The organism is Rhodococcus sp. 05-2254-6 (genome assembly GCF_002258565.1).
In the GTDB taxonomy this organism is placed as follows: Bacteria; Actinomycetota; Actinomycetes; order Mycobacteriales; family Mycobacteriaceae; genus Rhodococcoides.
This window is the reverse complement of record NZ_NOZF01000060.1, coordinates 1-57,671: the sequence shown is the minus strand read 5'-3', so window position 1 is coordinate 57,671 and position 57,671 is coordinate 1. Positions and strand designations below refer to the sequence as shown.

The 57,671-nt window shown below is 64.3% G+C and carries 54 protein-coding genes and 1 pseudogene (1 of these 55 running past the window's edge); 14 read left to right on the top strand and 41 right to left on the bottom strand.

Annotated elements, in window-relative coordinates:
* On the top strand, positions 1–330 hold the 3' portion of the coding sequence (locus CH256_RS07705; protein WP_143536301.1) for a hypothetical protein. Its footprint begins 33 nt before the window's first position; only the last 330 of its 363 coding nucleotides appear in the window; its start codon lies beyond the left edge, outside the window; its stop codon occupies positions 328–330.
* Positions 331–399: 69 nt separating this feature from the next.
* On the opposite strand, the gene CH256_RS07700 is transcribed toward CH256_RS07705, so the two are convergent.
* The 18 genes from CH256_RS07700 to CH256_RS07620 all read right to left on the bottom strand — a co-directional run bounded on the left by CH256_RS07700 (position 400) and on the right by CH256_RS07620 (position 17,908).
* Positions 400–2,787: a DNA topoisomerase III gene (locus tag CH256_RS07700; RefSeq protein ID WP_094623014.1), complete on the bottom strand. Its 2,388-nt coding sequence runs from the start codon at positions 2,785–2,787 to the stop codon at positions 400–402.
* Between the two features lie 69 nt (positions 2,788–2,856).
* A complete protein-coding gene (locus CH256_RS07695; protein WP_256984016.1) occupies positions 2,857–3,429 on the bottom strand; it encodes a hypothetical protein in 573 nt (190 codons plus the stop codon).
* Positions 3,426–3,572, bottom strand: a complete 147-nt coding sequence (locus tag CH256_RS28005) for a hypothetical protein (RefSeq protein WP_155288950.1) — start codon at positions 3,570–3,572, stop codon at positions 3,426–3,428. Before CH256_RS28005 ends, CH256_RS07695 begins: the two co-directional genes overlap by 4 nt.
* Before the next feature lie 73 nt (positions 3,573–3,645).
* A complete protein-coding gene (locus CH256_RS07690) occupies positions 3,646–4,044 on the bottom strand; it encodes a hypothetical protein (RefSeq protein ID WP_094623015.1) in 399 nt (132 codons plus the stop codon).
* 36 nt (positions 4,045–4,080) lie between these two features.
* A complete protein-coding gene (locus CH256_RS07685; protein WP_094623016.1) occupies positions 4,081–5,706 on the bottom strand; it encodes a peptidoglycan DD-metalloendopeptidase family protein in 1,626 nt (541 codons plus the stop codon).
* A complete protein-coding gene (locus tag CH256_RS07680) occupies positions 5,703–6,041 on the bottom strand; it encodes a transposase (protein WP_094623017.1) in 339 nt (112 codons plus the stop codon). The genes CH256_RS07685 and CH256_RS07680 overlap by 4 nt, the downstream gene beginning before the upstream one ends.
* Positions 6,041–7,912: an ATP/GTP-binding protein gene (locus tag CH256_RS07675; protein ID WP_094623018.1), complete on the bottom strand. Its 1,872-nt coding sequence runs from the start codon at positions 7,910–7,912 to the stop codon at positions 6,041–6,043. Before CH256_RS07675 ends, CH256_RS07680 begins: the two co-directional genes overlap by 1 nt.
* A gap of 53 nt (positions 7,913–7,965) precedes the next feature.
* Positions 7,966–9,471 carry an SCO6880 family protein gene (locus CH256_RS07670; protein WP_094623019.1) on the bottom strand — a complete coding sequence of 502 codons (1,506 nt, stop codon included), beginning with the start codon at positions 9,469–9,471 and terminating at the stop codon, positions 7,966–7,968.
* Positions 9,468–11,039 (bottom strand): hypothetical protein, encoded by a 1,572-nt coding sequence (locus CH256_RS07665; RefSeq protein WP_094669227.1) that lies wholly within the window; start codon positions 11,037–11,039, stop codon positions 9,468–9,470. The genes CH256_RS07670 and CH256_RS07665 overlap by 4 nt, the downstream gene beginning before the upstream one ends.
* Positions 11,027–11,863 (bottom strand): hypothetical protein, encoded by an 837-nt coding sequence (locus CH256_RS07660; protein WP_094623021.1) that lies wholly within the window; start codon positions 11,861–11,863, stop codon positions 11,027–11,029. The genes CH256_RS07665 and CH256_RS07660 overlap by 13 nt, the downstream gene beginning before the upstream one ends.
* A complete protein-coding gene (locus tag CH256_RS07655; RefSeq protein WP_094623022.1) occupies positions 11,860–12,498 on the bottom strand; it encodes a hypothetical protein in 639 nt (212 codons plus the stop codon). The genes CH256_RS07660 and CH256_RS07655 overlap by 4 nt, the downstream gene beginning before the upstream one ends.
* A 54-nt stretch (positions 12,499–12,552) precedes the next feature.
* Positions 12,553–12,822 (bottom strand): hypothetical protein, encoded by a 270-nt coding sequence (locus CH256_RS07650; RefSeq protein ID WP_027494130.1) that lies wholly within the window; start codon positions 12,820–12,822, stop codon positions 12,553–12,555.
* Positions 12,819–13,025: a hypothetical protein gene (locus CH256_RS07645; protein WP_027494129.1), complete on the bottom strand. Its 207-nt coding sequence runs from the start codon at positions 13,023–13,025 to the stop codon at positions 12,819–12,821. Before CH256_RS07645 ends, CH256_RS07650 begins: the two co-directional genes overlap by 4 nt.
* Positions 13,022–13,321, bottom strand: coding sequence for a hypothetical protein (locus tag CH256_RS07640; RefSeq protein WP_051364808.1), 300 nt, complete (start codon positions 13,319–13,321; stop codon positions 13,022–13,024). Before CH256_RS07640 ends, CH256_RS07645 begins: the two co-directional genes overlap by 4 nt.
* A 36-nt stretch (positions 13,322–13,357) precedes the next feature.
* The gene (locus CH256_RS07635) at positions 13,358–13,996 is read right to left on the bottom strand and encodes a DUF6668 family protein (RefSeq protein ID WP_094669232.1); all 639 of its coding nucleotides are present in this window, start codon (positions 13,994–13,996) and stop codon (positions 13,358–13,360) included.
* Positions 13,997–14,028: 32 nt separating this feature from the next.
* Positions 14,029–15,717 (bottom strand): cutinase family protein, encoded by a 1,689-nt coding sequence (locus CH256_RS07630; RefSeq protein WP_238325129.1) that lies wholly within the window; start codon positions 15,715–15,717, stop codon positions 14,029–14,031.
* Between the two features lie 51 nt (positions 15,718–15,768).
* Positions 15,769–16,614, bottom strand: a complete 846-nt coding sequence (locus tag CH256_RS07625) for a hypothetical protein (protein WP_094622982.1) — start codon at positions 16,612–16,614, stop codon at positions 15,769–15,771.
* A gap of 91 nt (positions 16,615–16,705) precedes the next feature.
* Positions 16,706–17,908, bottom strand: a complete 1,203-nt coding sequence (locus CH256_RS07620; protein WP_256984008.1) for a hypothetical protein — start codon at positions 17,906–17,908, stop codon at positions 16,706–16,708.
* Positions 17,909–18,974: 1,066 nt separating this feature from the next.
* On the opposite strand from CH256_RS07620, the gene CH256_RS28955 reads away from it, so the two are divergent.
* A complete protein-coding gene (locus CH256_RS28955; protein ID WP_080731984.1) occupies positions 18,975–19,472 on the top strand; it encodes a helix-turn-helix transcriptional regulator in 498 nt (165 codons plus the stop codon).
* Positions 19,473–19,645: 173 nt separating this feature from the next.
* On the opposite strand, the gene CH256_RS07610 is transcribed toward CH256_RS28955, so the two are convergent.
* Together CH256_RS07610 and CH256_RS07605 are read right to left on the bottom strand one after the other, a co-directional pair.
* Complete coding sequence (locus tag CH256_RS07610; RefSeq protein ID WP_052057167.1) at positions 19,646–20,680, bottom strand: GAF domain-containing protein; 1,035 nt, start codon at positions 20,678–20,680, stop codon at positions 19,646–19,648.
* Between the two features lie 41 nt (positions 20,681–20,721).
* Positions 20,722–22,107, bottom strand: a complete 1,386-nt coding sequence (locus tag CH256_RS07605) for a cytochrome P450 (RefSeq protein ID WP_032370878.1) — start codon at positions 22,105–22,107, stop codon at positions 20,722–20,724.
* A gap of 211 nt (positions 22,108–22,318) precedes the next feature.
* Here CH256_RS07605 and CH256_RS27605 point away from each other — a divergent pair, with 211 nt between their 5' ends.
* Together CH256_RS27605 and CH256_RS07600 are read left to right on the top strand one after the other, a co-directional pair.
* Positions 22,319–22,531: a hypothetical protein gene (locus tag CH256_RS27605; RefSeq protein WP_032370879.1), complete on the top strand. Its 213-nt coding sequence runs from the start codon at positions 22,319–22,321 to the stop codon at positions 22,529–22,531.
* 295 nt (positions 22,532–22,826) lie between these two features.
* A complete protein-coding gene (locus tag CH256_RS07600; protein ID WP_052057168.1) occupies positions 22,827–24,572 on the top strand; it encodes a hypothetical protein in 1,746 nt (581 codons plus the stop codon).
* Between the two features lie 208 nt (positions 24,573–24,780).
* Here CH256_RS07600 and CH256_RS07595 read toward each other — a convergent pair whose 3' ends face one another.
* The 5 genes from CH256_RS07595 to CH256_RS07575 all read right to left on the bottom strand — a co-directional run bounded on the left by CH256_RS07595 (position 24,781) and on the right by CH256_RS07575 (position 29,220).
* On the bottom strand, positions 24,781–25,953 hold the full coding sequence (locus CH256_RS07595; protein WP_032370880.1) for an ATP-binding protein: 1,173 nt from the start codon (positions 25,951–25,953) through the stop codon (positions 24,781–24,783).
* Positions 25,954–26,319: 366 nt separating this feature from the next.
* A complete protein-coding gene (locus tag CH256_RS07590) occupies positions 26,320–27,297 on the bottom strand; it encodes a hypothetical protein (RefSeq protein ID WP_032370881.1) in 978 nt (325 codons plus the stop codon).
* Positions 27,298–27,524: 227 nt separating this feature from the next.
* A complete protein-coding gene (locus CH256_RS07585; RefSeq protein WP_032370993.1) occupies positions 27,525–27,731 on the bottom strand; it encodes a hypothetical protein in 207 nt (68 codons plus the stop codon).
* A 144-nt stretch (positions 27,732–27,875) separates the two neighbouring features.
* Positions 27,876–28,412, bottom strand: a complete 537-nt coding sequence (locus CH256_RS07580; RefSeq protein WP_230591170.1) for a hypothetical protein — start codon at positions 28,410–28,412, stop codon at positions 27,876–27,878.
* Between the two features lie 190 nt (positions 28,413–28,602).
* Complete coding sequence (locus CH256_RS07575; RefSeq protein WP_032370883.1) at positions 28,603–29,220, bottom strand: SMI1/KNR4 family protein; 618 nt, start codon at positions 29,218–29,220, stop codon at positions 28,603–28,605.
* 405 nt (positions 29,221–29,625) lie between these two features.
* Here CH256_RS07575 and CH256_RS07570 point away from each other — a divergent pair, with 405 nt between their 5' ends.
* The 4 genes from CH256_RS07570 (at position 29,626) to CH256_RS27600 (ending at position 33,710) form a co-directional block, all read left to right on the top strand.
* Positions 29,626–30,486 (top strand): hypothetical protein, encoded by an 861-nt coding sequence (locus CH256_RS07570; protein WP_143536294.1) that lies wholly within the window; start codon positions 29,626–29,628, stop codon positions 30,484–30,486.
* Positions 30,487–30,740: 254 nt separating this feature from the next.
* Entirely contained in the window at positions 30,741–31,484 is a 744-nt protein-coding gene (locus tag CH256_RS07565) for a hypothetical protein (protein ID WP_032370884.1), read from the top strand.
* A gap of 445 nt (positions 31,485–31,929) precedes the next feature.
* Complete coding sequence (locus CH256_RS07560; RefSeq protein WP_032370885.1) at positions 31,930–32,979, top strand: ComEC/Rec2 family competence protein; 1,050 nt, start codon at positions 31,930–31,932, stop codon at positions 32,977–32,979.
* Positions 32,980–32,981: 2 nt separating this feature from the next.
* Positions 32,982–33,710 carry a hypothetical protein gene (locus tag CH256_RS27600; RefSeq protein WP_094622983.1) on the top strand — a complete coding sequence of 243 codons (729 nt, stop codon included), beginning with the start codon at positions 32,982–32,984 and terminating at the stop codon, positions 33,708–33,710.
* A gap of 270 nt (positions 33,711–33,980) precedes the next feature.
* Here the strand turns inward: CH256_RS27600 and CH256_RS07555 are convergent, their stop codons facing one another.
* The 4 genes from CH256_RS07555 to CH256_RS07540 form a co-directional block, all read right to left on the bottom strand.
* A complete protein-coding gene (locus CH256_RS07555; RefSeq protein WP_032370886.1) occupies positions 33,981–35,156 on the bottom strand; it encodes a tyrosine-type recombinase/integrase in 1,176 nt (391 codons plus the stop codon).
* Positions 35,157–35,476: 320 nt separating this feature from the next.
* Entirely contained in the window at positions 35,477–36,130 is a 654-nt protein-coding gene (locus CH256_RS07550; protein ID WP_329946442.1) for a ParB/RepB/Spo0J family partition protein, read from the bottom strand.
* A gap of 225 nt (positions 36,131–36,355) precedes the next feature.
* Positions 36,356–37,045 carry a ParA family protein gene (locus CH256_RS07545; protein ID WP_032370995.1) on the bottom strand — a complete coding sequence of 230 codons (690 nt, stop codon included), beginning with the start codon at positions 37,043–37,045 and terminating at the stop codon, positions 36,356–36,358.
* A gap of 1,532 nt (positions 37,046–38,577) precedes the next feature.
* Positions 38,578–39,045 (bottom strand): TniB family NTP-binding protein, encoded by a 468-nt coding sequence (locus tag CH256_RS07540; protein ID WP_230593005.1) that lies wholly within the window; start codon positions 39,043–39,045, stop codon positions 38,578–38,580.
* A 57-nt stretch (positions 39,046–39,102) separates the two neighbouring features.
* Between CH256_RS07540 and CH256_RS28000 the strand changes: the two genes are divergently transcribed.
* Positions 39,103–39,279 carry a hypothetical protein gene (locus tag CH256_RS28000; RefSeq protein WP_155288467.1) on the top strand — a complete coding sequence of 59 codons (177 nt, stop codon included), beginning with the start codon at positions 39,103–39,105 and terminating at the stop codon, positions 39,277–39,279.
* Positions 39,280–39,396: 117 nt separating this feature from the next.
* Complete coding sequence (locus CH256_RS07535; RefSeq protein WP_094650287.1) at positions 39,397–39,816, top strand: hypothetical protein; 420 nt, start codon at positions 39,397–39,399, stop codon at positions 39,814–39,816.
* A gap of 72 nt (positions 39,817–39,888) precedes the next feature.
* Here the strand turns inward: CH256_RS07535 and CH256_RS07530 are convergent, their stop codons facing one another.
* The 8 genes from CH256_RS07530 to CH256_RS07495 form a co-directional block, all read right to left on the bottom strand.
* Positions 39,889–40,179 carry a DUF4229 domain-containing protein gene (locus tag CH256_RS07530; protein WP_052053811.1) on the bottom strand — a complete coding sequence of 97 codons (291 nt, stop codon included), beginning with the start codon at positions 40,177–40,179 and terminating at the stop codon, positions 39,889–39,891.
* A 32-nt stretch (positions 40,180–40,211) separates the two neighbouring features.
* On the bottom strand, positions 40,212–41,174 hold the full coding sequence (locus CH256_RS07525) for a cytochrome c oxidase assembly protein (RefSeq protein ID WP_032370888.1): 963 nt from the start codon (positions 41,172–41,174) through the stop codon (positions 40,212–40,214).
* Positions 41,175–41,184: 10 nt separating this feature from the next.
* On the bottom strand, positions 41,185–41,784 hold the full coding sequence (locus CH256_RS07520; RefSeq protein ID WP_032370889.1) for a copper resistance CopC family protein: 600 nt from the start codon (positions 41,782–41,784) through the stop codon (positions 41,185–41,187).
* Positions 41,785–41,878: 94 nt separating this feature from the next.
* Complete coding sequence (gene ctaD / locus CH256_RS07515) at positions 41,879–43,651, bottom strand: aa3-type cytochrome oxidase subunit I (protein ID WP_052053812.1); 1,773 nt, start codon at positions 43,649–43,651, stop codon at positions 41,879–41,881.
* 86 nt (positions 43,652–43,737) lie between these two features.
* Positions 43,738–44,694 (bottom strand): M56 family metallopeptidase, encoded by a 957-nt coding sequence (locus CH256_RS07510; protein WP_032370890.1) that lies wholly within the window; start codon positions 44,692–44,694, stop codon positions 43,738–43,740.
* Positions 44,691–45,044 (bottom strand): BlaI/MecI/CopY family transcriptional regulator, encoded by a 354-nt coding sequence (locus tag CH256_RS07505; protein WP_032370891.1) that lies wholly within the window; start codon positions 45,042–45,044, stop codon positions 44,691–44,693. Before CH256_RS07505 ends, CH256_RS07510 begins: the two co-directional genes overlap by 4 nt.
* Before the next feature lie 25 nt (positions 45,045–45,069).
* Positions 45,070–45,867 carry a M23 family metallopeptidase gene (locus CH256_RS07500; RefSeq protein WP_080729311.1) on the bottom strand — a complete coding sequence of 266 codons (798 nt, stop codon included), beginning with the start codon at positions 45,865–45,867 and terminating at the stop codon, positions 45,070–45,072.
* Positions 45,868–46,376: 509 nt separating this feature from the next.
* A complete protein-coding gene (locus CH256_RS07495) occupies positions 46,377–48,416 on the bottom strand; it encodes a cytochrome c oxidase assembly protein (RefSeq protein WP_032371001.1) in 2,040 nt (679 codons plus the stop codon).
* Between the two features lie 238 nt (positions 48,417–48,654).
* Here CH256_RS07495 and CH256_RS07490 point away from each other — a divergent pair, with 238 nt between their 5' ends.
* Positions 48,655–49,578: a cation diffusion facilitator family transporter gene (locus CH256_RS07490; RefSeq protein WP_032370892.1), complete on the top strand. Its 924-nt coding sequence runs from the start codon at positions 48,655–48,657 to the stop codon at positions 49,576–49,578.
* A gap of 197 nt (positions 49,579–49,775) precedes the next feature.
* Here CH256_RS07490 and CH256_RS07485 read toward each other — a convergent pair whose 3' ends face one another.
* Positions 49,776–50,189, bottom strand: coding sequence for a Rieske (2Fe-2S) protein (locus tag CH256_RS07485; protein ID WP_032370893.1), 414 nt, complete (start codon positions 50,187–50,189; stop codon positions 49,776–49,778).
* Positions 50,190–50,394: 205 nt separating this feature from the next.
* Positions 50,395–50,910 carry a signal peptidase II gene (gene lspA / locus CH256_RS07480; RefSeq protein WP_052053813.1) on the bottom strand — a complete coding sequence of 172 codons (516 nt, stop codon included), beginning with the start codon at positions 50,908–50,910 and terminating at the stop codon, positions 50,395–50,397.
* Between the two features lie 319 nt (positions 50,911–51,229).
* On the opposite strand from lspA, the gene lnt reads away from it, so the two are divergent.
* From lnt to ccsB, 3 genes are read left to right on the top strand one after another with little or no spacing between them, the layout of a single operon-like run.
* Positions 51,230–52,708, top strand: a complete 1,479-nt coding sequence (gene lnt / locus CH256_RS07475) for an apolipoprotein N-acyltransferase (RefSeq protein ID WP_094721993.1) — start codon at positions 51,230–51,232, stop codon at positions 52,706–52,708.
* Positions 52,709–52,735: 27 nt separating this feature from the next.
* Positions 52,736–54,361 carry a cytochrome c biogenesis protein ResB gene (resB, locus tag CH256_RS07470; RefSeq protein WP_032371004.1) on the top strand — a complete coding sequence of 542 codons (1,626 nt, stop codon included), beginning with the start codon at positions 52,736–52,738 and terminating at the stop codon, positions 54,359–54,361.
* 4 nt (positions 54,362–54,365) lie between these two features.
* The gene (ccsB, locus tag CH256_RS07465) at positions 54,366–55,328 is read left to right on the top strand and encodes a c-type cytochrome biogenesis protein CcsB (RefSeq protein ID WP_032370894.1); all 963 of its coding nucleotides are present in this window, start codon (positions 54,366–54,368) and stop codon (positions 55,326–55,328) included.
* Positions 55,329–55,337: 9 nt separating this feature from the next.
* On the opposite strand, the pseudogene CH256_RS07460 reads toward ccsB, so the two are convergent.
* A pseudogene (locus tag CH256_RS07460) lies at positions 55,338–55,637 on the bottom strand (DUF3703 domain-containing protein).
* A 48-nt stretch (positions 55,638–55,685) separates the two neighbouring features.
* Positions 55,686–57,671: heavy metal translocating P-type ATPase (locus CH256_RS07455; protein ID WP_143536533.1), on the bottom strand; the 1,986-nt coding region annotated here is incomplete at its 5' end.

Genomic DNA, 57,671 nt, shown 5'->3' with positions numbered 1-57,671 from the left:
GAGCGTGTGCTCGACGAGTGCGCGCACGTGTTGATCGACAAGATCGACCAACTACTCGATCGGGTGACCGACCGCGCTGTGGCAGCACCGACACCGGGGTCGGCGGCGTGGGAGTTGGAGTGGAGCGTCCGAGACACTCCGATCGGACGTACGCGCGTGGCCGAACGCTCCCGTGTGAGAGAGGAACTGGCGCGCCGCGCACTTGCCGGCCTCGGCATCGCCGAAGGTTCCGCACCGGCGGTGCCGGCTACGCACGCTCCCCCGGTCCGACCCCGCCGGACGAAGCCCGGGCGTGTCCGCGTCGACGAGGCACAGCTGACCTTCTTCTGAACCCGCCGCTCGAACTCGTTTCCCGATGGGTGCAGGCGTACGACCCCGCTGCTGTCCTGCGGCACCCGTTTACCGACGCACGGTGCGTTTCTTGGTGCCTGCGGTGGATTTGCGGTCCTCGAACTTCAGCTTGAATCCAAATGTCTTGCTGCCCTGGTAGGTACCTCCGGCCAGTGCGCCCCTGGCTCGGTACGTCTTACCTGTCTTACTTGTGGCATCGAATTCGATGGTCTCCCCGGCCAGCAGCGACGCGAGTTCCTGCTCGGTGAAGTCCTTGCCCGGCCAGTGTTCGTTGGCCCCCCATCCCCGGCCTTTGAACGTGACCGGCTTGCCTTTCCACACTCCGCTGACCAGGTCGGTTCGAGGTGCACGCTCTTCGAACTGCGGGTTGAAGCTCACGTGTGGGTACTGCTTGCCGTCTTTCTCCCTGACGCCTGGTTCGAGTTTTCCCGTGCAGGTGAACGTCTTTCCCGACTTCGCGCTTGTTGCGATGATTTCGATGACCTGCCCGGCCAGCAGTTTCGCTACTTCGGTGTCGGTGAACCGGTGGCCACCGAAGACTCGCTTCGCGCGGGTCACGACCGTGCCTGCGTGGGTGAAGTGCAGCTCGGGTGGCAGGTCGATCATCTCCACCGCCGCCCGAGTCACTCCGGCTTTGCCCATACGCGCCGTGAGTTCGCCGGACAGCGTGCTCGAATTTGCCTTCATCGTCGCGAGGTCGCGGCGCACCAGATCCGCTACGAGGGAGAGATAGTCGGCTGCCTCACCGGTTCCGGCCTCGATCTGCGCCATCTGCTCGAAGACCTGCTCGGTGAGCGTGAGGTCACCGATGTGTGTACCCGGCAGGATCCGATGGTTGAGTTCACCGATCGCGCTGAGGGTGGTCTTGCCGCGTTTCTCGACCATCAAGGCCTTGCCGCCCGCGTTGTTCGTGACCTCGGCATAGGTGCTCGTCCGGGTCGCGCCGGTACCTACGCTCCGCTTCTCGAGCTGCTTCATCAACCAGCCCATCGTCGGATGCGGCGGCCGCGGCGGGAAGCCCTCGTGGACGAACGGGTCCGCGACAGTACCCAACGCCGTCACACCAGTGGGTTGCTCGTCGCGCTCGCCGTCCTCCTCCTCGACGACGAACACACCTTTCCATCCGAGCACTGCGGGCACATTCAGCGATCCGACGAAGCTCGGATACTTCTCGACGTGGCCGCGATGCTGGTCGTACTCGTAGTCGGGGGCGAGCATTGTCAGGTAGTTCTTCGCGAGGAGCTCGTAGATCTCCCGGCCCAATTCACCGTAGGTCTTCTCCACTGCCGCGAGGCTCGGCGGCACGTTGGGCCCCGGACGGTTGGCACCGTGCGCGCCACCGGCCTTGACGTGGCTCGTACGTGGGCCGCGATGGCTCAGCGCCGCCGGATCCACGCCGACCACACCGGCGATCGCGTCGACCGATGGAAGCAGCTCGTTGAATTGCTCGATCGAGATGAATTTGTCCTCGGTGCGCGGGTAGGACACCACCTGCGCCTCGTACATCTTCTGATAGGTGTCGAGAACGTTCTTGGCTCCGAAGCCCTTCTTCGCCAGCAGTGACGACAGTCCGGCCAGGTCCATCAACCGCGGCGGTCCCGTTTTCTTGCGTGTGGTCCCGTCGTGGACGACCGGTGACGACTGCAGGCCGCCGGGAACATCGTTCTCGTTCTCGAATCGATCGACCTCGGGGTCGGTGTACGTGACGCCGTTCTCGTCCCGAAAACGGTTCTCGTAGAACGCCTTCTTGAGGTATGCGTGGTGCGCGTCGAGCCCGTCACCGACGATCACGACCATTGCGGACTTGAGCCGCCCGTTACGCAGTACCGTGCTCGCCCCGGTCGTCTTGGTCGCAACTCTGGTGAACTGCATCGAGAGCATGTCCCACTTCGACCGGAAGTCGGCTTTGCGGTAGTCGCCCTCGGCAGCGATCGCCGTGACCGGCCGACGGGCTGTGAAGGCCTTACGCAGCGATGCCGGTGTCTCGTCCAGGAACTCCATGCGTTCGAGCTTCTTGTTCTCGAGGCCCAGGTACTCCACGATCTCCCAGCCCAGCAGTGAGCCTTCACCGGTCGGATCGAGATCGGCTGCATTGCAGACGCTCTCGCACTCCGAGAGCACTGTCTTGAGGTCCTGCAGCAAGCTTTTCGCGTCCGGATCGGTGACCAGCTTGCCGCCGGACACCCGGCGCCGGATCTCTCGCTCCCAGCGGAAGTCGTCGGCGTTCCACGGGAGATATTCGAGCTCCCAGCTCTTGTACTTGTCGGTGAGAGGCGCGGGCACCATTGCGGAAGGGTCTTTCAACTCCAGCAGGTGGCCGCGAGCGTGGACGATGACGTACTCCGTGCCTGCGAACGTGCCACTCATACCGCCCAGTGCGGTGGCGAAGTTGCGAGCTGCGGAGGGCTTTTCGGTGAGGATTCCGACTTTTCCCATGACAAGAGATCCTTCTCTGCGGTGCGTGCGGCGTGTGGACAGCGAGGGTGTTGCCGGTGGCCGGTCGGGCTAGAGGCTTGCGCTGACGAGGCGGTAGTTCGCGACCTTCCAGCCGTCGTCGGTGCGTTCGAGGTCGACGGCTCCGGTGTATCCGGTGAACGGGGTGATCTCACCGCTGCGGTGTTGGACGACGCGGTCGATGACGACAGCCACGGTGGCCTGGTTGTCACCGTCCATCTCGGCGGCTGTGCCGTCGGCGTAGATGCTGGTGTCCGGTCGAGCGACGGCGGTGACGACGTCTCCGCTGCGCGCCCATGCCGACCACTCCGGGATCGGCTGCGGGGCTGGATCGGGTGGCGTGGCGGCGGCGGTGGCCATCGATCCGGTCACGTTGTCGCGTTGGGCGTGCAGGGCATCCCACGGTGAGTCCTGCACTGCGGGTTGCCAGGTGAACACACCGGACATCACCGACGTCGCGACGCCGACCGGGTCGGTGGCCGACGGGTCGATGGCGATCCCGGCGTCCGTGCCCGGTGGTGGCGGTGTGTCCGAACCGCGGAACACGAACACGATCAGAGCGGCAATGGCGACCACCCCGACGATGCCGAGACACGCGAACACGATGCCTGCTCTTCGGCTCATCTCGTGGTCTCCTGCGAGTCGGAGTCGTTCGCTGATTCAGCGTCGGTGTCGCAGATCTGGCCCAGCGCAGCGGCTTTGGCGATGACTTCGAGCCAATCGACGATCGGTGCATCCGCCTGGCGGTTGTGGAGGATCTGTGCCATATCTGTGCTCCTTGGTCTGTGATGGTGCCAGTGTCCTGGTGGCCACCGACAACAAGTGTGGTTGTGTGCCGCGCTAGCCGACGGTGGGGACTCCTGCTGCGGCGACAACGCTCACCGTCCATATCGCCCACATGACGAGCGCGGTCGCCGCCACGTGGATGGCTTTGCGGAGCGCAGTGACAGTCCAGTTCTGCGCTCGCGCAGAGGCGTCGGCGACAGCGATGAGGCTGCCTATGGTCATCGCCGCGGTGACGACGATGACGGCCCACCAACCATGCGCGAGAACGTCGCTGGTCGCTGCGGCGCGGCCGCTGTCCTCGATCGTGGTGATCATCGACTCCAGGATCAGTCGGGCGACGGGAACAGCCCACACCGTCCATACGATGACCGAGGTCAGAGCAAGGGCTGTCAGTGCTCGATGTCGATCGTGGGACGTCAGGTGGTGGCTGGTGCGTGTCGGTGCGGTGTTCATGAGTGGGCCTTTCCGTCGAGCATTGGTCGGTGGCGGCTATCGGGCCAGGTCGTAGTCGGATGCGGTGGCGGTGATGGTGGTGACGTAGTTCTGGGTCTCCGAGTAGGGCGGGATGCCACCGAACTGTTGGACCGCTCCTGGGCCGGCGTTGTATCCGGCGAGCATCAGCTCCACGGGATCACCGGTGATAGAGCCGGATTCGATCCCCGGTCGCAGGGTGTCGGCGACCGAGCAGTTGTATCGTCCCTGCGCCATGACGGCGTCGCCGATGTCGTTGGGATCGCCCTCCCCCGCAGCTCCGGTGACCACGCCCTTGTCGTCGACGGGGAAACCGAACGACGCCCACGTGCCGGGGAGGAACTGCGCATACCCTTCGGCACCGGCCGGGCTGGTCAGACCGGGTGTGAAGCCGGATTCCTGTTTGAGCTGAGCGGCGAGGATCGCGGGTGAGAGCTCGCGGCACTGCGCGGCCGAGAGGGCGAGCCACGGCTCGAACTCGGGAGGGATCTGGCCGGCGGCGAGGTTCGCGTGATCACCGAGTCCGGCACCGGGTGCGGTGGTGCAGTTGCCTGTGGCTTTCGGTGCGGATCCGCCGCCGCCGGGGACGGGCCCGTAGGTCTGCCCGGGTGCCGGTGCGCCGTGGCCGACGGTGGTGACGTGGACGTGGTCGAAGTGGTTCTGGGTGGGAGATCCCCTGTCCTCCATGGTGTTCGGTTCACCTTGGGAGGGGATGTATTCCTGTCGCCAGATCATGTATTCGATCTGGAGGTAGTCGCGGTTCGCCCATAGGTAGTCCTTGACCTGGTCGCCGAGTGCTTTGCCTTCCTCGGAGGACCAGTTGTCGATCATGATGTCCGCGGCCCGGCCGGAGGGGTGGTCGTCGAATCCCCCACCGTCGGCGCGCCACCCACCGATCGTGGTGATCTGCGGGAACTTCGCGTGCACGGCGCGGGCGACGCGGACGGTGTCGACCTGGAAGTGCTCTTCGGAGCCGACGTCGGCGGGCAGCGCCGCCATTTCCGCTGTACTGCCGCCAGTCGGTGCGGACGGCGACGGCGACGGCGACGGTAGTGGGCTCTGGCCGGTCTGTCCGCTGCCGGGTTCGGCGGCGGCTTCGTAGAACGGCTGCGGGTCGATCGCGTTGTCGGGTGACCAAGGGCCGGTGTGGTACTCGAAGTGCAGGTGCGCGCCGGTGGTGTCGCCGTTGTTGCCTTCGTCGGCGATGTGCTGACCGGCGGTGACACGTTCGCCTGGCGTGACCAGGACACCGTCGGGGAACATGTGCCCGTACACCGTCGAGACGGTCTGCCCGTCGATGTTGTGCTCGAGGACGATCCACATCCCGAACCCGTCGGCGGGTCCGGCTTGGGTGACGATGCCGTCGGCGTAGGCGTAGATCGGTGTACCGACGGGTCCGGCGAGGTCGATGCCCTTGTGCATCGTCCCCCACCGCGACCCGAACGGGCTCGTGAGCTGCGCCTCGGAGGTTTTCATCGGTTTGGCGAACGACCCGGCCGGAACCCCGCCCGCGGCGGAGGAAATGCCTTTCCCGGGAATGCAGTTGGTGGGTACTTCTTCTCGGACCCCGGTGGTGACGAACAGGACCACGAACAGGGCCAGCGCGAGCACGACGGTCAGAGCGATCGCGCCGCCTTTTTTCACAACGCGGCCGCCGAAATCGACTCCGCGCCGATCGATCGCGGGGCGTGGGCGGCCAAACGCTCGGTGAGGGAACGGTTTTCCGAACGCAGTCGGGTGATCTCCTCCTCGGCGGCACGTAGTCGTGCGGTCACCTCGTCAGCTGCGGGGCGACGCGAGGGCCCGTACTTGTCCTTGATCCACCGGGCCACGGTGTTCTCGTGTGCCCCGATCGAGAGTGCCAAGGCTGCAACGCATTCGGCGCGGGAGGAGTAGTTGTGTCGCGACTTCTCGTATTGATCGAGCGCCCACGCGCGGGTCTGCGCCGGGTATTCGGCGCGGGGGTACTCGGCGGTCATCACTGCGCTCCGACCAGTGCCGTGTCGTGCGCGTAGTGGGCGTCGTCGGTATCGGCGGCGTGGTGCTGGCCGCCGGCGAAGTACTCGGCGAAGCGGGCGTTGGTGTCGTGGACCCCGGTGTCGTATTCGACGTCGGTGAGCACCGTCTGGATGGGGATGCCGGGGGTGTTGTCCTTGGCGACCTTGATCAGGAACTTCCCGCGCCCGATCGGGTTGCGGACGGTCCGCCGTTCGGACCCGCGTAGCGCTGCCCCGCGCGACCAGGAGGTGACCATCCCGGCTTCGGCGTCGGTGAACTTCAGCTCCCCGGACAGGCGTTCGACTTCACCGATGGGCAGTCCCCCGCACACGACCATGCCGGCGCGGTCGATGAATCCCTTCGCGGTCTTGATATCGGCTTCGGTGGGCAGGGTTTCGAGGTCACGGCCGGTGTGGGTAATCATCAGCAGCCCGGTCGCATCGGTGCGATTGAGACGGGTGATCTCGTTGACGCGGGCGACCATGCCCGGTCCGGCTCCGATGACCTGCCACAGCTCGTCCAGGGCCATCAGGAAGAGTCGTTGGCGGTCCAGGCCCGCGTCGGCGAGCAGGTGCGCCGCTTCCACGGTGCCGTAGGCGTCGGCCCAGCAGGAGAGCATCACGGCCGCTTTGAGGGTGGTGTCGCCGCGGTCGAGGGAGGAGACGTCGATGCAGATCATCGGTGCGTCGAGGTCGATCGGTTCGGTGGTGTGATCGGCGAAGATGTCCCCGAGCGGGCCGGAGGTCAGCGCGCCGAGAGCCTGCATCAATTCGGTGATCGCCTCGCGGTAGCCCTCGTGATCGGTCTTGTAGGCCGCTTGAAGCATGTCCGCCGATCCGGCGTCGATGCGGGCGTAGAGGTCCTTGAGCAGCGGCGGGTGGGTGTAGGAGAATCCGCCGTCGGCGTACAGCTCACGCAGCGCGATCCCGATCAGGGAATTCTCGAAGGCCTTCACCGAGTGGGTGTCGTAGCGGATCAGCTCGACCAGGGCGCAGACGGCGTTGATCTGGCGGGTGGAGATGGTGATGGTCGCGACGTCGATCAGCTCGTCGAGCTCGGCGATCCGAGCGGGGTCGGTGGCCTCGTCGCGGGCGGCGATCGCGCGGACGACGGCCTGGCCGAGGGCTCCGGCGGCGAGGGGGTTGAGATGTCCACCGCCGTGGCCGAGGGTGATGACCTGCCCGCCGACCAGGTGGGTGAGTTTGACGTATTCGCCTTTGATGTCGCCGGCGACGATCGGGGTCTGTCCCCATCCGCACGCCCCGAGGAGGATCTTGCGGATCAGTGTCGACTTCCCCAGGCCCGGCAGGGAGAGGACGAACATCGAGGGGTTTCCGATGAGCTTGTCGCGGAAGTAGGCGAATGGATCGCACGAGACGGCGTTGCCGGTGATGGCGTGCTGGCCGACGATGGTGCCCGCCGAGGGTGCGGCTGCGCCGATCGCCCACGGGTTCAGTCCGCACATCTGCACCGAGGTCGCTTCGTACTCGATCGGGGCCGGGACGGTGGACATCCGGCCACCACCGGCACCTTTGAGGCCGCGTGCGCTCGACGACAGTGCTGCGCGCCACCAGGGGTCTCCCGCTGCCTCGTGGACGGCTTGCTCGGCCCGTGGGTGGTCGTTGCGCCACCGGGTCAGCCCGAGGCCGCGCCGGGAAAGAGCGGAGGGTTCTTCGGCGTCGCCGGTGGCGATGAGGGCGGCGAGCTCGGCGTAGTCGGTGTCGCCGATGATCCACCGCACGAACGCCGACGGCTGCGGCGTTGACGTCTCGTACAGGTCGGGCTCGTCGGACCTGGCCTCGTCGTACCGAGGGTCGTAGTCCCTGCGCGGGCGGTGGTCGGTCGTCGTCATCGTAGGTGTCTCTTTTCTCGGGCAGGGGTGGGCCGGATGCGGTCGGCGGCGCTCTAGCTGCGGCGCACGAGGATCGAAGTGGAGATCTGATCGGGCAGGAGGACACCGACGCCGAGGCCGGCGGCGAACGCGGCGTCCTGGAAAGCGAATGCGCGCCGCAGTCGCAGGCGGGAGCGGGCGGCGAGGGATTCGGTGACGGCGGCCGCGTTCGCAATTTCTTCGACCGAGCCGACGGTGATCGTCAGCAGTGCCGAATAGCGTTCGTATCCGGCTCCGGAGACCATCTCGCGGCGGGCCTGCTCGGCGATCTCGTGGCGCTTCTCCGACCCGGCGGAGGTGATCTTGTTGCCGCGAGAGTTGATCGCGTGCAGGGCGTCTCGGTGTTGCTTGTCGACCTTCTTCGCGGCGTCCCCGGCGGTGTAGGGGCGGTAGACGAGCGTCAATCGCTTACGGGGGATGTCGTCGTGCGGCTGCAGCAGCGGTTTGAGGACGGTGTCGGTGAACACCGATTCGGGAGGTGCGGCCATTTCCCAGACGACCGAGACTCCGCCGTCGTGGCGGTAGTGACCCCAATCGGTCTTCGCACGTCCCGGTCCGGCGTCGTCCCAGTCGACGCCGTGCTCTTCGCCGGAGATTTCGAGTTCCTCGAAGTCGTTCTCGGTCGAGGGGTTGTAGGAGCGGTGCACGGCCGCGGTGATTTCGGCGGCGGTCATCGGTTGTGCGTCGATCCCGGCACCGGAGAGCGATTCGTACAGATCCGGCAGACGGCGGGCCAGTTCGGTGGCCATCTCTTCGGGGTCCTTCTGGCGTTCGCGGGTGGTGGCGCGGAAGGTGATCGACAGTCGTGCCAGGGTGCGGTGGCGACCCGAGGGCATCCGGACGGCGGACTGCTCGACGAACGACGCAGCCAGCGGCGGTGCAGTGGGGACGAGTTCGTGTTCGGCGCGCCGTGCCAGCCGCAGCCCGGTAGCCGGGATGTTCTCCACCACCACCACGGCACCGACGATGTCGCCTGGTAGTCCGAGGTCGGCGAGGTAGACGCCCCAGTCTGCGGTGTAGAGGTCTTTGTCGCGCTGGACGATCGCTTCGTCACCGCCCGGGAGGGCATCGAATACGACGGTGTAGCGGTGATCGTCGGGGTTGTGGATCATCCCGAACTCGTTGCCGTGACGGTCGATTCCCATGTAGACCTTGGTGCGGGCGAGCAGGCCAGGGAGCTTGTAGCGGCCACCAGGGATCCTCGAGTGCGGTCCGGCGTGGTACTCGGTGGACTTGTCGATGTGCTTACGCCGCATCCATTGCATTCTCAGTTGTCCTGTCTCGTAAAGGGTTCGGCCGTTCGGGGCGATGACCAGAGGGGTGAGGATGAGCGCGCCGACACCCATCAGAGCCAGTCCAACGACGACGTGGACGAAGATCAGGACTGCGAACGAGACCGCGAAAAACCCTGCACCGTAGGCAATGACCTTCGTCGGCAGGCCAAACGCGAACGTGCTCTGCGGCCGGTTACCTGCCGAATAGATCGGCGGCTCGTACGGGGCTTCGAGCTGCGCGCTCATCGTTGAATCCGTCCGTGGTAGTTGCCGACTGCGCCTTCAGCGGCCGAGCCGAGAGTGGTCGAGGCCGAGCCTGCGGTGCGGCCTACGGTGCCCGCAGCTTTGAGTGCCCCTGCTGCGCCGCGCAGGGTTGCCGAGGTACCGGTGCGGCCGGCCGATGCAGCGGCCGTTCCGACTCTGCGGGCTGCGCCCATCGGCCCGGACGATGCGCCCGCGTGCGAGGGACTCGATCCACCGTTGTAGCGGCCCTGGAAACCGGGAGACGAACGTGCGCCGGTACCGGCCGCACCCGAAGACCCGCCCTTGCCGCCACCCGAGGATCCGCCGACGGAGTTCGCGACCGAGCCGAGGGCACGCGATGCAGCCATCCCACCGGCACCCATCACCGCCCCGCCTGCTGCGCCGAGCTGACCGACCTCCCTGCCACCGGCGGAGATGGTGTCCGCTGCGGGAGCGACGATCTTGATCAAGGTGGGTAGGGAGAACCCGATTATCGCCAGGAGGACGGAGCCGATGATGACGGTGGCGATCTGATCCGAGCTCGACGCCGACGACGCCCAGAACGCGAACAGGTACAGCAGCGTCGCGACCGGTTTGAACAGCAACGCGCCGAGAGTGAAGGCAATCATCGACTTGTAGGAGCTGCGCCCGGTGCCGGTGGCCGACGCGGCAGCGGCGAGCGGGATCACGGCCACGACGACGCACAGCACCGCCTCACGGATCAACAGTGCGATCAATTGGGCGACCGACCCGAGGAATGCGAACCCAGCGCAGGCGAGCGCGAGGATCGGGCCGAGGCCGGTCTTGTCGTCGAACGCGGTGATGGCAGTGATCTTCTCGTTCAGGTCTCCGCCGACGAACTTCTCCAGCGCGTATGCAGAGGCGATGTCGCCGCCTTGATGGAACATCAACACCAGAATCGGCAGCAGTGACACGGTGACGACGGTGCGCACCAACATGGTCGCGGTCTCGGTGGCCCCTTCCATCACCGCTTGTTTGCGGGCGATCGCGAGCTTGATCATCGCGATGATGATGGAGGCAAACAAGGCGACGACGGTGAACCCGGAGATCAGATTCCGCAGCCCCGACATCGCGTTCTCCGCCGCGAGGCCCGGTATGCCGGAGGACATCCAGAACGTCATCACCGACCGGAATGCTTGGGTGTTGCCTTCCATCACCGATTTGGCGAAGTCCCCGACCGGGTCACCCCAGAATGTCGAGACTGCGGAGTCGACAGCGGTAGAGAACGCGTCACCGGGGTGATCACTGAACGCGTTGTCCAGGCACAGTGCCTCGTCCATGAAGCCACCGACCGCGGTTCCCTCGAGCGCATCGTTGAGCCAACCGTCACCGAGGACCGGCGAGCCTTCGGCGACGCACTCGCGGCGTTGTTGCTGGAAGTCGTTGCCGTCGGCGTCGGGGTTGATCTGCTCGGTCAGATTCGGTGCGGGTGCCGGTGTCGGATCTTGGGCGTGTGCGAGTCCGCTGGCCCCGACGACCGCGATCAGTGAGAGCAGTGCAATGACGACAGCGCGGGCGGCCAAGGCCGCTGTGCGGGTCACAGTGCCCACCGGGTGAAACCATCGAGCGAGCTGTACGGGCCGCCAGTAGTGGCACCGTCGAGTTTGCTGACCTTCCAGGTGCCACCATCCCACGCCATATTCAGGCGCAGTCCTGTGTAGGTCGGGTTCTGCATCCGTCTACCGGCGTCATCGACATCGCGGATCTGGGCGAGCTCGACGACGGCGAAACTGTCCGTGCAGGAGAGAATCTTGAACGCCATGGGTGCCCGCAATGCCACAGTCTCGGTGTTGACCGGTTTCGCGAGTTCTGCTTCTTTCTTCTCCTGGGTACCGATCTTCTCGTCGGGTATCAGGGTGAGCTTCTCCGTGGATTCGACAGCCACAGGTCCGCCCGCGAGTCCGCGGGGTAGGAAGTTTGCGGCGGCCAGTGCCGCGCCTTGCGGGGTGCGGGTGTAGCCGGCGAGGACCAGCCCGTCGATGTACGACGGCCCATCCGTCTCGGAGTACAGGGTCGAGACACCGAAGTTGCGTTGGATCATCATCGACTCCGGGGACGTCACCGGTCGGCCGTCGTTGGTGCATTCGACACGCGGCCCGGTCGGTTCTCGCTGTGGCAGTGGTTGACCCGCAGGGTTGTTCGGGACCATCACCGTGCGCCCGGACAAGTCCGCGTCGGGAACACCGAAGCCTTCCGCGCCGGTGTCGAGCTCGGAGTCACCGGGGGTAGGTGCTGCTGTCGTCGGCGGTGGACCAGCGGTGGTCAGCGGGGTGTCGTCGTTCATGTTCGGGATGATGAACACGATCGCGCCGACGATGGCGATGACGACGATCGCAGCAACGGTAATCAGGACGGTACGTAGCCGACGGTTCATGGGGTGCGCTCCAATGTGGTGTAGCCCTCGAGGTTGTCGATCTCGACGGCGTCGATGTTTTCCTCGGAAGTGGGTAGCACGATCCGCCAATCGCCGCTGATCCATTGCAGCGCGACAGGATAGGAAAACAACTCGGTTCCGGTCCCGATGGTTTGTGCCACCGACACCCCCGCCGAAAGCGGATCACTGGAGTAGTCGGTGACCTCGAACCCGACGAACTTCGGTGCAGCGTCGGCAGGGACCGAACCGGAGACGGTGACGGCGGCGCGTGCGGCCGCGAACTCGTCGCGACCGGGCCCGGGTGCGGTCACGGTGTTGACCACTTCCGGCCACGCGCGGTCGTCGGCGACGGCAAGTGCGGTCTGCCCGTTGATCGCGGCCAGGACAGCACCTTGTGGGGTCTGTGCATATCCGCTGCGATTCACCGATGTTCCAGCGAGGGGCCCGTCGACCCGTGAGGTGGGCACCGATACCCCTGCGACCTCGCGCCAGGTCAGCTCGGCCGGAGCGGAACGCAGATCCGGTGCCGGATCCGGGGCAGCGGCGGGTGTGTCGTCGTTGCCGGATCCGCACGCAGCGAGTGCGAGGACGGTCGCCGCTGTCGCGGCGATCCGGAGTGTGCGGGAGACGGTCATCAGAGGAGGGCCTTTCAGGTCGATGCAGTTCGGGCGCAGGGAATTTCGGTGTTCTCAGGCGAGTACGGCTTGGGCGATCCCGGATGCGGATCCGATGATGGCGGCACAGATGAGGATTCGGGCCAGGGTGGCGTCCTCGACCATCTGTGTTCCGGTGGATTTGCGTTGGTTGACGAACACCGCCCCGCACACGAACAGTGCTGCGATGCAGGTGACGATGGCGAACCAGAGCAGCCACGACAGGCCCGTCATGACCGGCTGCCACACCTCGTCGGGCCACTCGACCGGTGAGGTCGGTGGTTGCGCGAGCACGTCGATGTTCATGTCATCGCCGCCGTGACCACTGTATTCGCCACTCCAGCAACGAATCCGAGCAATATCGACGCATACAGCAGTCCGGTGGCCCGCTGGTTGGCCTGACACCAGCGGCCCCTGAATTGGTCGTACGCAAGCTCACCGCCGCCGACCATGACTCCGACAATCGAGGCGATGATCAGACCCCACAGAGTCCAGTTCACGATGGTCATAGGACGAGCATGTTGACCAGGCCTGCGGCACCACCGATGACGATGGACCCGAACAGTCCGCCGACGAGTTTGCCGGTCGCGTTGCCGCCTTGGCCGCCACCGGAGATTTTCTCGTACGCGAGCATCGCGCCGCAGATCATGATTCCGGCGACGGCAGCGATGATGCATCCCCACATCAGCCAGGACAGCAGGGTCAAGATCTTGTCCCCGGTGGGGCCGTCCGGTGCTTGGGGGCTGACGTCGCCGATGTTCTGCGCGAGGAATGTGGTCGTCGATGCGGTGAGGCTGGCAATCATGGTGTTCTCCTTGGGTGTTGGTTGAGAGGGTGCGGTTCAGTGGCCTGACGCATTGCGGGCGGCGGTGAAGATCTCCCGCCCGATCGCGGCGAGTTCGTGGTGTGGGCTGGTCGTAGAGGGGGCGGGGGCTCGCATCCGCCCTGGTGGGGGTGGTTCAGGTTCGGTGGGGGTCCAGATCGCGAGTTCGTTCTGTCTGTGGGTGCGCAGATCCTCGACGTACGGGACTCGCCACACAGCTGGTGCTGCGGAGGCGACGACGTCCGCCCATCGGCGCAGGGTCTTGGGGAGTGGGCCGGGGGCGTCGGGAACAAGGACCAGTCCGAGGAGAGTGCAGTCGCCGACGAGGCCGGCCTGAGCTTGCAGGAGAAGGTCGTGGGCAGCGTCAAGGCCGGCCCGGTCCGTACGGCACACGACCACGACGTTGCGGTGCCGGTCGGCTGCGGGCCAGCCCCGGCGAGCATCGCCCGCCGGGGCCCAGATCTGAGCGAGTGTGCCTGCGCCGGAGCGCCCGTGAGCGGCGAGGAGCCACATCACGGGCGGGCGACCGTGGACTGCAACCGGGTCGTCGTGAATCGGTGCTCGGCGTGAGGGCGGCGGTATCCGCAGCCCGGCCGGGGTGACCGACACGTCGTCGTCTCGGTAATAGTCATGGTGCTCAGCTGGTTGTGCGGCCATCTCGGGCGCACCTCCTTCTCCGGCGTTCTCGGTCACCGAGTGGTGGTTGGTGAGACGGTGGTCGGCACAGCGGCAGAAACAGAGGGGGTCGTCGTGGTGGCCGCTGAGGTCGTCGTTGCGGTTCCGGTGGTTCCGACGGTGGCGTGGGCGGCGAGGATGCTGCCGGCACTGCGGACGGTGTCGGTGGTGGCGAACAAGGCCGCGCCTTGTTTGATCACTGCCCCGACCTTGTCTGCGAGGCTCTGATCGCCGGTCAGGTCGGCGGCGAGTGCGACGATCCACCGCACGGTCAGCTCGACGGGGGTCTCACCTTTGGATCCGACCGGAACGCTGTCGTAGGAGCCGTGTTTGGTGGCGGTGTTCCAGTACGAGGTGTCGGTGACGAGCTGCGCGAGACCGGCGTTCTCGTCGATGGTGTTCGACACTTCCTTGAACGCGACGTCGACGGCCGAGTCGATGGTCGCCGGGGGTACGAGCTTGACCGCTGAGGACAGCACTTTGGTGGCGAGTATGCCGAGGGCTGCGGGTGGGTTGGTCAGGCCGACGGTGGCGAGCTGGCCGATCGTTTCGGGGGTGATGACGTCCTTGGCGACGGTGATCGCCGCCCCGATGGCCATACCGGCGATCTTGGTGACCGCACCGACCGCTTCGTCGATCATCTCGTCGGTCGAGGTTGCGGACGGGTCGGAGTACTTCGCCATCTTCGACAGCACTGTTTCCGAGGACGAGTTGACCTCGAATCGGCCTGCCTTGGAGTCGAAGTCGATGTTGTCGTTGATCACCGACGCGCCGGTCATCAGGGCGGTGCGTCCGACGGCGGTGGAGACGTCGGTGAGGATCCGGACGGGGTCGCGGGTGTCCATCGAGGACTGTCCGGCGATGGATGCCACCAGCTTGGCGGCGGGGGCGTCGATGGGGGTGTCGCACGCGAGATCGCCTGCGGTGCAGTACGAGGCGACCCGGTCGGAGACTGCGCCGAATCCGGCGATTTTCGGTGTCGGTGCGATACCGCCGCCTGCGGGGGCGGCTGCGGCGACGGCCGGGGCGAGTTGGACGGTGTCCACTGCTGCACCGCTCGTTCCCGGTGCCGGGGCGGGGGTGGAGCCGCCGCCGGCGATGACGTCTTCACCTTCGGAGCGGGTGGGGTCGGAGAACAGTGCTGCGCCGGCGAAGTGGTCGGCGTCGACGGGGCCGGTTCCTGCCCCGATGTCACGGGTGACCTGGGAGGCGACCTCGCCGCCCTGGGAGTAGCCGGAGAGGAAGACTTTGGTGCCGGGGCAGCGTGCGGCGATGTCGGAGATCATCTTGGTGGTGTTCTCGACGCCGATGTCGACGGACTGGGCGTAGGGAACGGCGGAGCGATCGCCGGGCTTGCCGCCGAAACTCGCCGGGTACGGGACATAGCTGCGTTCGAGAGCGGGTCCGTCGCCGGAGTTCGCATCACGCATCGCCGGGACGGTCAGGCGGGAGAAGAAGCCCGAATCGGTGTCGGGTGAGGAGTTCTCGTCGATCTCGGTGGTGCCGGGGACGACGACGAGATGCAGTACCGGGCAGTTGCCGTCGGTGCTGGATTGGCTGGTGGTCGTCGATCCTGACGGGGTGGGAGTGGCGGAGGGCTGCGCGGCCGCGACGCCGCTGGCGGAGACCGCGACCGTCATCGCTGCGGTGGCGGCGAGCAGGCGCGGAGTGAGGCGGCGAACCTGGTCGATGGATGTGTGCACGGTTTCTCTCTTCTTCGGTGGGGTCCAGCAGATGTGCCTGGTCATAAGGGGTCAGCGCGGGACGATGGCGGAGATGAGCGTTGTGCCGTCCTGCTGCTCGGTGGTGGTGATCCGTTGGCGGCTCATGCGGCCGTCGATGCCGGGTCCGCGTTCGACGACGGTGACGTCGTAGATCCCGGCGTCGATCGGGTCGGCCAGGACACAGAACTCGATGTCGGGTTCGAGCTGGTCGATCCCCTGCTGGAGTCTCTGCGCGGACGCCATCACCGCGTCCGGTGCACCTGCTGCGCGGGCTGCGGCACCGTCGCGGTCGAAGTAAAAGGCCTTCTCGAACCGCCAGATCGCCACCGCGCCAGGGTCGTCACTGTCTTCGGTGACCGGGTCACCGTCGGCTTGGCCCTTGCACCAGGTGACATCGGCGGCGGCGGCACCGGCGGCAGCGGGGGCCGCCGATGTGGGAAGGGTTGTGGTGGTGACGATGTCGGCGGGAAGCAGTGCGGCAGGGGCCTGCGGTTCGTCACCGACGCCGGTGAGGACCAGAGCTGCTCCCAAGCCTCCTCCGACCAGAACCGCGAGTGCAGTCGTGACGGCGACAGCGGAGCGGTGACGTCGCCACCAGGACTGCGAAGGTGTGGGCGCGGCGTAGGGGCCTCCAGTGCGAAGTAGAGAGGTCCGTTCGTCGAAGGAGCTGTATCCGTCCGTTGGCCGTGCTGGGTCCACGTCGTCCGCAGAGTCGCCTGCGAACCAGTCGTCGTCGGGATCGTCGTCGGTATGGTGCTGGTCGGTCAGGACGGTCAGTCTGCGCTCGGACGCTGCAGCGGCAGTCTCTGTGTCGGCGACGATAGGGTCGGCGAACCAATCATCGGAGCTGTCGTCGGGGGTCTCTCGAGGTGCCACAACAGGGCCTTTCCGAGTGTCGAAGTGCAGGAACGGGATCGAACCTTCGGATACAGCCCGCCCACCGGTACGGTCGGGCTGTACCCGGAGATCAGATCGCGAGGTTCAGGCCTGCCAGGGCAGCGTTCGCCTGGTCGAGAACCGGTGCGACGGCGGTGTTCACCGCAGCGACGGTGTCAGCCACAGCGGGCTGCTCGAGCACCGTCGAGGTGAACTGCGCGGCCTGCTCGAAGGCCGGTTCGGTCCACACCGGGGCGTCGATGACGCTCTGAACGCTGGGGGCATCCAGTGCCAGCGGCGCGGCGGTGACCGGCGGGGCCGGGGGTGCCGGTACGGCCTCGGGTGCCGGGAGCGGGGCGGGCTCTTCGATGATCTGCTGCTCACCGCCGAGGACGGTGGCACCGAGAACGCCGCCGATCGCAGCGCCTGCACCGGTCAGACCGAGAACGATCGGTGCCGACAGGGCGGCACCCACGCCTGCCCCGGCCAGTGCGGCTGCGCCGGGGATGAAGACCCAGCCGACCGGTCCGCCCCAGACAATGGCTCCGGTGCCGGTAGTGGCTGCGACGCCGAGTCCGCCGCCGATCGCAGCGGCGGTACCGGTGATGACTGCGGCCGGGACGGCGGATGCGGCAAGGCCGGCCGCGCCACCGGCGACGACGCCGGTGATGGTGCCCGCAGCGATCCGGTCCGCGCGGGATGCGTCGGCGAATCCGTTGTCCACGAGCCAGTTTCCGCCGTCGGCCTGGATTGCGGCTCCGGTGTTGTTGAACTGCTCGACCAGGTTCGGATCGAGCAGGTTCGGGTCGTACGGCACGAGCTCGCCGCCGACGAGGACATAGCCCTCGGGTGCGTCGATCGGTGCGATGACCTTGCGCTGCACAGTCGGAACCGGCGGCGGGGACGGCGGGGCCGCTTGCACGGCAGGCGGTGCATCGGTCGGCGCGGCCTGCGGCGCGGGAGCCGGCTCGTAGTAGGTGTTCTGGTACGAGGACTGCTGATTACCGGACCTGTAGTCGTCGTAGCTACGCCACTGGGACTGCTGGACCTGAGGTGAGGCCTGGTAGCCGGGCAGGAACTGGCGTTCCTGGTTCGGGGCCGGCGGCGGCGCGACGGGAGTGGTGTCGGTGGTTCCGGACTGGGCGGTGTCGGGTGCGGTGACGAAGTCCTGCGGTGCTGCGTGTGCGGTCGCGGTGCCCCACGCGAGGGCGACGGCCACGGGAACGGCAGTGAGAACGAGAGCCCGGTCCCTGCGGCTGCGGTGACGCCCACCAATTCCTTGCTGAGGAGACATTGTGTGGCTGTGCCTTTCGTAAGCCGCTGTGATGCAGCGGTATTGGGTGATGTGTGACAGGAGTGGTTGATGGTGGAACCACCACCGTCCGCGCTGGGGAACGACCGAAAACGAGGGTCAGCCTTCGGGCGAACCCTCAGCGCGGACGGGTGATGCCTTGGGAGTGGATGCCAGCGGGCGTCCGTTGCACGCTGGCATCCACGAGCACTCAGCCCAGTAGGCCGAGCCAGAACCAGAGCTGCGAGAAGATCCAAGGCATCGGGCGTATTCCTTTCTGTTAGTAAGGAGTTGTGGAATGTGTTCGATGTCCCGGCGGGGTAGCGCAGTTCGGCACACGATGAGGTCGAAGCGTCACCATGCGACCCTCGCGCCGGTCCACCAATTGAGGGGCTACACGGGAGCCTCAGTGCAGTGAGTTCGCCGCGTAGACCCTCGCGACTGATCGCCTCTTCAGGCGTCAGTCGAGATTGGGGGTACTAGGCCACGTGGCTGAAGAGCGGAGACCGTGGGAGTGGTTCCAGGAACGTCGCATTGGCGTCAGTCCATTCACCAATCACCGCGCCCGTCTCTTCGCAGATCAGCCTGTGGTGGCTGTGGTGGGGCACGGCTGGGAGCGAACACACGGCCAGGCCCGCAACACGGTCGTTGACCGAGGGGCAGAGGGCGATGCCGGGATTGCAGGTGGAGCCCGGATGTAACGTTCGCGGTTGCGCGACAGATGTCATAGGTGTCTCCGATCCGATTGCGGTTCTGCTAGATCCGCTTAGGCTGGGAGAGCCCCTGCGGATACAAGTTGGGCCCGATATTGGGGCTTTGTTCTGTAGGTGGAGGGGACTCCGGATGCGTTTCGGGACGACCAATCACGGCGCATCTGGAGTCTGCTAATTCGAGTTACTCTGAGCCAGTCGGCTTCTCGCTTTCTTTGGCGCATCAGTGATGCGTAGACGCTGTGGTTGATGCGGTGTGCGTCTGTAAGCCGAATCTTGCTCTGCCGACGCCCCGGGGGTGAACCTCAGTTGCATCGTCTAAACAACTGTATCTATACACTAGCATCAAAACATGCTTTATGTGCTACCGAATTGGGACAAGTGGCATCGTGTCCTCTCGTGAGGTTCCATCGGTGAGGCGTCGGTTGCGTGGTTTCGCACCTGACAAGCTGCGGGCACGACGAATTGAACTCAAGCTGAGTGGTGCCGAGGTTGCGCGCGTTCTCGGAGTGGCTTTGACGACGTACTCACAATGGGAGCGAGGCCAGTCCCATCCCCGTATAGACACTCTTGCTCGATGCGCTAAGGAATTCGGGTGCGAGATCAGCGATTTCGTCTCAGTGCCGGAGGACGAGGAATACCTCGGTGATCTGCGAATATCCAGGGGGCTGACCCAGGGGATGCTCGCGAGCGAAATCGGCGTCAGTAGCCAGTACATCGGGGCGCTCGAGCGCGGGCAGAGCAAACTGAGCGCGCCGGCCGCCCGCCAGATAGCGGAAGCGTTGGGGTACCCGGCGCAACGGGTCAGCGAGGCATACGAGCGCGTGCGGAAGCGGCCACGGGGCGAACCGGCCTGAGTAGGGACCTGACTCTGGATCGACATTCTGGCTCCAAGACGCGTGCTTGTTAGCCACGTGAAATATGTTCCACGTGGTGCTCAAAGGCTGCGTCTGAGGGCCATGCGGCCGACAGGAAATCTTCAACTCTTCGGGAGAGCGGAAGGTGCCGAGGGCGAAGCTATCACGATCAGTTAGGGAGTGGGAACCTCGAGCACCTGCTCGGAAGGTTGTAGCGCGGGGAGCACCGCAAGGACCAGCCGGTCACCAAGCTGTCCAGGGTAGGGCCTTAGTTCGAGTCGGGTTTGCTGCCACTTCCAGCCGGTCGCGTCGCCGCCGTCGATTGCACGGACGCGTACATCAGCTGACACAGGTGACGTATCGTGAGTCCACTTTTCCAGAGCGTCTGACAGTGTCGCTCGGTCGTCGTCGTGCAACACGCCACAGCCGCTTGTGAGGTCACGCCATTTCACCCAGGTTGGAGCTTCCGGTAACCACATTGTCAAAATCCCGGTTCGGCCGTCGAATACAGCGATGCGTGTTCCACCGCTCTCGAGGCCGCTCGGCATTCCCAGCTCAGCCAATGTCGGTTTGTCGGGTTCCGTTGTGTCTGTCACGTCGTGCCATAGCAGCCTGAGGCCGACGTTGGGAGGGTCAGTTCTCCCCCTCCCCCAGCAATGCCAACGCATGATTCGGCCATCTGCGTGGAGAACGGACATCGGGCCCTCCCACTTCTGACCGTGTGTAGGAACCAACGCCTGGGCGAACAACTCCTCGGACCCATCGAATTTGACAGCCTTGGCGTTGTACTCAGCCGGGGTTCGTTCTGGTACGTGATCAGCAGCAGAGACGCCGGACATCGCGGAAGCCTCGACTGTCTGCTCGATGACGGTGCGTTCGAGTAGCCAGGCTATTCCGGAAACGATGCGCACAGGATCGGGTTCGACCTCCGGGTCCCCCACCCAGACCTGTATGCCGTGGGTTTCCCCTGACGGCCCCAGAACTGGTACTGCGCGTATGCGAGCTTCACGCCGACGGCCTTTGAAGAGCACATCTTGCTGGGCGCGAGAACTGCGCGTGAGTTCCAGAAAACCAGGTAGATCGAACTCAGGCCCAGGTGACAAGCGATCGATTTTGGTCCAATCTCGGACCTTCCCCCCAGTACTGATGACTGTCATCTGTCCCGGCACCAGAGTTTCCACCAGGTGCCAGCTGTTCACGGTGTCCACAGGTTCCCCCTCCTGATCGACTTAGACCGACGACGGTACAGTCACAGCCGCCGCGAAACAGAAAGTCTGACGCCGTGTGGCCTCATTGTCACTGCTTCGCGCACATCGAGCTGGTAACCGGGGTCTGCCCGAATCTCGTACCGACGAGCGATGGACGCCAACGCAAGCACCGCCTCGTGTAAGGCGAATTGGCGGCCGATACACGCTCGCAGACCAGTGCCCCAAGGCTTGTAGATGCGGCGGTTGGTGTCGCTGGCCTGGCCTGTGGCGAACCGGTCGGGGTTGAACTTGTCTGCCTCTGGCCCCCACTCCGGTGAGCGATGCAGCTGTGGAAGGAGAACAAACACCCAACCCTCCGGTACCTCGTACCCGCCCAGCGAAGTTGCTCCGCGCTCACGAGCCTTGCGGAAGTAGCCGGGTGCAGCGGGCCACAAGCGGAGAGTTTCGTCGACTACATGTCGTGTCCGTCGCAGCTTGGGTACATTCTCGAACTCGATGTCGGTGCCATCAGGAGCGACGGCGTCAACTTCGGCCCGTATCCGCTGCATCTCATCGGGCCGCGTGCTCAGGAAATGCAACGCAAAGGCGATGGTCGATGCTGTTGTCTCGTTCCCCGCGATCAAAAAAGTGATGATCTGATTGCGGATGTTCTCCAGGGCCAGTCTGTCGCCCGTATCGGGGTCTGGCGTGCTGAGCATATGTTCGAGCAGATCCGGAGATGTTTTGCTGGAGTCAGGCTGGGCCATTCGCTGTTCGATCAGGGAGTCGACAGTGTGGCGTATGAACTGGAGGTCCTCATCGTGCTGCCTCGTCGCCCTTCGTCCTAAGACAGAGCGGATGATCGGCACATCGTTCGATGACTTGTTCACATAGTGAAGGACGCGAGCGATGGCGTCCGCAAAGGGCACGGCCTGGCGAAACGAGCCAAAATCATGCGACAGGGCGCAACGCCCGATCACGTCGAAGGTCAGCTTTGAGCACTCGTCGTAGGCGTCTACCGGACCAGATCCGCTATCCCACGAGGTCAGAAGTTCGTTGACTGATTCCTGCATGGCTTCGTGGTAACCGCGCATGGCCCCTTTGCTGAACGCCGGCCCTAAAACAGCATGCGCGCTATGCCAGTTCGGCTCCGAGTTGAACGCGGTGAACAGACCGTCTTCGCCGATGGCGCGTAGCTTGCGATGTGGCAGGGCGAGAAATTTTGCCCAGTACTTCTCGTCGTTCACTTCCGCGACAAGCTCCGGTTCCGAGACGACCACGAGTCGGTGGCCGAAAATCTTGCGTTCGTAGATCCCCCCTAGCTCGGTGGCCATTGCCATCTCTTTCTGAACCGGCTTGGCAGTATCGAGGCCAACGATGTCTCCGGCAAACGGCAACCGGTAGCGCGGATGAGGCAGAGTCTTCGAGATGGTTTGGGCGATCTCCATGCCAGATAGTGTCCACCACGTCCACAGACTTTGGTCGACGGCCATTATGTGACGCAGCTGCGAGAGTGGACCGGCAGCGCGTGAAGACCGTTTGAATGACAGAGGTGTAATTCCTGGTGACTTCCTCGGCGTGTCTCAACGCTTCGAAAATGATTCTGGTTCAGGATAGACACCGGTTGGGACCGCGGAAGTAGACGAAGGAGGCCGTGCCATGCCGATGCCCAGTAAGGGTGACCGGACGTCACTGACTGTCCGACTGCCGTCGGAGCTGATTGACACGCTCAAGGCGCAGCGAAGCTCGGCTGGTGCGACATCTCTGAGTCAGTACGTCGCTGATCTGATCGCGATTGCCAGCGACCGCGAAGATCTTGCGCGCGAACTGAATCGCGCGCATGAACAGGGGGTACTGCCCTTGACTGCGTAGCCGTCTCGACCTGAATCGACATTCGGGTCTTAGTCCAACTAAATCTACGCAGCACCTTGAGATGACAAAAACCCCCGGCGTGCGGGCCGAGGGCTTCTGAAGTCAGAGAAGCGAGTGACTAGCTCGCAACTCGTTCTGTGTTGCTTTCCCCGAAGGGACTGTCTTGGCGGACATGTCTCAGGGTACATCGTGCCCTGAAGTAGGTACAAGATTGAATGCTCGTGTCGTCCACCCGGATGCGACTGCGGACCGGCTGTGGCATCGATTCGCACCAGCCATTGCTGCTCGCCGATCGATGCGTCTCTACGACCCGACGACACGTAAATACGTGTCCGCGGGGCCGCTGACGGTCAAACGGCCGGCACTGCCAGCAGCTGTACCGCTGTTCTCACGCGAGCGCGCCTGCATCGTTGCCCTGGACTTCGACACCAAACACCACGGCCACGCCTGCGTTGTCGCCGACGTGACGCGTCTGCTGGCCTGGTTGACCGAATGCGGTGGCCGCGCCGTCGTCGACCAATCGACCAGCGGCGGCCGACACGTACTGATACCGCTGGCACCGGGAAGAACAGTCACCGCCGGCGAGATCCGGCCACTGCTACGTCTTCTTGCAGCGAGACTTCCCACGTTGGACATCACACCGATGACCAACCACAAAACCGGGTGCATCACCGTGCCGGGCTCGCAGTGCAAAGAAGGTGGCTACCGCACCCTCGTCGACCTCGACCCGGCTACAGCGGCCGACATCCTGACCGTCGGGTCCGATGCCGGCACACTCCAACGCCTCGAAGCCCTGCTCGGAGGAACGGGCCGCACGGTCACCAGCCCGATCGACACCCACATCCGCGCCGAGACGTCCACTGAACGCGTCCTCGGCAGCAGCGATGACGCCCGGCTGCACCCACGTTTCTGCCGTTCCGCCCCGCCGCCTCGCTGCGTCCTCGACTTCGCCAGCACCGGCCGCATCGACACCCGCCGCTGGCCCTCACGCTCGGAAGCACGCCAATCCGTCATCACCCACGCAGTCCTCGCCGGAGCCAGCGCCACCGACATCCTCACCCGCGTCACCGAACCCGCGTGGGCGGGTGTGCGTGCCGCATACGCCCGCTACGCCGAACCCGAACGCGCCATCCGCCGCGACACTGCCCGCGCACTCGACTGGGCCGCATCGACACTCCCCGACCCAGTCCGGGATACCGGGCACAAGCAAAAGCACACAGGGGGTACCTACGACCCGGTACTTCGTTCATGGCTCACCCACGCTCAAACCTGGGTCGCCTCCGAGTTTCATCATCGCCGGGATCGCTGGACCACCCATGCAGTCGTTCAAGCACTGGCGTGGGCTGCCGCAGTGTCAGGGCAGATAGTGGAAGGCGTCCCCACTGTCGGTGTCGGTGGGCGGTCACTGTCCATCGCCGCCGGCATGCTCCCCGAATCGACGGTGTGGTCCGTTCTGGAGCGGCTGCGGGACATGGAAGGCTCACCGCTGTTGCTGATCGAACGCGGAGTCGGCCAGAACCCCGACCGGTACGCACTAGTGCCCACACATGCTGGACGAGCGGCGGTAGTCGACACCGCGGCAGGGCCAGCCGAGGTCGAATCGGTACACCCGGCGTGGAGTGTCATCGGCTGGCGTCACCGCATCCTCTACGACGCAGTCCTCGCCGCAGCAGAGCCCCAGACCCCGGACGAGTTGTTCACCGCCATCAGGATGGGACGCACCAGCGGATACGAGGCCCTGTTGGATCTGCGCGTGGCCGGGCTCCTCACAATCGAGAACACCCACATCGGTATCGGGCCCGTCGAACTCGACGACATCGGCCATCGTCACGGCCTCACCTCGGCCGTCCGTGCCCGCATCGTGCGCCACCGAGCCGAACGCATCGTCTGGCGAGAATGGCTTGCAGCCCGCGAGGAAGCACGCACCCCGCCGGAGCCCGATCGGTCGGTGTTCGCGGTCGCCGACGATCACCCGGCCGACTTACCCGACCACGACTACATCCTGGCCGTGATGAACACCGGCCCACCGGACCCGTTCTAACGCACCGTGTATCGGCCACGAGTCCAGGGTGATACCGAGCGCCGGCCTTGTTCGCGTTACTCGCCCTGGCCCTCCCCCCCAGCGCGGCTGGATGCTGCAACGCCGGACCGAACTGGACTCTTTGTGCAACGGCGCTGTGTGGATGCTGGGCTGCGTGAGCAATCGACGTGCTCGATGTCGATCCAGTCGACGTCCTTGGGTGTCGAGGTCAGATAATCGGTGCGTTGGGTTGGCGGCGGATGAAGTCCGCCATCCCGGGGACGGTGAACGCAACCAGGCCGCGGGCCGGCGACCAGATGAGTCCTTTGCGTATGCAGGAGTCACGGTGCGGTGCCATCGACTGCGGGTTCGATCCGAGGGCCTCGGCGAGGGCTGCCGTCCGCGGAGTATCGGTTCCGCTGCGTGCGATGGCCACCAGATAGCGTTTCTCGGCTTCGGTGGCCCGTAGCCACCGTGAGCTGTAGAAGCCGGAATCGAGCGAGGCGTGGCCGGTGTCGACGGCGTCCTCGGCGTCGGCGAGTGTGAACGGGGACTGCTGGGCTGCCTGCCAGAGCTCGTGACCGAACACCTGAAGGAAGTACGGGTATCCATCGCTCGCCGCGACGACGTAGTCGGTTGCCTCGGCGTCGATGTCCTGGTTCAGCCGGGTGATGGGGGTGACGATCGCATCGCGGGCCTGATCGTCGGCGAGAGGACCGATGGTCCTGTAGTCGAACTGGCGCTCGGCGTACGAGCGTGCGTCGGCCAATGCTTGCGCAAGGTTCGGCAGGCCGGCACCGCACACGAAGAACGGCCACTCGCGTTGGGCCGCGCGGTGCTGGGTAGCCAGGATCACCTGCAGGAGCGCCGGCTCGAGTTCCTGCATCTCGTCGATGAACAGCCCCAGCGCGGTGCCGTCCTTGCGGAGTTCTTCGGTGAGATCTTCGACGAGGTCCTCGAATTCGACCCCCAGGCTTGGTTTCTCGGCACCGGCGGAGCGGGCGAGCTCGACTCCGACACCGAACGCGGTGGCGGACATCGAGAATTCTTCGGTCAACTGCCGGATCTTGTCCGCCACCGGGCCGGCGAACTGACGACGGCGTACAGCGCGAGAGATATCTTTGGCGATACGCCTCCGCAGGGCCTCGGCACCTTCCACACTGGTCTGAGCTTCGACCTCGACCACCACCCAGTTGTGGCGGCGAGCCTGGTCCGCCATGGTCGCCAACAGCGTGGTCTTCCCTACCCCTCGAAGCCCCTGCAGCATCAACCCACGGTCGTAGCGGCGTTGTTTCGCGCGTGTGATCAACAGGTCGAAGCGTTCGAGCTCGGCGGTACGCCCGACGAGTTCGGGGGGTCGGGTGCCGGACCCGGGTGTGAAGGGGTTCAGTCCGTACTCCATGCATTCAGACTATCGGATTGTATGTATCTGTATAGCATTCAGTCTTATATAGTTGGATACATTCCGATAGATCATCGGCTGGGTGCAGATCTGGCGGACTACGTCGACAAGCAGCACCTGCTGCAGGAGCAAATACGGTGACAACCTTGCGGTGTCGATGTCGGCCGATGCGTGAACAGTGGATACGCACCGTCAAGAGATGTTGACGTGCGCGGCGGGTGTCGAGCCCACTCCATAGGCGTAGACGCCATCTGTTGCGGTTGTCTGGGTCCAGGTGCAGCGGCAACGTTGCGGTATCCGATCTTTGTGCTCGACGAGTTGGACGATGACCAAGGTGTCGGTGTGCCGGGTCGTGAGCGTGCCGCATCAGATGCTGTCGCCGCTGGTGGATGAGTCGAGGAGTTGCAGGGTGCGTTGTAAGAGGCGCTCGATGCGGTCCTCGACGTCGTCGACCATGTCCGGTACATCGGCCAACGCCGTGTGGGCGCGTCGACGTGCCTCGACACCCGAGCGGTAGTACCCGGAGTCGAGCTCGACAGACACTGGCTCAGGCGCGGCGATCGGGAAACTCCGATCGGTACCACCGTCGGTGGGTCTGATGATGGGGCGACGTGGGGTGTGCAGTGGAGAGGCACCGGTGCGGTGCCTGGCGATCACCGCTCCGACCTCAGCGGCGGTCATCGCCGTGACCGGCAAGGGTAGGTGGCCCCACCGGTCGATCGGCACCGCGACCGGACCGCTGCGATGCGGCAATTCGGTCATGTCGGGAAAAGTGTTGCGTTGCAGATGTTCTGCTAGCAGCGTCGTCGAGGGATAGTGTTCGGAAAACTGTAGGACTGTGTGCCACCGATCCCATATCGTGGCCGGCTCGACATTGCTGGCGTCGTGGGGGGCGATGCGGATTCGGTGGCGGCCGCCGATCCACACAGTGTCACCGTCGGTGGTGATGTCGGTGCGATCGAGTTCGGCAATGGCTTTGTAAGACAGGCCTGCTCCGGCGAGAACGAGAAGAACGGCGTCACGGCGACCGAACAGTGCGGCCGTCGATCCGGAGGTCGGTAGTCCGGCCGCGATGATCTGGTCCTGCTCGGCACGCCGGATCGTTCGCTCGCTACGTGCCGAGTCCAGTGCGATCCGGATCGACGTCACTCGGCCGGGAGCGGGCTGGCCGGCATCGCGGTGAGCGCGGTTGATCGCGGACACCCGACGCAACTGAACCGCATCGCCGGCAGGATTCTCATCGAGGAACTGCGCCAGCGTGATCGGCGACGCAGGTAGGGCCTTGACGTCGGCCGCAGCGCACCAGTCGGCGAACAGTGACCACTGATAGCGGTAACCGCTCACCGTGCTGCCCCGTTCGGTGTCACAGGTGCGACGGTACCGGGCTGAAGGCCGACCGATCAGGGACGCCGCCGAGGGTCGCCCGCCGCGAACGTGGCACGCATGCGCGTCGACGGCATCGCTGTCGACGGTCGATGGTGCAGGTACGCCACAGGCTCGATGTCGGCTTGCGATGAAGCCACAGGACGTAGCCAGTCTTGTGGCTTCATCGTGTGTGCCGTACTCGAGTCTTACTCGGCGAGCTTGGCGATCGACTGCGCCCAGAGGAAGTACTTGTTGCGTCCGAGATCGCCGATGGTCTTGATGTTGAACGCGGCCTTGAGATGCTCGGCATCGCCAGGGCTGACGCCCTGAAGTGCTTCGGCGGGTGCGCCGACGAGCTCGGTGAGTGGCTTGTCTTCGTATGCTTTGTCGAGCTTGTCAGCGATTCCAGCCATGGAGGTGCCTCCTTGCGTCTCGGATAGCGCTGCCTGTTCGATACCGCCACCCGAATGTACGGAGACGTCCACTAGAAACCGTTGCGCTGCAGGCACTGCGCCGTACCGGCGAGCGCGTCGAACGCGTCCTTTGGACCGTGGCCTTCAGAATCCGTAGAACGGTGGGTACGTGGTGGGATCGTCCGGCGTCGCATCAATCCGTGCGGTGCGAAGAAGATCTGCGATAGCGGACTCGCCGGCACCGATGGTGGCGAAGTGGGGGTCGACGTCGTTGGCGATGCACCACGCACGATCGGCCGGCCACACAAACGCAGGTATCGGCAGCTCACCAGAGTCGTCTCGGGCGTCCTTCCACGTCGACACGTCCTCCGCAGTACCTCGGAAGAGGTAGCAGGGCCGCTCCGGGATCGAGACTGTCGCGGCCTGCATGTGGTCGAGGTTTTCGTAGCCCTCCCAGATCAGGAAATAGCACTCGTCCGGAGTTGTGGTGAACCGGGCGAGGGTGGAGACAGCGATTCCGAGCTGGGCGATCTCGGGCGGTCCGTCGTTGGCGAAGTCGGTGTCCATTTCGCGCTGACCGTCGTAAGTCGGATCCGGGATGAATCTTAACCGTGCGTAACGCTCGTACCCCGACGGGCCGCGGGTGACCAGATCCCACCAGTCGCGTCTCTGATCGATCAACCATCGAGCGGGTGAGCCGTCACGACACGGAGTAATCGTCACTTGGACGCCGCCGTCTGCCGACTACGCGCCTGCCCGCACGACACCGGCGGGCGTGAACCGCAACACCGGGTGTTTCGGAGGGTGGCCGCTCCAATGCAGGCCGTCGCTGCCCGTACCGCTATCTCGGCGCTCTCGCCCTGCAGCAACGTCATTCGACGATGTCCCAGTCCAGCACCCCGTTGTCGACCGCTGCTGTGTACCAGCCGACCGATATCTGATCGGTCACGGCCAACCTGACGTCGCGAACAAATGCTTCCAAAGACGGCCAGGTTGGCACACCCAGGTGCCCGCCGTCGTCTGATCGGTACGACACACTCCCCCGCATCTCTCCCGAACGGGTGTCGCAATACATCAAATTCGAATCCCAAGCCGCGATAGGGACGTACCCCGGTAGGAACAGGTGATCTTCCGCCTCGGTGCCCGCCTCGACCAGGTTGTCGACGATCTCGGCGTACGTCCCGTCGAACATATCTGGTTCTGTTGCAACGACATCCGCCATGACTTCGACCATGTCGCGATGCCGCTGAGGTATCTCCACGACCTGCAGCAGACGTCCGGCCGGAACGACGAGTCCCGCGCCGCCGACCTCCTTCTGACCGTCGTGAAGGCCGAAGAACTCGCGAAGCTCGTCCGGCCACGGAACCGTCGCTGCCTCGGCCCGTTTCACCGCACTCGTCGACGCGCATGGCCTGAGCGTTCGCGCCGTCACCGGTGCCACATCCCGCAGCGCAGTCACGAGGAGGTTCCACTCATGAGTCAACGACATTGCCCGACCCTACTGCGTAGAGGAATCTTACGATTATCGCAACGCAGATCGCTTCGCGACAGTTTTCCGCACCGTCACCGTGATTACCTCGTCGGGCGTCGGGACGAAACGTCGACAACTGTTGAGTAATTCTGTTTGTCGACCATTCTTCGACTTGGTGTTACCGTCGTTTCATGACGATCCAGCAGAAAGGCGCATGAGCGCCCGCACCCCACCCGGGCGCTCCTCGAAGCACCTGACCAGATGGAGTCGAGCATCCAGATGTGACGACCCATGACAGCAGCGCCGCACCTTCCCATTGTCCCCGCCGACAGTGCAGCTGAAATCGTTGTGCTGCAACGGTTTGTGAATTCCAGAATCCGGTCCGGCTCGTTGTCGCCCAGTCATAACCCGCACCCGGCCGAGGTGCCGAGCATCGAACTCGAAGATGTCACCGTCCGCGTGGGTGCGACGGTCAGAGATCCGACGTTCATGGGCACCTTCGACAGGACCGCCGGTGTGCGGTGGATACAGGTGAACCTTTACGCGGTGTCCAACGCGCCCTCCGGCACCGGGGCGACGGCGCATCGGCCGGCCACGGACCTACCATATCCGGAGCAGATCGTCTGGTTGCGTACAGTTCTGGGCGATCTCGCCGACTATGCGTACAAGGTCGTCACGGACAGAGGGCTTCTCCGCCCCGGACCGGCCATGTTCACGGTACTCGTGGACCGCCACGGTCACGGCCAGCTCGCACCGAGCGACTTCGACTGGGCTATGGCCGGCGGCAGTAGCCGACGGATCTACCCCGAGAAAGTTGTACCGGAAGACCCGGCGTTGCTCAAGTATCTTCGCCTCCACGGTGACACAGTCGACGCGGATTCGATACTGCACCCACAGATAGTTCCCCCACCGGTGTGGGCGCAACAGTTCCTGTCCGAGATGACGGCGACGATCGCAGACCACATCGGTCGTCTCGACGAGGGCCGGTTGTTCACGTTCCACAAGGTGGCGCTGCACAGTATGGATCGGGTCATCGTGCGATACACCTGGCACCTGCTCGACGGTGGCAGGGAGTACGGGTACGACATCGACCTGAACGGGCTGCGCGCGCACCGGCTGCGCGATCTGGATGATCCCCGAGCGTTCAGTGCAGGCCGATCGATCGGCGGCATACCGTTCGGCCAACCCGTCTTTCACTCCCCTCGCTTCGTCGATGGAGTCATATGGATCGACATCGGCACACCATCGAGGTCGCCGACCGACGGTGCAGGAGAGTCCGCATGACCGACCGGTCAGACCTCATCATCGCGGGAAAACTCAACGCCCACTTGGGCTTTTGGATCGGCCCTCACCGCGCATGGGCCCGGGCGTCAGTGCAGCGCGAGCCGTTCCACGACGTCCACGTTGGTTCTAGCTTGCCAGTTAAAGGTTCCAGTGTCCTCGACCCACAATCGACCGTGGTCACGGTACGAGCCGGTAGTCGTCCGGGGTTGGAAGAGTACGGGTCATTCCCATCGGATGCGCAGCCGTGTTTAGTGATGGTGCAAGTCAAAGGCTTCGCTGCGGGATCCGACCCGGACGACCTTCGCCGGCCTCGACGCCCGGTCGCGGCAGAGGAGGCCGCGGGGTGGATGCGTGCGGTCATCGGCGACGACTGGGCCGACTATGCGTACGTACTCGTGCACGACACAACAGTGACCACCTCCATGGCCTGGCACCTTTTCGTCGTCTTCGTGGACTGTGCAACAAGGGAACCGTCACTCGCACCGAATGATCTGGACTGGAACCGTCTGCCGCGCAGTAGGTACGGAACGTTCGCCAAGGCGGAACCGGACCCACGCAATGTGGTGCTCGTTGACACTCTTGCGACCACCGGACCGTACGCCGACACCGCGGGTCTGACACCCAAGATGTACGCCCCTTACGGAACATGGGATGACGTCGCTCTCGACTCATCGGCGGCGACGAGGGAATGCTTGCCGGCTTTTACCGCACTGGCCGACCGTCTGGTCGTACGCCGCCGAGTACACGAGCGGTTCAGGCCGGTCTCGGTCACCCTGGTCGGGACCGACATCACCGTGACTTATCGCCATCCCATCGATGCGACGACGGATCGAACGGTCAGCATCGTGGCACCGACGATGACTGATATCGAACGCAGACAAACGGATACACGTCACGGGCTCAGCGGTGATGGCGGAAGCTACGTGAAGACCATGAGCGGGTGGGCGAACGGAGTCACAGGAAACTGGCGCGAGTCGATCGCATACGGACCTATGTGATCAGAGCACCGGAGAACCACCTGGGACAGAGGGCGACCAGCCGAACCCGGACGTGCAGCCACCTGTTCCCAGTGATGAACTTGCAAAGCAAGCTACAAGAACATCGAGCGGACGCTCGGTCCCGCTGAACCTTCCTGATGACGCAGATACCGCACCGTCAAGAGATGTTGACGGCGCGTACCCCATTGTCTGGCCGTAAGCATGCAGGCGCGGCATAAAACACACTGATGGGATTACAACCTGTTGTGTCACACGCAGATGTCGGACACCAGGTGTAGCGTCTACTGGGAACAAACCGAAAGCCCCGAAACGGGCACACCAGAGGTAGCGGCTTCGGAGCTATTGGCTGAACTTGGACGGTTCACAGCCAACGTAACTCCGTGGGACCAGCGCGTCAACATGGGCGTGTGCTTCGCTGCCTCGCGCATCTGAGAGGCACCCACACATGTATGAGTTGGATTTCTTGCCTGTTGAAGCTGAAGATGGCAATGGCACGAAGAGTGGCGACGCGATCACGGGCAGATTTTGGCTGGCTGATGGGACTTCGCGGGTCATAGTCGTCGATGCCGGTTACTCCGCGATCGGAGAAAACGTCGTCGATCACGTTCAAACCTACTACGATACCGATCGGATCGACCTCCTCGTCTCGACCCATCCAGACGCAGACCACCTTAATGGACTGGTTTTCGTACTTGAGAACCTCAGCGTCGGAGAGCTACTTATCCATAGACCGCGGGAACATTTTGTTAGTGGGGACGCGGAATTATTCTCCAACATCGAGAGGGTCGATGCTGTCATTGCGCTTGCGGAATCGCAGGGAGTTACTGTCACCGAGCCGTTTCGCGGATTAACCCGATGGGGTGGCCAATTCAGAGTTCTCGGTCCGACGCTGGACTATTACCGGTCGCTGATTCAGCAGTACATCTTGGACGAGAGATCTGGTGTGGCTGCGACTGCTCGCGCAAAGAAGAGTCTGACCGCTGCCTTCTCCAAGGCCACGGACTTGCTGTCGAGGGCTTTGCCGTTCCTGCCACCCGAAACCCTTGAAGAAGATCCGGTTACCAGTCACCGCAATAACACCTCTACTGTGCTTTTGTTATCCGACAACGAGAAGAGGGTGATCCTCACGGGTGACGCAGGTGTGCCCGCCCTGTCGTTGGCTGCAGATGAGTACGAGCGAGTGATAGGTGAGTTCGCAACTGCGCCGGTCGACCTGTTCCAGGTCCCGCATCACGGGAGTCGGCATAACCTGTCTCCGTCTTTGCTCGATCGGGTGATCGGTCCGATTGGCGCAACGGTCGAGGTTGTCGCCGTGGTCAGTTCTGCTAAGGCCAGCACCAAGCACCCGAACCCGAAGGTAACGAATGCACTCCTTAGGCGTAGTGCTCATGTTGTGGCAACAGAAGGCCACATCGTTTGCAGTCAGAACAATGTAAATCGAGCGGGGTGGACACCGATTCCGAGTCTGGGACCGCTAGTCGAAGATTCGGAATAGACGTGGAATTGCCAAAGATGATGGATACATTTGATTTTCGCGCTTACGGTCTCCCGAGCCTGATCGTGAGCAGTCCGGTGGTCGCGCTCCTACAGGTCATTGCGTCCGAACTCGGTGCTGCTGCGCAGTGGTGGCAGGTCGTGCCAGTGCCTCTATGGTTGGCGGTGTGCACATTGTCTGTGCATCTTGGTCACAATCCGGGGAAGAACCTTGAACCGACGCTGTGGGCGAGCTGGGGTGGGCCACCCACAACGTCGCTTCTTCGATGGGTGAACGCAGAAAATCCCGAGCGGGTGGCCGACCTGCACCGCACACTAGCCCTGTTAATTGGCACGCTCCGTTTGCCCTCCGAGTCAGAGGAACGTGCAGATCCCCGACGCGCCGATCAAATCTATGAGACTGCGGTCGGCCGAATAATTGCGTTAACCCGGGACGCAGGAAAATACCCGTTACTAAAGAACACTTTAGTTTGGTACTGCTTCCGACGCAGCTTACTTGGTCTACGCCCGAAAGGAATCATCATTGGGGTCGTGGCAACACTTGCTTGCGCCATTCTGGGGGTCTTGGCTGCCTGCTCAGTTGTGGATATGGGCATAGCCGGCCCGTTCGTAGCTGCTGGAATCGGCTGTGTTCAAGTGTTGGTGCTCGCTGGTTTTGCATCGGAGGATTCCGTTCGAGCTGCAGCCGACAGGTATGCGCAGGAACTCGTCAAGCTCACGTACGCCCTATAGTTAGACGAGATTCTCGCGTCAGACCGACGGCATCGATGATCGTCCCGCACTGTCGCAAGACGGCCTCAACGGCGACCGATCGTGATCTTGCAAGTCGGGTTGCTGGGTACTCCTGGTGACCTTTGACGTTCAACCTGCGATCCCGAACATTGATCGTGTTTTTCTATCATCACCAGCTCTGTAGGTCTGCGGTGTTCCTATGGCAGCGCTGGTCAGGACTATGGACGAGTCTCCCGCGTTGTTGCGATCTTCCGAAGTCGTAGCTCACCGTCAGAGCCCGATATTGGTGACGGCATTACCGACGAGGGGCGCATGTTCACGGCGGTACACCTCGACGGAGTCAAGGCTGGCGTGGCCGGTCTGCCGGGCGATGGCGGATCCATCGGCACCGTTGCGGGTGCCTTGAGTGACGAAGCCGGCGCGGAGCGAATGCCCGCCCAGCTTCGCGAGTGCGGTCGGGTCGAAGCCGGCGTGGTCGGCTCGGCGGCGGATGGTCTGGTGGATCGCGGCTCCGGACAGCGGCGTGCTGCCAAGATTGCCGTTCTTCGCGACGGACCGGAGCAACGGTGCGCGGGCGGCGGTGCGCGGCACTCCCCCACGACATACGTGAGCGTCGAACGGTTCTCGCTTTCGGAGTAGGCGGATCACGGACGGACGGCCACCGGCGTCGAACGCAGCCACGACCTGCACCCAGCGAACGTAGGCGCACGGTGGGCAAGTCTCGTGGGAGTCTGTGTACGGCAGGGCCTTCACCGCTCCCCTGCCCTCTTGGTCGGTCTTCGACTTCCGCAGCCGCACATGCAATCCGTCGTGCCGGTGCACGGTGATGTCGCCGCACACGAGGTCGGAGAGTTCGCTGCGCCGGAATGCGCCGGCGAACCCGAGGAGCAGAATTGCGGAGTCGCGACGTTCGAGGACCTCGTCGGCCCAGCCTCGGCATCGGTCCCGTGCCGTTTCGACGAGGAGTTTGATGTCCTCGACCAGCAACGGGTTTCGTGGGGTGCGGGGTCGGTCGCCCGCCGCGGCATACTCGCGCCGGATGCCGGACAGTGTCGCGGTGACGAGTTCGTGGGCTGATGGCGACAGATGGCCGGTGGTGCGGTGGTGGTGGTTGATAGCGGCGATCCAGGTGCCGAACGTAGCGACGGCGTAAGCCCGCTCCCCTGTTTCGTTTCGGGTGTCGGCTGCGTCGACGAGGTAGGCGGCGACGGTGATCGGGTGTGCAGGGAGCGTCACGTGACCATTCGTCTCGCACCAACTGGTGAAGCGTCTCCACGCGGCGGCGTAGGTCTTGCGGGTTCCCTCGGACCGGGAGGAGTGCACGGCAGTCGCGATCCGCTTCGCGACGGCGGGTGGGATCTCGGGCTCGACCGCGACCGACCTGCCCGCGTCGGAAGTGCCGGCACCGGTGGTCACGGCAGGTGTTCGGCCTGGTCGGAAGTCCATATCGGCAGCCTAGCGTAGGTCACCGACACGCCTGCAGCGCAAAGCTATGCTGAGCTGGCGTTTCGCTTTAGACGGTGCGGAAAATGCAATTTACGTTGGTCTAATCTGAATAAGTAAGGGTGAGTAGGAAGCTCTATCTGCAAGAGTGCCATTGGCGACCGATCAGAGCTGGCGAAGTGGTGGGTCGCGCTTCTGACACAGACCGGCTACCTGGGCTTAAGCCTCCGCTCCACTTCCCCACTGGTCCGAATCGGAGGCTCAGCAGCAAGGCCTCGGCGGATGTGCTTTCCGCCGAGGCCTTCTTGGTTGGATGAGCTGTGTCAGATGCCTCGAAGCGTCTTCACCAGCTCACGTATGTCCTCCTCGTTGAGCGCTTCCCTGATCGCGACTGCCACAGAGTGGGGATCGCTTTTCAGCTTCATCAGCGCCCGGATTGCGGCGCTGCGTGATGCGATCTGCTTGTCAGCATCGGAGGGTCGGCGTGGTTTCTTCTCGTTTGCTTTCGGCGATGGTGGGTTCTGCTGGCGTGAAGACCACTCAGCGACCTGCTCCGCAGACGGAATCTGCGCCAGCGCCCGAGCGTCTCGGATCGCGAGATCGCCTGAACGTAGTTTCTCCCGCAACTCAGGCTCTAGCTTGAGCAATGCGCGCCGCTGCGAGATCCAGCCTTCTGATCGCCCCAATTTTTGAGCGGCCTTGGTGGCGCTTCCGAGTTCAGTAACAAGAAGGTTGACAGCTTCTGCCTCTTCGACAACGTCGAAGTCTTGCCGGTCCAGGTTTTCGACTATTGATGCCCACAGGATGGCCTCTTTGGATGTTGCAAGGCTGTCCTGAACGACCACATCCATTCCCTTGCGGCCATACTTCTCGCTCGCAGCAAGCCTTCGGCAGCCGTTGACCACAACCCAACGTGCGGAACCGATTCTGGCGACGTCCTCTGGCCAAAGTTCGAGCCACCGTGCGCTCGTAACCACTGTCCCAGGTTGAAGCTGCCGCTCCGCGATTGTAGCCAGATCGGCGAGATCCCCGACCGCTGAGCGCGGATTCCGAGGGTTGGCCACTAGTTCGGACAGAGGCACATCTGGTCTAAATTGGCCATCCACAGGGATGGATGCATCCACGGGCGACTTGTCCCCCACTGAACCAACCAGACTAGAAAAATCGACCCGACCGCCCCGGGACTTCTGTGATGTTGCCATTTACTTACCTACTTCCAGCTCAAGGCACAAGCGTTGGAAGTCCTCACGTGCCTGCAGCGATGCCCGATTTGGCGGGTACTCGGTAACCACTTGCCCCTGAGCTGCGGCTCGACTGTGCACCTTGTAGTGCCGAACAACGGTGTTGGCGAGTGGCCAACCTTGCGCTTGGACGAATGCTTCGGTCTGTTCCAGGTCGACTCGGCCGTCTCTTGGATCCCAGTTGTTGATGACGACAATGAATGGGATTCCCTTCGGCTCAAGCACTTTGGAGATTGTGCGGGCCGTCGGGTCGAAGCTGAGTGGCTCCGGGACGATCGGGACGATCGCGAGATCGGTCACCGAAAGTACAGTGTCGAGCGCTTGTCCTGAAGTGCCGTTATCTACAGCCCCAGGACGATCGCCGATCCAGCCCGGCGTATCGACGTAAACGTGTTTGATTCCATCCAGGTTTGGCAGATGGCGGAGCATTTCCGGGTCGTCGATCTGAGTGACCCGGAAGGGAAGGTCCTGCACTCTTTCGGCCCACCACACTGCCGAGCCCTGAGGGTCGATCGAAGCTGCCAGTACTGGCGATTCGCTCTGCTTGGCTCCGGAGCGAGTCAAGACGTCATTCTTGACTGCCGCCAGGTTCATCGTGAGGGTACTCTTCCCCACTCCGCCCTTTTGGCTGATTATTACGTGTACGGGCATTGAGCCCACCTTCCGTTTGCTTCACCGCGGTGCGGCTACTTCGGTGTGGTGTTCTGGCGATGATCTTTACCGCGGTAAAGATCCGCGAGAACGCGCAGCGCTGGAGTTGCTTGCGCCCTCGAAATGTACATCACTATGCCTCCAGAGTGTTCGGTTGTAGCTTCGACTCGCCGGGTCATGTCTGTGATCCGATGGCAGACTCCCCCGCTGGACCTCGGCGCTCACTGGCTCGTCCACGCGCTGTGGTACTTACCGGCTAAATCTTTACCGCGGTAGACGTCAAATCAGTGAAGGTGGGCAGTGCTTAAGTCCGCCTGTCGCACCATCAACTACTGGTATTCAGACTTCTGACCCGAGGGTGTGGGAGCTACACCGTTGCAGATTCGTGCGAGGACTGTGTCATTGAAGCAGCGAGCAGGGCTGCGGACGGCAGCCGTCCCCAACGTTGGCTGGTTCGCTGGTCGACAGCAGTTAGTCGGGAGGCTTGCTAGGTATGGTGATACACGAAGTGCCGGCACCACGCCCGTCGGATGTCTTTAAGGCCCGCTGAGGCGCGTCGTACTAAGATTTCTGGGCGCGACCTGGCGTTGGTTCTGCAACAGTCGTTGCACTTCGAAGTACGCGCTAGTTGCTTGCTGTTGCAGTGCACTGCAATCATGCGCGACCAGGCTCTTCTGATGCAATCGGCCGGCCGATATCGTAGTGAGGGTGCAACAGTTTTCGTTAGGGTTTTCGGGCAGGCCCAGTTTGGTCGTTTCGCCCAATTCCGGCGGACTGTCAAGGCGCTAGGTCCTGAGCCTTGGCGTTGTCGCGTCTTTACCGCGGTAAAGGCTGATCTCTCACCGCAAGGTGATGATTCAGTAAATGCGAGTGGGTGGTGGGGTGATGTGGGCTCCAGTGAGGCCTTGAGTTTCATTTCTTGTCGGCAGTTAGTTTCAGCCATCTCGTAGGACCTTGGTTTGGCCGGCAACGCCTTGCGGCGGATTTACGTAGGGTGAATCGCGATAGTTCGCGCCGAAGTAAGACCGGGGGGCAGGATGTCGCACCCCACCCAATTTCGTCACTGTGACGAAAAGTGTCGCACCCACAAGCGTCGGGATCTGGCCGATTTGCAGTCGAAGTTCCGGGTTCTTTGGCGGTGCGCATTCGAAGGCCGGCCGAAGGTGGCGGCGGGCCTTTGATAGACAATATTCAATCGAATCCGCTTTAACGAGGCTGGCGTGTGCTGGGGAACTTCCTGTTGAGTGCATTTGCTTGAGTTAAATCGTGGATGCGCTTGATGCGCTGGGGGACCGGGGCCTGCAGAGCCTGGAGTCCGGGTGACCCGTTCCATATCTTGGCGACCTTTACCGCGGTAAAGATTGAATTTGACCTTGGAGTGGTACAGAGCTGCACCCTTGCGTCGAGCTCTCTTCGTGTTGCCGTTCGAGCGCGCCCTTCGAGGCAGGCTTCAGTGCTATGCCTCGCTCAGGCCGAGTGCGACGCTGGCAAGGCTGCATCCTGACATCGATGGAGCGAACATAATCGCGCTCCTATGGGATTGGGGCAACAGGTGAGTCGAATCGTGGGCTGGCACCAATGGTCCAGGCTCTGTGTCCTCTAAGGAGAAGCGCTTCGTAGGAGGGAACGGATGAAGGTGTGTCAGGGTCTGGACGAACGAACATCTTCACGCCGGTGGCGCGGAGCAGCATCAATGCTTGCTGTTCGAGTTCGTGGACCCGATTGCGGGGCCTGGTCGGTGTTCCCAACGCTGTGAGCAGTGCGAGGTAGAACCGGCCGGGTGACGGGTCCGGGGGCATCTGCATGCACAACACCGGTATCTGCTCGCGGTCGGACAAGCTGATCGGCGGATGAGTGCGCCGGAACTTTTCGATGATCATCGACTTGTCGTTGTTCGTCGGACCGAGCAACAGTAGGTTCGGCATACGCTGTCGGTCCGGCCACGACAGCAACGTCTCCAGATGGTCGATGACCGTAGCGATCACCTCATCGGTGCTCACGCGCACTCTGTACCTCGGTCCCACCGAGCGGCGCCGCCAGTTCGAGCGCCACCTCGCGTGAACGCGCGGCTCGCGGCGATGCCCGATGATGCGTACGTTCGCCCGTGGCCGCTGCATCCGCAGCCACTGCCAGGTGAGGCCCTCTCGTCCCACCGCGGGCTCGGCCACGACACCCCGTGTGGCCACGAGATGGTGCGCGCCACCCTCGCCGGTATCCAGGTATCGGTCGCGTAATAGTCAGTGAGATAACCGATTTCGGGTGTACTGTAATGCGCTTCATGCCGTACTGTTGGGGGCAGCGGGAAGGCCAGGTTCTTCTCAGAGCACTTGCAGGCGAACGCTTTTCCCGACATGACCAGATGGTCGGTGCACCCAGGTCCCGTCGCCGTGCCGATCGACCGGTGGGGCCACATGCCGTTCCCCGCACAGTCGATGTCCCCGGCAGGGGTCGGATGGATCGTCGATGCCCATCGCACTGGGCAGCCGCCTCGACACGACCCACGACCGCCTCGGTCGCTGCTCCTCGGTGATCGCGCGCTGGAAGCGGACATGACCGGCTCGCCGCCGCAACCCGTTGCAGCTGCACTGGACTCGGACTACTACCGAATCGGTATCGATGCCCGCCGCCGTGCCCACACCGATCTGGCCGATGTGTCCGACATAACCGATGATCTCGAGCATCGGATCGAGAATCTGTTGCAACGCACCCTCGAACTGCTCGATGGCGCGCCGAAACCAGAAGCGCAACCACACATCGAGTGGGTCGGGTGAACAGTGATCGACAAGAACGATACGGCCATGCCGTGAATGCGTACGCCGGCGTCAGAGAGTTCTGCTACGGGGTCATCCCGCCGCGGGACCTCGCTTCTTGATCGAGCGCGCGCGATCGACAGCTTCGATGTCCGCGTTGATGGTTCGGCGACGTTTCCTCAGAGTCAGTGCCGACAGCGGCAGGCTTGCGGCAAGTGCGGCGAGTAGTACCAATACGAAGGGAATGTCGAGGGTCGTCAGCGCGTCGACGGCCAAGATCACGCCTGCAGCGACGCACACGAGTATCAGCCGTACGCCGTTGTAGGCCAGCACATGAAAGACGAGCTGCCCCTGGGGGGTTGCGGGTGTGCGGATCAGTGGCATCGGCCGTCCTGTCGTGCGTAGTTGTGCGGGCGTCACCGTAGGGTGCGGGGCCGGGTTTCGGTGCCGATCTGCTTGAGGAAATCGTTGTAGGCGTTCAGTTCGCTGTATCCGTCTTCTTCGGCGTGGCGATCCGCGACGGCCGATTCCTCTTTTTCGTCTCGGTTCCATCGAATGCAGAAGATGAGCACCACCAGCAGGGCCACCGGCTCACCGTAGGACCATGCCAGCGCCCCGGCGAGTTTCTGATCAGCTATCGGATCGACACCCCACTGCGGGGGAGGGGAGGCGAACGTGGCGAGCATGGGGGTGCTCGACATCATCAGGATGACACCGAAGAACACATGCAGCGGCATCTCGACGAACAGGTCGAACATACGGCCCAGATTGCTCTGCCGAACAGGGAGGGGGCCGACGGCGAGCACAGGGATGATGAACAGCAGCCCGCTGGCGAAGAAGAAGATCTCCATCGATACGTGCCCGATCTCGCTGACGGCGAGAACATCGAAGATCGACGACAGATACAGACCGTAATAGCTGAAGAGGAACAACGGAATCGTCAGCCCGGGGTGAAGCGCGATGCGCCCGGCGCGGCTACGCAACCCCGTCAGCGCCGCGATCAGTACCCACCGCCCGGTTCCGTGATGAGCGGTGGCACGCAACAAAAGTCGTCCGGGCGAACCCACCACCAACAACGGTGGGATGGTCATCGACAACGTCAGATGCTGGAACATGAAGACGCTGAACAGGCTGTAACCGTAGCGTTCGACCTGCAGTCCGGTCACCAGGACCAGCGCCGCGCAGCCGAGCAGAAAACTCGCACTCCGCCACCGTGACCACGCGATACCTCGACCGCGGACCCGGTAGAGCCCCCAGCAGTACAGCCCGGCCATGACGATGCCGGCGATCGGCAGGATCGGGAGCGGCGGTACATCGAAGCTCAGCAACGCTGCCAGCGTCGGCGGGCCTTCCGGGGGAGTTACTGCGGCGATGTTCATCGGGACCCTGTCATTGCTTGTCCTTGCCTCGGATCACCAACGTCAGGGCGATGGCAGCGAGACCGAGGACAGTCAGGCCCACGATGGAGAGCAGCATCATGGTGTTCTGTTTCGGTGGCCGGTCTTCGCTGGCGGAGGGATTGTTGGGATCGTAGGGCTGCGTAGCCGTGGTAACAGGAGTCGGCGAGGTCGAGGTCGCACCGCCCTGCGATTGCTGTGCAGCGGCGTCCTGAGGGGTGGCGGTCGCCGCAACGTCGACGGAGAAACCGTACGACCCGGTGATCGGGTGCCCGTCCGCGGAGGTGACACGGTAGCCGACGGTGTACTGCCCGTTGGGGAGTCCGTCCTCGAGCAGGACCGATACGTCGGGGCCCTCGACCGTGGCCGTTCCCTGTGCCCACTGAGTGTCGCCAGGACCCACGACGCTGATGGTTGCGAACGATTCGTTGATGTCCTGGTTGAACACCAGACCGACACCGATCGGCGCGAACTCCAGGGTGGCATCGGCGGGCGGGTCGGAGCTGACCAGTTCGCTGTGCGCCGACGCCGGCGCTGCAGCGAACAATGCTGTCCCGCAGATCATCACAGCGATCAGCATCAGACGTTTCACGTGGGGTACTCCTCTGTATCGAGCCCGACCCAACAACTACGGGACATAGTAGTAGGGAGGGCGGTTTAGCGGTGGGTCACTTCTGCGACGATGGTTATTTCACCGGGTCCGGCGGATCGGATCGCTCACGGCCGGCGATGGCTTCGGTGATCACTTCCGAGGGCGCGATCGAATCCGAGTGCGGGCCACCGACGTGCTGCTCGGCGCGGATGCGTTCGACCATGTGCGGATAGTGAAGCTCGAACGCCGGCCGCTCGGAGCGGATTCGGGGCATCTCGGTGAAGTTGTGCCGCGGTGGTGGGCAACTGGTCGCCCACTCGAGGGAGTTACCGAACCCCCAGGGGTCGTCGACGGTGACCACTTCGCCGTAGCGGTAGCTCTTGAAGACGTTCCAGATGAACGGCAGCGTCGAGGCTCCGAGAACGAACGATCCCACGGTCGAGACCTGGTTGAGGGTGGTGAATCCATCGGACGGGAGATAGTCGGCGTAGCGGCGCGGCATTCCTTGCGCTCCGAGCCAGTGCTGAACGAGGAAGGTGGCGTGGAATCCGAGGAACGTCATCCAGAAGTGCCACTTGCCCAGTCGTTCGTCGAGCATGCGGCCGGTCATCTTCGGGAACCAGAAGTAGATGCCCGCATAGGTCGCGAACACGACCGTTCCGAACACGACGTAGTGGAAGTGCGCGACGACGAAATAGGTGTCGGTGACGTTGAAATCGATGGGCGGGCTCGCCAGCAGCACCCCGGACAACCCGCCGAAGACGAACGTGACGAGGAATCCGATGGAGAAGAGCATGGGGGATTCGAGGGTGACCTGGCCGCGCCACATGGTGCCGATCCAGTTGAAGATCTTCACCCCGGTCGGCACGGCGATGAGGAAGGTCATGAACGAGAAGAACGGCAGCAGCACGGCACCGGTGGCATACATGTGGTGCGCCCACACCGCGATGGACAAGGCGGCGATGCCGACGGTGGCGTAGATCAGCCCCTTGTACCCGAAGATGGGTTTGCGGGAGAAGACCGGGAAGATCTCCGAGACGATTCCGAAGAACGGTAGCGCGATGATGTAGACCTCGGGGTGCCCGAAGAACCAGAACAGGTGCTGCCAGAGCAACGCCCCGCCGTTGGCGGGATCGAAGATGTGGGTGCCGAGTTTACGGTCGGCGAGCAGGCCCATCAACGCCGCGGTCAGCAGTGGGAACGCCAGCAGGATCAGAATCGAGGTCACCAGAATGTTCCAGGTGAAGATCGGTAGCCGGAACATCGTCATTCCCGGAGCGCGCAGGCACACCACGGTGGTGACCATGTTGACCCCGCCCAGGATGGTGCCCAGGCCCGCGACGAGCAAGCCCACGATCCACAGGTCGGATCCGATACCGGGGGAGTAGACGGCGCTGCTCAACGGGGTATACGCGGTCCAGCCGAAATCTGCGGCACCGCCGGGGCTGATGAACCCTGCGGTGGTGACCAGCGCGCCGAACAGGTACAGCCAGTAGCTGAAGGCATTGAGCCGGGGGAAGGCGACATCGGGTGCGCCGATCTGCAGCGGCAGGATGTAGTTGCCGAAGCCGAAGACGATCGGGGTGGCGTAGAGCAGCAGCATGATCGTGCCGTGCATGGTGAACAGCTGGTTGTACTGCTCGTTGGAGAGGAACTGCATTCCCGGAACGGCGAGCTCGGAGCGCATGATCAACGCCATCAGGCCACCGACGAGAAAGAACCCGAACGAGGTCACCAGATACATCAGCCCGATGACCTTCGGATCGGTGGTGGTGACCATCGTGTGCAGGAACGACCCCTTGCGGGCCCCGCGGGGAGGATAGGGGCGAACCGCCGGCGCAGCCGGAGGAGATGTCAGCGCCGTCATGGAACCACCTTCGAATCGCACGCGAATTACAGGACGCGTCCGACAGCCTAACTCAAATACTATGCTGCATAGTATTTAGGGGTGGTTCAAGTCAGCAGAACCGCGCACGCTGCGGCGGAGACCGCACTGAGAAGGAGGATTGCCATGGCGGCCGGCACCACGAGCGGCAGCACGGCGGCGGCAGCGTACGCGCCTGCCCCGGTTCGGCTCGGCGTGTGCGCGCTCGTGTCGAGGTGGTGCAACCGCTCGGCGGTCGATTCCCCGATCAGGCCCAACGCCCACAGTGGACGCGCTGAATGCGCCTGCGAGACCGTCGACAAGGCCGAACGCACAGTGTCGGCGCTGGTGACCGCGGCCGCGGACCGGTCCGCGGCGACCTCGACCAGAACCCGCACCGCTGCAGGTGCTGCGGCGAACAGAGGAACGCGAGGAAGTGCTTTGGCCAGGATCTCGCAGATGTTGACGATGCGGTGGTGTCGCCCGCGCAGGTGGGCACGTTCGTGTGCGATCACAGCTCGCTGCTGATCGGGATCGAGATGGGCGAGCAGGCCTTCGGTGGCCACGACGTAGCCCGGGCGACCGTCGATGCTGTAGGCCAGCGGGAGCGGGTGGTCGAGCCACATGATCGGTTCGGGTCCGGGGTCCGTGCGCGCGACGACGGCGATGACATCGCGGTGATAGTCGCGGACTTTGGACCGGGCTCGAAGCTGACGGCGAGTCGAGCGCAGGACGCGCGCCGACGCCGACGCCGCGAGGACGACCGATGCCCCGGCTACAGCTTCACCGATCCACGGCTGCGCCGCGTGTTGCAGCGATCCCAGGCAGCGGACGGCAAGTTCGACCATGCCCTCGGCGGGCGCATGGCCGGGCCAGAGCAACACGGTCACCGCGGATCCCACGAGAAACAGCACCCCGGCGATGCTGCCGATCCATGCGGTCAAGGCGAGAGTGGGGCTCACGGTGCGGGTGAGAGAGGTCAACGGCTGCGGCAGGGCGACGGCCGCGATGATCGCCGCGAGGAGCAACGCCAGCGCGACGATCACCGGTTCACGTCCGGCAGGTTCCCCCGCAGAGCGTCGAGCTCGTCGTCGGTGACGGTTTTCGCGAAATGCATCAGGACGGCGGCCGAGTCGGTGCTGGTGTCGAGGATTTCGCGCAGCGCTTGCGAGGTGGCCTCCGCGCGCGACTGCACCGGGGAGTACAGGTACGCGCGTGACTGCTTGGTCCGCTCGACCCACCCCTTCTCGTGGAGATGGGTCACGACGGTCAGGATCGTGGTGTAGGCGGGGTTTCTGCCGGCCATGCGCTCGCGCAGGTCGTGGACCGACTGCGGTCGATCGCATTCCCAGAGCACGTTCATCACCTCCGCTTCGAGATCACCGAGCCTTTTCATCGCCAGTTCTTCTTTCCTTGTCGTGTCAGGTGATATCGACTCCGCGTGCCGACAGCCACGCCGCCGGGTCGGACTTGGCACCGTCGGGTTGCCACACTTCGTAATGCAGGTGGGGTCCGGTGGATTGGCCTCGGTTGCCTACCGTAGCAATGAGCTCGCCGGCTTTCACGCGTTGACCGGCGGTGACGAGCGCCTGGTCTATGTGGCCGTACACCCCGATCGTGCCGTCGTCCTGACGAATACGCACCCACAGGCCGAACCCTTGCGCCGGCCCTGCTTCGATGACCTCGCCGTCGGTCACCGATACGATCGGCGTCCCGATCGTGTTGGCGATGTCGAGTCCGTAATGCGTTGTCCCCCAACGTGGCCCAGAACTGGAGGTCAATGTTCCCGACACCGGCACCACCGAGAGCGGGCGGCGCGCCTCGGCATCGCGTGCTGCGCGCTCCGCCGCCCGAACTCCCCCCTCGGCGAGTTGTTCGGTCATGCGCTGCGCCAACCGGCCGACGTCGAGATCGGGCAACTGCAACACCTGCGGGGGTGAGGCAACGACCGGGCTCGGCGGCAGGGCGCCGGCGGGAGGTCGATCGATACTCGCGGCGCTGAGCGCCACACTGTCCTGCGACCCGGTGTTCGGAGCCGTCGCTGCCGCGGAAAGAAAGGCACCGACCGCGACCGACGCAGCGATGGCGCGGCCACCCGGCTTCGGCACCCGGCGGCGATGAAGTCCGCGGCGAGTAGTTCGCGACACGGCCTGGACATCGGCGCGGCCCCCGTCGTCGTGCGTCGCCTCGTCCGGACCGGCCACGTGCGCCGCCCACATCGACGCGGTAGTGTCCGCGGCCGCGGTGTCCCAGGCGTCGCTGACCGCGTGAACGGTTTCATCCGGTGCGGGCGTCTGCGCCGAGGGCGTGTGCTCGTCCTCCGGCAGAGTGTCGGAGTACCCGGCATCGGCGGGCGACTCGGTCACGAAACGTGAGGGTGCGAACTCGGCCCGTCGATGACGGGGGCGATCGGTGAGCGCCGTCGGCCTGGTGCCGACGGGCATCGAGATCACGCCGCCGCGCGCCGGCGCTGCGCAGTCGTCGTCGATCGGATCGGGTGTGCGGTGTCGGGCCAAGATCACAATCCTTGGTGGCTACGAGGCCGAGGCCTCGCTCGAGATAACGAAATGGTGACGGTCAGGCCACAGGTTACTACTATCGAGCATAGTTTTTCCATCCCCTTCGACCCGGATTCGCTCATACCGCTGGTCACGGTCCTCGGAGGACATCCCGCGGGCTGCGGCGACCGGGCTGCGGCGACTCTGACCGAGAACGGATTCTTCGGGTATCAGGGGTGATCGCGCCGAGAGGACAGGCCACCGAGCATGGTGTTGTACGCCTCGAGTTCGGTATCACCTTGATCGTCGATTCGGCGGTCTCGTTGTCGTGCCGCGTTCTCGTCGGCCGCCGACCACCGGACCGCGGCGAGAACCGCGGCAGCGAGCAACGGTAACTCGCCGATGCCCCACGCAAGAGTGCCGCCGCGCCGCTGGTCGGCCAGCAGGTCTGCGTTCCAATCCAGACGCAGTCCGCTGTAGAAGCTCGCTCCGAGCGCGGTCTCGAGATCGATCGTCACGACGAGGAAGAATGCGAACCCGGCCAACGCGGTGATACTCGCGAGCAACTTCGTCAGTCCCGCGATCGGTCTCGGTACCGGGTCTTCGCCGACCGTGCCCCAGAACATCACCATCCCGACGGTCAGGAACCAGCCCTTCATCACCATGTGTGCCACATGCGAGTCGGCGACGGTGTCGAACACTCCGCCGGGGTAGATCAGGTAGAAGCTGCTCAGGAACACCGTGGTGCTGACCCACGGGTGGATTGCGATCCGGGCTGCTCGGCTGTGCCATGCAGCCCGGAGCCATTCGCGCGAGCCCGGTGCGTCGGCTGCCGGCGCGGTCGGCAGGACCGAGGCGAACAAGGTGGCCGGTCGGCCGAGGACCAACAGCAGCGGCACGGCGATGGCGACCGCGGTCAGTCCCGCCATGTGCACGCTGAACATCGCCGGGCTGTAGAGCCCGACCCCGGACGAGGTCGCCACGAGCAGCACCGCAGTGCCCATCAACCAGCTCGCGGTCCACCGCCGCCGCCATGGCAGGCCTACCCGCCGACGACGCCGCACGGCCACCAGATACACAACAGCCGCGATCACGGCCGCGGACCCGAACACCAGGTCGAAACGCCACTCGAACGCCAACCGCGCAGCGGTGGGCGGGCCGTCCAACACGTAGCCCAAGGCTTCTTCGTGCGCCTGAGGTAGCGAGGCGTCCTGCGGCGGGGGCGGGGGAGTGCGACCGAGTGCGACCGCCAGGCCCACTGTGGTGACGAGAACGAGGGTCTCGATCATCGACAACGTGATCAGGGATCTGCGGTTCTCGGGATCGTGAGCCAGAGCGCCGACCGTTCGTCGTCGCTGTATCCACCCGAGGGTCCCCACGATCGCCAGGGCTGCGATCTTCGCCAGTATCAGAGCGCCGTACGTCGAATCCCACAGCGACGTCACGGGTACTCGCACGGCAGCGTTGACCACTCCGGAGACCGCCATGATCACGAACGCAACCAGAGCGAGCGTCGAGTAGCGGCGGGTCGCGACGGCAAGGTGTCCACCCCCGCGCAGCGCGTGAGCGAGAAGTGCGAGGAGTCCGCCTACCCACAGTGCGGCGGCGAGGATGTGCAGGATCAACGAGTTCGTCGCGATGTCGTGATTGCCGCCGGTCGAGGAGTGGCCGGTGACCGCGCGCGGGATCAACGCGAGCATCGACAGGGCGAACAAGGCGGGGGTCCATCGATGCCGCAACACCGCCGCGCATGCTGCGGCGGTGATCGCCGCGATCGCGGCGGTGATGGCCCATGCAGTGGAGGCCTCGACATCGCCGATCGCACCGAGGAACTGCACCGGTTGCGCCGCAACGGATCCGACAGGTTGACCCGACGCGTCCGAGAGCGTCAGCGGCACCAACGCCGCTGCGCACACCGCCCACACTGCGGAGGCCTTCGCCGCGGTGCGGACGGCGATGTACCCGTCGATGTCGAGCACACCCGACATTTGGGGAGGAACGAGGAACGCTGCGAGAAGCAACGACCCCACCGCCACGACCGCGGCTACCTCTCCGAGCGCGGTCAGCGCCGGAATACCGTAGGTCGTGATCGGTCCCGGATCGGGAAGCCCGAGCAGAATCAGCGCCTGCGACGTCGACAACGCCGCGAGCGCAGCGGCCACCACTGCCGCGATCGCGGCCCACAGCAGCATCACCTGCGAACCGGAGCGTCGATTCACCGGACCGCGGGTCGAGAGTGCGGCTTCGGTGGCCATGTCGTCGGTGGCCATGACGCGGCACCCCTTACGTGGATGATGTGTGGCGGGAAAACTGTCGGCCGGCAATATCGGCACGGCTGCGCGACCGAGTCGCGCAACCGAGATCGAACTACTACGAATCATAGTTCTGCGCCGACGCAGTGCGGCCGCGCGGGCAGCAGCTTCCAGCGAACACGACACTTGCATATATGCGCATATCGCAATATGTTGTGTTCCTGCTATCGAACCACGCCGAGAAGGGGTACCCACGATGGGACACGGACATGGCCACGGGATAGAGCCGGGATCGCCGGCGAGCGCATCCGGTAAGCACCTCGGGCGACTGTGGATCGCTGTCGGTCTCGGGGCGGTTACGTTGGTGACGCAGGTGGTAGTGGGTCTGTCCACCTCGTCGCTGGCGTTGTTGTCCGATTCCGCACACGTGTTCACCGACGTGTTCGGGGTCTTGATGGCGATCGTGGCGATCACACTCGCACAGCGGCAGTCTCGCAAGACCGGCCGCACGTTCGGACTGTATCGAGCCGAAGTGTTCGCGGCTCTGTTCAATGCAGTGCTGCTCTTCGGTGTCGCTGGGTGGATTCTCTACGAAGCCGCGCAACGCATCACGAACCCACCGGAGGTGCCCGGGATTCCGGTCATGTTGGTGGCACTGCTCGGTCTGGCCATGAACCTGATCGCGTTCCTCCTTCTGCGTAGTGGTGCGAAAGAGAGCCTCAATGTTCGGGGTGCGTATCTGGAGGTGATGGCGGACATGCTCGGCTCGATCGGAGTGCTCGTCAGCGGACTGGTCACCGTCGTGTTCGGGTGGCGGTACGCCGACCCGGTCATCGCGGTCGCCATCGGGTTGTTCGTTTTGCCGCGTGCATTCACTCTGGGGCGTCATGCCGTACGAATTCTGCTGCAACACGCTCCGTCGGGCATCGATGTCGCCGCCGTGGAAAAGGCCCTGACCGGTGTCGACGATGTCGAAGAGGTACACGATCTGCACATCTGGACACTGACGTCGGGGATGGAGGTCGCTTCGGCGCATCTGACGGTCGCCCCGGAGGCCGAGACACCCCGGGTGCTCGCTGCAGCGCAGCAGGTTCTCCGCGACGAGTTCGGTCTCGAGCACGCCACTGTGCAGGTCGAACCCCAGGAAGGCGAAGGCCGTTGCCGAGAGGTCAATTGGTAGGCAGGTCTCTGGTAGGCAGGTCTCGACCCGGTGCGAGATCGGCACGCCGTGCTGTCGTCGACACGGCAGCGATGTACCGGAACCGGCACCAGTCGGGTGGGGGCACAGAGTGGGTCCTCGATTGCCGCACATCGGCCCGGTCGACACCGTTCACCCCGAACCCGTCCACCTCGCATGTTCGGCCGCCCGGTGATGGATCAGTCGACTGTGAGGGTATCTACGGTTCTGGTCACGGCGCGGTTCGGCAGTGGCTCGGTAGCGGGGCTGCGCATGACCGCCCCGTCGGTGATCGAGAAGGCACTGTTGTGGCAGGGGCACTCGATCGTGCCGTTGCGGACTCGGTTCACTGTGCACCCTTGGTGAGAACAGATAGCCGAGAAGGCACGGAAGGTACCGGGTTCCGGTTGGGTGACGACGACCTGCCGGTCGGCGAGCACGATTCCACCGCCGACAGGAACATCGTTCACCGACAAGGTGATGGGACCGTCGGAAGCGGTGTCCTCACCGGACGGGGCTTCGCCGACGCTGCATCCGGCGGCAGCCAGGCACGCTGTAGCGCAGCTCGTAGCGAGAAAAATACGGCGCGGTAGCGCCGGGATGTTGTCGCTCATGCAGCAGGTTCCCCTCGGTGCGCCTCGGTGCGCCTCGGTGAGCGAGAGGCGACGATCGCTTGTCGGTGGTTGTGGTCGACTATGTTTCGAGCCGTTTCGGTGTCGATCACTCTCACTGTTCGAGCGAATCAGCATGATTGTCCTGTCGCGAATGTGTCTGCACTGCAGGGCATTCGATTCGAGCACCGAGGTATCTCATGCAAGTTCACGATTCGGCGCTGTCGGGCACTGCGGGCCGAGGGGTAATCTTTGTGGCCTCTCGCGTGAACAGTGCCGCCCCGATCATCAGCACCACCCCGCAGGTGATGTAGATGTCGGCGAGGTTGAATGTCGGCCACCAACCGGTGTGAAAGTAATCGGTGACCGCGCCGTCGAGGAGCCGGTCGAGGACATTCGAGAGTGCACCGGCGAGGACCAACGACAGCGCTGCCGTGGTGACCGGACCCGCGTGAGGCGCGGTACGCCACCCGTAGATCGCCAACCCGGTGGTGATCGACGCCGTCACGGCGACGACGACCCACACGGGCAGAGAATCACCCAGGCTGAACGCCATTCCGCGATTGAAGGCCAGTCGCAGCTCGAGTATCCGCAGCGGAATCGTCGAGCCGGGCAACGCCGCCTGCGCCCAGTAGTCGACCAGTAGAGCGGCAGCGACCAGAGCCAGGACAAGGGCGGTTGCGGCGGCGCGGAGCCGAGCGGTGGCGATGGGGGAGCGGGTCACTGGTCCTCGTTCTCGGGTGTACACCGTGCGTACGTCCGGGTGCACCGCAGACGGTGCAGGTGACCCCGGATTTGCCAACACTTGAAATACTATGCACCATAGTAGTTGATGAATACCGTCGATTTCTCCGCCACCCGATGCGTCGTGTCGCCGTGAGGGCGGCGGCACCCTCGTCATGAGGGCGATGCCCGATGCCGAACCCGGGCCCGGACCGTCCTGCGTCGACCGAGGTCGAGTGTGGCGGCTGTATCGGACAAGTCGAGGTGAAGGGCCCCGAACCTGGGCACGTCTGACCGCAGCGGCAACTTCGGGGCTGGCGATGTACGCCACGTTCCCGCCCATCGATCTGTGGTTTCTCGCTCCGGTAGCACTTGCAATGCTGCTGTTGGCTGTGCGCGGGCGAGGGGCGCGTGCGGGGGCCGGCTACGGCTTCGTTGCCGGCTCGGCGTTCTTCGTGCCTCTGTTGCCGTGGGTGGGGGAGTACGTCGGGTCGGTGCCGTGGCTGGCGCTGGCTGTCGTTCAGGCCCTCTTCGTGGCGATGTTCGGCGCGGTAGCGGATCGGATGTCGCGACTGCCGTGGGCGCCGGTCTGGGTGGCGAGCGCCTGGGTGGCGATCGAAGCTGCGCGCTCACGTGTCCCGTTCGGCGGATTCCCCTGGGGCCGCATCGCATTCGGTCAATCCGACGGGCCGCTGCTGCCTCTGGCTGCGTTGATCGGCGCGCCGGGGTTGTCGTTCGTCGTGGTGCTGATCGGGTCCGCTCTGGCCGGTGCCATCGCTTCCGATCGGTTCACCCGCAGAACTGCAGCAGCGTCGTGCATGGGTGCGGCCACTGTTGTAGGGGCGCTCACGGTGGTGGCTCCACTGTTCGCTCCGCCGCCGCAGGACACGGTCACCGTCGCCTTGGTGCAAGGCAACGTCCCGCGGCTCGGTCTCGACTTCAACGCCCAACGACGAGCAGTGCTCGACAACCACGTTCAGCGCACCATCGAGCTCGCCGACGACATCGACTCCGGCCGCGTACGCGTACCCGATCTGGTCATCTGGCCGGAGAACTCCTCCGACATCGATCCCCTGCGCAATCCCGATGCCGCGGCGGGTATCGATGCCGCAGCCCGCGCCGTCGGAGTGCCCATTCTCGTCGGCACGGTGCTACGCCAGGGCGACGGCACCACCACGAACACTTCGATCGTGTGGGATCCGGTCACCGGCCCAGGGCAGAGGCACGACAAACGTCGACTGGTGCCGTTCGGGGAGTACCTGCCGATGCGCACGATCGTCACCGCACTCTCTCCCTATGCCGCCCAAGCAGGACGCTTCGTTCCGGGTCAGGGCAACGGCGTCGTCGACCTCGCCGGAGTGCCCGTCGCGGTGGCCACCTGCTACGAGGTCGCCTTCGACGCATTGCTCACCGACTCCGTTCGCGCCGGTGCCCAGCTGATCGCAGTGCCGACCAACAACGCCACCTTCGGTCGGACGAACATGACCTATCAACAACTCGCCATGTCGCGGGTACGGGCGGTCGAACACGGGCGCAGCGTCGTCGTTTCGGCCACCAGCGGCGTCAGCGCCGTCATCGATGCACGCGGGGAGGTCGTCGAGCGCACGGAGCTGTTCACCCCCGCAGCTGTCGTCACCGAGGTGTCACTGAGCACCACGCTCACCCCGGCGACGATCACCGGCAGCGTTCCGGAATGGATTGCCGCTACCGGCGCTGTTGCGGCACTGGCGTTCTCGCTGCTGCGCCGACCACGCTCCACCACACCGAACCCGCAAACTACTATGTCGCGTAGTATTTAGATGGTGGTCGGTGAAGGGTGTGCGGAGATGACGATCGACGAACACCCCAGTGCGCACTCGCCGGGACTGGTGCGCAGAACGGTGGCGATGCTGCGCAACCGGTGGCGACAACTGACGTCGATGCGGACAGCGCTGGTGCTGCTGTTCCTCCTCGCCGCCGCAGCAATCCCCGGCGCATTGCTGCCGCAGCGCAATCTCAATACCCAGGCCGTCGATGCCTACATCGCCGCCCGCCCGGCTCTCGGGCCGGTGATGGACACACTGGAATTGTTCGACGTGTTCGCAAGTTCCTGGTTCACCGCGATCTACGTCCTGCTGTTCGTGTCTCTGATCGGCTGTCTGACTCCCCGGTTGATCGAGCACGGTAAAGCTCTTCGCGCACAACCTGTTCGAGTACCCCGAAATCTCACTCGACTACCGTTGCATCATTCGGGCACCCTCGCCGGCGACCCCGAGAAGGTGATCGCCGACATCGCGCCGCACTTGAAAGGGTGGCGTACCGTCGTGCGGCCCGAGCCCGATGGGGCACTGACCCTCTCGGCCGAGAAGGGCTACACCCGCGAGGCCGGAAACCTGCTCTTCCACTTCTCGCTGATCGGCCTGCTCGCCGCTATCGCCATCGGCAAACTGTTCGGCTACGAAGGCTCGGTCATCGTCATCGCCGACAACGGACCCGGTTTCTGCAACACCTCTCCCGCCGTCTACGACTCCTTCCGCGCCGGCAACAGCACCGACGGCACCGGCCTCGAGCCGTTCTGTATCCGGGTCAAGGACTTCACCGCCGACTACCTCGAGAACGGTCAGGCCGAGATGTTCACCTCGAACATCTCCTACCAGAGCGCCGACGACATCGCCGCCGACACCTGGCGCGACTATCAACTCAAAGTCAACGAACCCCTCCGGCTCGGCGACGAACGCATCTACCTCACCGGACACGGCTACGCCCCCGAATTCACCGTCACCTTCCCCGACGGCCAGACCCGCACCGAAGCCCTGCAGTTCCGCCCCGACGACGCCACCACGTTCCTCAGCAGCGGCGCGCTGCGATTCGACCCACCCGGGGGGACCTACGCCACCGCCGACGAACGCCGCCGAGGGCAGATCGCCATCGAAGGACTCTTCGCGCCCACCGCGCAATTCAACGGAAACCTGCTCTCCTCCCGCTTCCCGGAACTGGTCGATCCCGCTGTGGCAGTGGACATCTACAAAGGCGACACCGGTCTCGACACCGGCATCCCGCAGTCGATCTTCTCCCTGGACCAGGAGATGATCAACCAGGGACGGCTGGTCAAGCAGGACCGAGTCAACCTGCGGCCCGGAGAATCGACAACCCTCACCGACGGCACCGTCGTCCGGTTCGACGGGGCCAAGGAATTCGCGAACCTCCAGGTCGGATACGACCCCGCGCAGCGGTGGGTGCTCGTGTTCGCGGTCACGATGATGACCGGACTACTGATCTCCCTGGTGATCACCCGCCGTCGTGTCTGGTTTCGGATCCACCCTGCCGAACACGGCCGCGCGGGCGTGGACATGGGCGGACTGGCTCGCACCGATCACGCCGGCTGGGGACCCGAATTCGAGACCCTCCGGTCACAGATCTGGCCGCAGGCAACTTCGAGCGACTCCGAGACCCACGACAGAGAAACGGTGTAGCGCCATGCCGATCGACGACACCCTCGCCCGCTGGAGCGACATCAGCTTCGAGACCGCGTTCGTGGTCTATCTCCTCGCCGCGATGGCGTTCCTCGGCCAGCTCGCGACGACCCGTGCGGCGACACTGCACAACACGGAGCGACTGCGCACGCGAATAATCGCCGCGACGTCGACGACACCCGGTCGCATTCCCGACGCACCCCGGCGGGTTCCGTCCGAACGCCTGGGGCGCACAGGCCTCGGGCTGGTGATGGTGGCGCTGACGTTGCATGTCGGGTCGATCGTTCTTCGCGGGATCGCCGCCAGCAGGCCGCCGTGGGGCAACATGTACGAATTCGTCTCGGTCACCTGCGCGGCCGGTGTACTGGCTGCACTGGTGGTGCTGCGCTCCAAGCAACTGCGCACCCTGTGGTTGTTCGTCCTGGTACCGACATTGATCCTCCTGTTCGTCGCCGGCACCGTGCTGTACGCCAACGCAGCACCGGTGGTACCGGCACTGCAGTCGTACTGGCTGCCGGTGCACGTCTCCATCGTCTCGCTCGGCAGCGGGGTGTTCTTGATCTCCGGGGTTGCAAGCGCGCTGTTCCTGATCCGCATGAAGCATCCCGAGGCCTCGGGGAGCAGAATGAGCCGAATCGTCGCCCGTCTGCCCTCCGCGCAGACACTGGACATCGTGGCGTACAAGACCACGATCTTCGCATTTCCACTCTTCGGCGTCGGCGTCATCCTCGGTGCCATTTGGGCCGAAGCCGCATGGGGCCGATTCTGGGGCTGGGACCCGAAAGAAACGGTCTCCTTCATCACCTGGATCGTCTACGCCTCCTACCTACACGCCCGCGCCACCAGCGGATGGCGCAACACCCGCGCAGCATGGATCAACATCGCCGGATTCGTAGCGATGCTGTTCAACCTGTTCATCATCAACATGGTCGTCTCCGGCCTGCACTCCTACGCAGGCCTGAACTGATGACTCCCGCTACGTGCCCTCCAGCGCGTCCGCAAGGTCCTGCGGAATGGGCATCGGCGACATCAGTCCCGCCTCGACCCGGCCGGTGTTACCGGCCGGGTATCGCCCCGACCACGATCCTGGAGCAGCGACCACGATCCGAATCAACTGGCCCCAGGATTCGCGCCGATCATGTTCTACCGCCGCAGCTTTCAACATCGCGGCGTGGTTGCGAGCATGCAACCGTCAACAGGGCTGCGAGAGGATGTGTGCTCGTTCGAGGTGGTACCAGCGCACCTCTGTTGTCGATGCCCGTGCTGCTGCGGTCATGTCGATCCCGTAGAGCCTGCGTGCAGTCCGATCACCGCCCGCAGGTCTCTACCTCTGTCCGCGGAAGAGTTCGCCGTACGCGGGGGTCGATGTGCAGCAGGTACATCCATCCGAGCACACGGAGCTGCCATCGTCTGCTCCGATCGCCGACGGTGACGTTGCGGTGGTGGAGGCCAGTAGGTTCCCAGATGCGAGAGGTGCGGTGTTCCTCGGCGTCGGAGCCGGAGCGCAGCAGGCATCCTCGAAGGCCGCTGCGGGTGCGATCGTGACGTTGAGGGCACCGGACGCCGCGGGCGGGGGCACGAACCCGTCCAACGGTGTGGTGCGGGCAGCGCGAATCGCATTGGCTATGACCAGGACTTCGGCGAGTTCGTGGACGAGCACCACAGTCGCCAAACCGAGGACACCGGTGGCAGCCAGTGGGACGAGCACGCCGATGATGGCGATCGACAAGGCGATGTTCTCGATCATGATGCGCCGGGCGCGTCGAGCGTGGGCCAGCACCTGCGGTAGATGCCGGAGGTCTTCCCCCATGAGGGCAACATCGGCGGTCTCGATGGCAACGTCGGTTCCCATGGCGCCCATGGCGATACCGACATCTGCGGTCGCCAAGGCGGGAGCGTCGTTGATGCCGTCGCCGACCATGGCAATCTTGCGTCCGGCCGCGATGTCGGTCAGCAGGGCCGCTTTGTCCTCGGGCAGTAGTTCGGCGTGGACGGCGGTGATGCCCGCCTGGGTCGCCAGAGCCTGCGCAGTGAGCGCATTGTCGCCGGTGAGCATCGCAGTGTCGATACCGAGCGCGGTGAGTTGGCGGACAGCCTCGGCGGCCTCGGGCCGCAGTTCGTCGCGGACGGCGATCGCAGCGATCAGAACTCCGGCGCGTTCGACGAGAACGACTGTGGCACCGCCGCTCTGCAGACGAGCGACGTCGGCGCGGAACACCTCGGAGCTGGGGTGTGTGTCGAACCAGCTCGGTTTCCCGAGCCTGATCGCGGCACCGTCGAGGGTGCCGGTCAGGCCGTGCCCGGCGATGGCAGTGACATCATCGGCGGCCGCGACGGTCGATACGGAGGCCAGTACGGCGCGGGCGAGTGGATGCTCGCTGCGCGCTTCGAGCGCAGCAGCAACGGCCAGCGCGGCGTCGCGGCTGATTCCCGCAGCGGTGACGACGTCGACGACCTCCGGTCGTCCTGCGGTGAGGGTGCCGGTCTTGTCCAAGGCGACGACGCGAATGCGGCCCAGCTCTTCCACTGCTGCACCGCCTTTGATCAATGCCCCGTTGCGACTCGCAGCCCCGATCGCCGCCACCACCGACAGCGGCACCGAGATGGCCAACGCGCACGGTGATGCCGCGACCAGGACCACCAGTGCGCGTTCGAGCCACAACATGGGGTCACCGAGCACCGCACCGACGCCGGCGACGAGTACGGCGAGAATCATGATCGAGGGCACGAGCGGACGTGCGATACGGTCCGCCAGCCGTTGGCCGGCCCCTTTGCGGTCCTGGGCCTGTTCGACGATGCGGACGATGCGAGCAAGCGAACTCTCCGATGCCGGCGCGGTGACGGTGACCTCGATGGCCCCGCCGCCGTTGATGGCACCGGCATGCACCTCGTCACCGACACCGGCTTCGATGGGCACGGACTCGCCGGTGATCGCAGACACGTCCAGATTCGTCGAACCGCGAGCGATGGTGCCGTCCGTGGCAGCTCGCTCACCCGGCCGCAGCACCATGATGTCCCCGATCACGACATCGTCGGGGGACAGGGCCTGCTCGGTTCCACCGCGCAGGACAGATACCGTCGGCGGCACCAAGGACAGGAGTGCGCGCAGTCCGCGGCGGGTCTTGGTGACCGCGTATTCCTCGAGCCCCTCGGCGACGGAGAACAAGATACCGAGCATCGCGGCCTCGGGGATCTGGCCCAATGCGATGGCACCGAGCAGCGCGATCGTCATCAGCGTGCCGACACCGATGCGTCCGTGTCGCAGATTTCTCACCGTCGCGGGAACGAAGGTGACGGCGGCGATCGCGGC

What these genes read in the sequence shown, in the direction of transcription:
- CH256_RS07495 (WP_032371001.1), bottom strand. Translation starts at nt 48,416, where the DNA reads ATGGCCACCGACGACATGGCCACCGAAGCCGCACTCTCGACCCGCGGT.
- CH256_RS28005 (WP_155288950.1), bottom strand. Translation starts at nt 3,572, where the DNA reads ATGGCACAGATCCTCCACAACCGCCAGGCGGATGCACCGATCGTCGAT.
- CH256_RS07565 (WP_032370884.1), top strand. Translation starts at nt 30,741, where the DNA reads ATGGTGCAAGTCAAAGGCTTCGCTGCGGGATCCGACCCGGACGACCTT.
- CH256_RS07680 (WP_094623017.1), bottom strand. Translation starts at nt 6,041, where the DNA reads ATGACCGCCGAGTACCCCCGCGCCGAATACCCGGCGCAGACCCGCGCG.
- lnt (WP_094721993.1), top strand. Translation starts at nt 51,230, where the DNA reads ATGTACGCCACGTTCCCGCCCATCGATCTGTGGTTTCTCGCTCCGGTA.
- CH256_RS07695 (WP_256984016.1), bottom strand. Translation starts at nt 3,429, where the DNA reads ATGAGCCGAAGAGCAGGCATCGTGTTCGCGTGTCTCGGCATCGTCGGG.
- CH256_RS07535 (WP_094650287.1), top strand. Translation starts at nt 39,397, where the DNA reads ATGACCAGATGGTCGGTGCACCCAGGTCCCGTCGCCGTGCCGATCGAC.
- CH256_RS07485 (WP_032370893.1), bottom strand. Translation starts at nt 50,189, where the DNA reads ATGAGCGACAACATCCCGGCGCTACCGCGCCGTATTTTTCTCGCTACG.
- CH256_RS07530 (WP_052053811.1), bottom strand. Translation starts at nt 40,179, where the DNA reads ATGCCACTGATCCGCACACCCGCAACCCCCCAGGGGCAGCTCGTCTTT.
- CH256_RS07690 (WP_094623015.1), bottom strand. Translation starts at nt 4,044, where the DNA reads ATGAACACCGCACCGACACGCACCAGCCACCACCTGACGTCCCACGAT.
- CH256_RS07635 (WP_094669232.1), bottom strand. Translation starts at nt 13,996, where the DNA reads ATGGCCGCACAACCAGCTGAGCACCATGACTATTACCGAGACGACGAC.
- ctaD (WP_052053812.1), bottom strand. Translation starts at nt 43,651, where the DNA reads ATGACGGCGCTGACATCTCCTCCGGCTGCGCCGGCGGTTCGCCCCTAT.
- CH256_RS07650 (WP_027494130.1), bottom strand. Translation starts at nt 12,822, where the DNA reads ATGAACATCGACGTGCTCGCGCAACCACCGACCTCACCGGTCGAGTGG.
- CH256_RS07490 (WP_032370892.1), top strand. Translation starts at nt 48,655, where the DNA reads ATGGGACACGGACATGGCCACGGGATAGAGCCGGGATCGCCGGCGAGC.
- CH256_RS07605 (WP_032370878.1), bottom strand. Translation starts at nt 22,107, where the DNA reads ATGGAGATCGCCCAAACCATCTCGAAGACTCTGCCTCATCCGCGCTAC.
- CH256_RS28955 (WP_080731984.1), top strand. Translation starts at nt 18,975, where the DNA reads ATGTGCTACCGAATTGGGACAAGTGGCATCGTGTCCTCTCGTGAGGTT.
- CH256_RS07560 (WP_032370885.1), top strand. Translation starts at nt 31,930, where the DNA reads ATGTATGAGTTGGATTTCTTGCCTGTTGAAGCTGAAGATGGCAATGGC.
- CH256_RS07640 (WP_051364808.1), bottom strand. Translation starts at nt 13,321, where the DNA reads ATGATTGCCAGCCTCACCGCATCGACGACCACATTCCTCGCGCAGAAC.
- CH256_RS07585 (WP_032370993.1), bottom strand. Translation starts at nt 27,731, where the DNA reads ATGGCTGGAATCGCTGACAAGCTCGACAAAGCATACGAAGACAAGCCA.
- CH256_RS07700 (WP_094623014.1), bottom strand. Translation starts at nt 2,787, where the DNA reads ATGGGAAAAGTCGGAATCCTCACCGAAAAGCCCTCCGCAGCTCGCAAC.
- CH256_RS07655 (WP_094623022.1), bottom strand. Translation starts at nt 12,498, where the DNA reads ATGACCGTCTCCCGCACACTCCGGATCGCCGCGACAGCGGCGACCGTC.
- CH256_RS07670 (WP_094623019.1), bottom strand. Translation starts at nt 9,471, where the DNA reads ATGAGCGCGCAGCTCGAAGCCCCGTACGAGCCGCCGATCTATTCGGCA.
- CH256_RS07645 (WP_027494129.1), bottom strand. Translation starts at nt 13,025, where the DNA reads ATGACCATCGTGAACTGGACTCTGTGGGGTCTGATCATCGCCTCGATT.
- CH256_RS07575 (WP_032370883.1), bottom strand. Translation starts at nt 29,220, where the DNA reads ATGTCGTTGACTCATGAGTGGAACCTCCTCGTGACTGCGCTGCGGGAT.
- CH256_RS07620 (WP_256984008.1), bottom strand. Translation starts at nt 17,908, where the DNA reads ATGTCTCCTCAGCAAGGAATTGGTGGGCGTCACCGCAGCCGCAGGGAC.
- CH256_RS07660 (WP_094623021.1), bottom strand. Translation starts at nt 11,863, where the DNA reads ATGAACCGTCGGCTACGTACCGTCCTGATTACCGTTGCTGCGATCGTC.
- ccsB (WP_032370894.1), top strand. Translation starts at nt 54,366, where the DNA reads ATGCCGATCGACGACACCCTCGCCCGCTGGAGCGACATCAGCTTCGAG.
- CH256_RS27605 (WP_032370879.1), top strand. Translation starts at nt 22,319, where the DNA reads ATGCCGATGCCCAGTAAGGGTGACCGGACGTCACTGACTGTCCGACTG.
- CH256_RS07675 (WP_094623018.1), bottom strand. Translation starts at nt 7,912, where the DNA reads ATGACGACGACCGACCACCGCCCGCGCAGGGACTACGACCCTCGGTAC.
- CH256_RS07600 (WP_052057168.1), top strand. Translation starts at nt 22,827, where the DNA reads ATGCGTCTCTACGACCCGACGACACGTAAATACGTGTCCGCGGGGCCG.
- CH256_RS07545 (WP_032370995.1), bottom strand. Translation starts at nt 37,045, where the DNA reads ATGCCCGTACACGTAATAATCAGCCAAAAGGGCGGAGTGGGGAAGAGT.
- CH256_RS07555 (WP_032370886.1), bottom strand. Translation starts at nt 35,156, where the DNA reads ATGGACTTCCGACCAGGCCGAACACCTGCCGTGACCACCGGTGCCGGC.
- CH256_RS07505 (WP_032370891.1), bottom strand. Translation starts at nt 45,044, where the DNA reads ATGAAAAGGCTCGGTGATCTCGAAGCGGAGGTGATGAACGTGCTCTGG.
- CH256_RS07500 (WP_080729311.1), bottom strand. Translation starts at nt 45,867, where the DNA reads ATGTGGGCGGCGCACGTGGCCGGTCCGGACGAGGCGACGCACGACGAC.
- CH256_RS07525 (WP_032370888.1), bottom strand. Translation starts at nt 41,174, where the DNA reads ATGAACATCGCCGCAGTAACTCCCCCGGAAGGCCCGCCGACGCTGGCA.
- resB (WP_032371004.1), top strand. Translation starts at nt 52,736, where the DNA reads ATGACGATCGACGAACACCCCAGTGCGCACTCGCCGGGACTGGTGCGC.
- CH256_RS07595 (WP_032370880.1), bottom strand. Translation starts at nt 25,953, where the DNA reads ATGGAGTACGGACTGAACCCCTTCACACCCGGGTCCGGCACCCGACCC.